This window comes from Xanthomonas campestris pv. asclepiadis, from assembly GCF_020784175.1.
In the GTDB taxonomy this organism is placed as follows: domain Bacteria; phylum Pseudomonadota; class Gammaproteobacteria; order Xanthomonadales; family Xanthomonadaceae; genus Xanthomonas; species Xanthomonas campestris_D.
This window is the reverse complement of record NZ_JAJGQM010000036.1, coordinates 1-56,384: the sequence shown is the minus strand read 5'-3', so window position 1 is coordinate 56,384 and position 56,384 is coordinate 1. Positions and strand designations below refer to the sequence as shown.

Annotated in this window: 53 protein-coding genes, 1 tRNA gene and 1 pseudogene (1 of these 55 running past the window's edge); 30 read left to right on the top strand and 25 right to left on the bottom strand. The window is 65.4% G+C overall.

What is annotated here, in order from left to right; genetic code table 11:
* The 3 genes from LL972_RS15615 to LL972_RS15605 form a co-directional block, all read right to left on the bottom strand.
* Positions 1–179, bottom strand: partial view of a phosphoethanolamine transferase gene (locus tag LL972_RS15615; RefSeq protein WP_228328364.1) — the beginning only. Its footprint begins 1,477 nt before the window's first position; only the first 179 of its 1,656 coding nucleotides appear in the window; its start codon is at positions 177–179; its stop codon lies off the left edge, out of view.
* Positions 176–940, bottom strand: a complete 765-nt coding sequence (locus LL972_RS15610) for a phosphatase PAP2 family protein (protein ID WP_228328363.1) — start codon at positions 938–940, stop codon at positions 176–178. The genes LL972_RS15615 and LL972_RS15610 overlap by 4 nt, the downstream gene beginning before the upstream one ends.
* 100 nt (positions 941–1,040) lie before the next feature.
* A complete protein-coding gene (locus LL972_RS15605; protein WP_228328369.1) occupies positions 1,041–2,774 on the bottom strand; it encodes an ArnT family glycosyltransferase in 1,734 nt (577 codons plus the stop codon).
* 135 nt (positions 2,775–2,909) lie between these two features.
* On the opposite strand from LL972_RS15605, the gene LL972_RS15600 reads away from it, so the two are divergent.
* Entirely contained in the window at positions 2,910–3,626 is a 717-nt protein-coding gene (locus LL972_RS15600) for a response regulator transcription factor (RefSeq protein WP_228328362.1), read from the top strand.
* Entirely contained in the window at positions 3,619–4,902 is a 1,284-nt protein-coding gene (locus LL972_RS15595; RefSeq protein WP_228328361.1) for a sensor histidine kinase, read from the top strand. Before LL972_RS15600 ends, LL972_RS15595 begins: the two co-directional genes overlap by 8 nt.
* Here LL972_RS15595 and LL972_RS15590 read toward each other — a convergent pair.
* From LL972_RS15590 to LL972_RS15565, 6 genes are all read right to left on the bottom strand, one after another.
* Positions 4,899–5,714, bottom strand: coding sequence for a sugar phosphate isomerase/epimerase family protein (locus tag LL972_RS15590; RefSeq protein WP_228328360.1), 816 nt, complete (start codon positions 5,712–5,714; stop codon positions 4,899–4,901). The two genes, LL972_RS15595 and LL972_RS15590, sit on opposite strands and share 4 nt — an antisense overlap.
* Before the next feature lie 329 nt (positions 5,715–6,043).
* The gene (locus LL972_RS15585) at positions 6,044–6,535 is read right to left on the bottom strand and encodes a hypothetical protein (protein ID WP_228328368.1); all 492 of its coding nucleotides are present in this window, start codon (positions 6,533–6,535) and stop codon (positions 6,044–6,046) included.
* 69 nt (positions 6,536–6,604) lie between these two features.
* Positions 6,605–6,862, bottom strand: a complete 258-nt coding sequence (gene minE / locus LL972_RS15580; RefSeq protein WP_005994583.1) for a cell division topological specificity factor MinE — start codon at positions 6,860–6,862, stop codon at positions 6,605–6,607.
* A gap of 2 nt (positions 6,863–6,864) precedes the next feature.
* Complete coding sequence (gene minD / locus LL972_RS15575) at positions 6,865–7,674, bottom strand: septum site-determining protein MinD (RefSeq protein WP_228328359.1); 810 nt, start codon at positions 7,672–7,674, stop codon at positions 6,865–6,867.
* Positions 7,675–7,709: 35 nt separating this feature from the next.
* Positions 7,710–8,456 (bottom strand): septum site-determining protein MinC, encoded by a 747-nt coding sequence (gene minC / locus LL972_RS15570; RefSeq protein ID WP_228328358.1) that lies wholly within the window; start codon positions 8,454–8,456, stop codon positions 7,710–7,712.
* A gap of 3 nt (positions 8,457–8,459) precedes the next feature.
* Entirely contained in the window at positions 8,460–9,059 is a 600-nt protein-coding gene (locus LL972_RS15565) for a GNAT family N-acetyltransferase (RefSeq protein ID WP_228328357.1), read from the bottom strand.
* A 226-nt stretch (positions 9,060–9,285) separates the two neighbouring features.
* On the opposite strand from LL972_RS15565, the gene LL972_RS15560 reads away from it, so the two are divergent.
* The 5 genes from LL972_RS15560 to LL972_RS15540 all read left to right on the top strand — a co-directional run bounded on the left by LL972_RS15560 (position 9,286) and on the right by LL972_RS15540 (position 13,822).
* Positions 9,286–10,482, top strand: a complete 1,197-nt coding sequence (locus tag LL972_RS15560; RefSeq protein WP_016901692.1) for a sensor histidine kinase — start codon at positions 9,286–9,288, stop codon at positions 10,480–10,482.
* A complete protein-coding gene (locus tag LL972_RS15555) occupies positions 10,482–11,123 on the top strand; it encodes a response regulator (RefSeq protein ID WP_016901693.1) in 642 nt (213 codons plus the stop codon). The genes LL972_RS15560 and LL972_RS15555 overlap by 1 nt, the downstream gene beginning before the upstream one ends.
* A gap of 373 nt (positions 11,124–11,496) precedes the next feature.
* Positions 11,497–12,678: an SRPBCC family protein gene (locus tag LL972_RS15550; protein WP_228328356.1), complete on the top strand. Its 1,182-nt coding sequence runs from the start codon at positions 11,497–11,499 to the stop codon at positions 12,676–12,678.
* Between the two features lie 95 nt (positions 12,679–12,773).
* Positions 12,774–13,145 carry a DUF423 domain-containing protein gene (locus LL972_RS15545; RefSeq protein ID WP_228328355.1) on the top strand — a complete coding sequence of 124 codons (372 nt, stop codon included), beginning with the start codon at positions 12,774–12,776 and terminating at the stop codon, positions 13,143–13,145.
* Between the two features lie 2 nt (positions 13,146–13,147).
* The gene (locus LL972_RS15540) at positions 13,148–13,822 is read left to right on the top strand and encodes a DNA-3-methyladenine glycosylase family protein (protein WP_228328354.1); all 675 of its coding nucleotides are present in this window, start codon (positions 13,148–13,150) and stop codon (positions 13,820–13,822) included.
* Between the two features lie 35 nt (positions 13,823–13,857).
* Here LL972_RS15540 and LL972_RS15535 read toward each other — a convergent pair whose 3' ends face one another.
* The 5 genes from LL972_RS15535 to LL972_RS15515 all read right to left on the bottom strand — a co-directional run bounded on the left by LL972_RS15535 (position 13,858) and on the right by LL972_RS15515 (position 16,790).
* A complete protein-coding gene (locus tag LL972_RS15535) occupies positions 13,858–14,655 on the bottom strand; it encodes a M15 family metallopeptidase (protein ID WP_228328353.1) in 798 nt (265 codons plus the stop codon).
* A gap of 15 nt (positions 14,656–14,670) precedes the next feature.
* A complete protein-coding gene (locus tag LL972_RS15530) occupies positions 14,671–15,276 on the bottom strand; it encodes a PH domain-containing protein (RefSeq protein ID WP_228328352.1) in 606 nt (201 codons plus the stop codon).
* A 186-nt stretch (positions 15,277–15,462) separates the two neighbouring features.
* On the bottom strand, positions 15,463–15,642 hold the full coding sequence (locus LL972_RS15525) for an Arc family DNA binding domain-containing protein (RefSeq protein ID WP_228328351.1): 180 nt from the start codon (positions 15,640–15,642) through the stop codon (positions 15,463–15,465).
* Positions 15,639–15,923, bottom strand: coding sequence for a hypothetical protein (locus LL972_RS15520; protein WP_228328350.1), 285 nt, complete (start codon positions 15,921–15,923; stop codon positions 15,639–15,641). Before LL972_RS15520 ends, LL972_RS15525 begins: the two co-directional genes overlap by 4 nt.
* A gap of 9 nt (positions 15,924–15,932) precedes the next feature.
* Complete coding sequence (locus LL972_RS15515) at positions 15,933–16,790, bottom strand: SPFH domain-containing protein (protein WP_228328349.1); 858 nt, start codon at positions 16,788–16,790, stop codon at positions 15,933–15,935.
* A 127-nt stretch (positions 16,791–16,917) separates the two neighbouring features.
* Here LL972_RS15515 and purT point away from each other — a divergent pair, with 127 nt between their 5' ends.
* On the top strand, positions 16,918–18,120 hold the full coding sequence (purT, locus tag LL972_RS15510; RefSeq protein ID WP_228328348.1) for a formate-dependent phosphoribosylglycinamide formyltransferase: 1,203 nt from the start codon (positions 16,918–16,920) through the stop codon (positions 18,118–18,120).
* A 100-nt stretch (positions 18,121–18,220) separates the two neighbouring features.
* Here the strand turns inward: purT and LL972_RS15505 are convergent, their stop codons facing one another.
* Both LL972_RS15505 and LL972_RS15500 read right to left on the bottom strand, forming a co-directional pair.
* Positions 18,221–19,450, bottom strand: a complete 1,230-nt coding sequence (locus tag LL972_RS15505; RefSeq protein WP_228328347.1) for an endonuclease/exonuclease/phosphatase family protein — start codon at positions 19,448–19,450, stop codon at positions 18,221–18,223.
* 52 nt (positions 19,451–19,502) lie between these two features.
* The gene (locus LL972_RS15500; RefSeq protein ID WP_228328346.1) at positions 19,503–20,417 is read right to left on the bottom strand and encodes an arginyltransferase; all 915 of its coding nucleotides are present in this window, start codon (positions 20,415–20,417) and stop codon (positions 19,503–19,505) included.
* Between the two features lie 48 nt (positions 20,418–20,465).
* Between LL972_RS15500 and LL972_RS15495 the strand changes: the two are divergent.
* A pseudogene (locus tag LL972_RS15495) lies at positions 20,466–20,870 on the top strand (EF-hand domain-containing protein); the annotation flags it as partial.
* Positions 20,871–21,066: 196 nt separating this feature from the next.
* Here LL972_RS15495 and LL972_RS15490 read toward each other — a convergent pair.
* The 4 genes from LL972_RS15490 to LL972_RS15475 all read right to left on the bottom strand — a co-directional run bounded on the left by LL972_RS15490 (position 21,067) and on the right by LL972_RS15475 (position 24,779).
* Positions 21,067–22,260: an RNA polymerase sigma factor gene (locus tag LL972_RS15490; RefSeq protein ID WP_228328345.1), complete on the bottom strand. Its 1,194-nt coding sequence runs from the start codon at positions 22,258–22,260 to the stop codon at positions 21,067–21,069.
* Between the two features lie 101 nt (positions 22,261–22,361).
* Positions 22,362–22,874, bottom strand: a complete 513-nt coding sequence (locus LL972_RS15485; protein WP_228328344.1) for a DUF2007 domain-containing protein — start codon at positions 22,872–22,874, stop codon at positions 22,362–22,364.
* A gap of 148 nt (positions 22,875–23,022) precedes the next feature.
* Positions 23,023–23,937, bottom strand: a complete 915-nt coding sequence (gene tesB, locus LL972_RS15480) for an acyl-CoA thioesterase II (RefSeq protein WP_228328343.1) — start codon at positions 23,935–23,937, stop codon at positions 23,023–23,025.
* A 71-nt stretch (positions 23,938–24,008) separates the two neighbouring features.
* Positions 24,009–24,779 (bottom strand): enoyl-CoA hydratase/isomerase family protein, encoded by a 771-nt coding sequence (locus tag LL972_RS15475; RefSeq protein WP_228328342.1) that lies wholly within the window; start codon positions 24,777–24,779, stop codon positions 24,009–24,011.
* A 65-nt stretch (positions 24,780–24,844) separates the two neighbouring features.
* Between LL972_RS15475 and LL972_RS15470 the strand changes: the two genes are divergently transcribed.
* Positions 24,845–25,273, top strand: coding sequence for a copper chaperone PCu(A)C (locus tag LL972_RS15470; RefSeq protein WP_228328367.1), 429 nt, complete (start codon positions 24,845–24,847; stop codon positions 25,271–25,273).
* A gap of 273 nt (positions 25,274–25,546) precedes the next feature.
* Here the strand turns inward: LL972_RS15470 and LL972_RS15465 are convergent, their stop codons facing one another.
* The gene (locus LL972_RS15465) at positions 25,547–25,954 is read right to left on the bottom strand and encodes an acyl-CoA thioesterase (RefSeq protein ID WP_126947478.1); all 408 of its coding nucleotides are present in this window, start codon (positions 25,952–25,954) and stop codon (positions 25,547–25,549) included.
* Positions 25,954–28,920 carry an excinuclease ABC subunit UvrA gene (gene uvrA, locus LL972_RS15460; protein ID WP_228328341.1) on the bottom strand — a complete coding sequence of 989 codons (2,967 nt, stop codon included), beginning with the start codon at positions 28,918–28,920 and terminating at the stop codon, positions 25,954–25,956. Before uvrA ends, LL972_RS15465 begins: the two co-directional genes overlap by 1 nt.
* Positions 28,921–29,211: 291 nt before the next feature.
* On the opposite strand from uvrA, the gene rplU reads away from it, so the two are divergent.
* From rplU to obgE, 3 genes are all read left to right on the top strand, one after another.
* Positions 29,212–29,532: a 50S ribosomal protein L21 gene (gene rplU / locus LL972_RS15455; RefSeq protein ID WP_016901712.1), complete on the top strand. Its 321-nt coding sequence runs from the start codon at positions 29,212–29,214 to the stop codon at positions 29,530–29,532.
* A 12-nt stretch (positions 29,533–29,544) separates the two neighbouring features.
* Complete coding sequence (gene rpmA / locus LL972_RS15450) at positions 29,545–29,805, top strand: 50S ribosomal protein L27 (protein WP_002807880.1); 261 nt, start codon at positions 29,545–29,547, stop codon at positions 29,803–29,805.
* A 232-nt stretch (positions 29,806–30,037) separates the two neighbouring features.
* Positions 30,038–31,087 (top strand): GTPase ObgE, encoded by a 1,050-nt coding sequence (gene obgE / locus LL972_RS15445; protein ID WP_228328340.1) that lies wholly within the window; start codon positions 30,038–30,040, stop codon positions 31,085–31,087.
* A 91-nt stretch (positions 31,088–31,178) separates the two neighbouring features.
* Here obgE and rpsT read toward each other — a convergent pair whose 3' ends face one another.
* The gene (gene rpsT / locus LL972_RS15440; protein ID WP_002807888.1) at positions 31,179–31,448 is read right to left on the bottom strand and encodes a 30S ribosomal protein S20; all 270 of its coding nucleotides are present in this window, start codon (positions 31,446–31,448) and stop codon (positions 31,179–31,181) included.
* Between the two features lie 116 nt (positions 31,449–31,564).
* Between rpsT and murJ the strand changes: the two genes are divergently transcribed.
* From murJ to LL972_RS15370, 14 genes are all read left to right on the top strand, one after another.
* Positions 31,565–33,157: a murein biosynthesis integral membrane protein MurJ gene (murJ, locus tag LL972_RS15435; protein ID WP_228328365.1), complete on the top strand. Its 1,593-nt coding sequence runs from the start codon at positions 31,565–31,567 to the stop codon at positions 33,155–33,157.
* A gap of 218 nt (positions 33,158–33,375) precedes the next feature.
* Positions 33,376–34,446, top strand: a complete 1,071-nt coding sequence (locus LL972_RS15430) for a bifunctional riboflavin kinase/FAD synthetase (protein WP_228328339.1) — start codon at positions 33,376–33,378, stop codon at positions 34,444–34,446.
* Between the two features lie 6 nt (positions 34,447–34,452).
* Positions 34,453–37,284 carry an isoleucine--tRNA ligase gene (ileS, locus tag LL972_RS15425; protein ID WP_228328338.1) on the top strand — a complete coding sequence of 944 codons (2,832 nt, stop codon included), beginning with the start codon at positions 34,453–34,455 and terminating at the stop codon, positions 37,282–37,284.
* 308 nt (positions 37,285–37,592) lie between these two features.
* Positions 37,593–38,105, top strand: a complete 513-nt coding sequence (lspA, locus tag LL972_RS15420; RefSeq protein ID WP_228328337.1) for a signal peptidase II — start codon at positions 37,593–37,595, stop codon at positions 38,103–38,105.
* Between the two features lie 77 nt (positions 38,106–38,182).
* On the top strand, positions 38,183–39,133 hold the full coding sequence (ispH, locus tag LL972_RS15415) for a 4-hydroxy-3-methylbut-2-enyl diphosphate reductase (RefSeq protein ID WP_228328336.1): 951 nt from the start codon (positions 38,183–38,185) through the stop codon (positions 39,131–39,133).
* Between the two features lie 186 nt (positions 39,134–39,319).
* Positions 39,320–39,395: transfer RNA gene (locus tag LL972_RS15410), tRNA-Thr, on the top strand.
* A gap of 355 nt (positions 39,396–39,750) precedes the next feature.
* Entirely contained in the window at positions 39,751–40,686 is a 936-nt protein-coding gene (cyoA, locus tag LL972_RS15405; RefSeq protein ID WP_228328335.1) for a ubiquinol oxidase subunit II, read from the top strand.
* The gene (gene cyoB, locus LL972_RS15400) at positions 40,686–42,686 is read left to right on the top strand and encodes a cytochrome o ubiquinol oxidase subunit I (protein ID WP_016901525.1); all 2,001 of its coding nucleotides are present in this window, start codon (positions 40,686–40,688) and stop codon (positions 42,684–42,686) included. Before cyoA ends, cyoB begins: the two co-directional genes overlap by 1 nt.
* The gene (gene cyoC, locus LL972_RS15395; protein ID WP_006450194.1) at positions 42,683–43,312 is read left to right on the top strand and encodes a cytochrome o ubiquinol oxidase subunit III; all 630 of its coding nucleotides are present in this window, start codon (positions 42,683–42,685) and stop codon (positions 43,310–43,312) included. Before cyoB ends, cyoC begins: the two co-directional genes overlap by 4 nt.
* Positions 43,312–43,647 carry a cytochrome o ubiquinol oxidase subunit IV gene (gene cyoD / locus LL972_RS15390; protein WP_228328334.1) on the top strand — a complete coding sequence of 112 codons (336 nt, stop codon included), beginning with the start codon at positions 43,312–43,314 and terminating at the stop codon, positions 43,645–43,647. The genes cyoC and cyoD overlap by 1 nt, the downstream gene beginning before the upstream one ends.
* 188 nt (positions 43,648–43,835) lie before the next feature.
* Positions 43,836–45,716, top strand: coding sequence for a M61 family metallopeptidase (locus tag LL972_RS15385; RefSeq protein WP_228328333.1), 1,881 nt, complete (start codon positions 43,836–43,838; stop codon positions 45,714–45,716).
* A 7-nt stretch (positions 45,717–45,723) separates the two neighbouring features.
* Positions 45,724–46,047, top strand: a complete 324-nt coding sequence (locus LL972_RS15380) for a hypothetical protein (RefSeq protein ID WP_228328332.1) — start codon at positions 45,724–45,726, stop codon at positions 46,045–46,047.
* Positions 46,048–46,053: 6 nt separating this feature from the next.
* Entirely contained in the window at positions 46,054–47,445 is a 1,392-nt protein-coding gene (radA, locus tag LL972_RS15375; RefSeq protein WP_115047760.1) for a DNA repair protein RadA, read from the top strand.
* Between the two features lie 298 nt (positions 47,446–47,743).
* Complete coding sequence (locus LL972_RS15370; protein WP_016901521.1) at positions 47,744–48,130, top strand: DUF805 domain-containing protein; 387 nt, start codon at positions 47,744–47,746, stop codon at positions 48,128–48,130.
* 412 nt (positions 48,131–48,542) lie between these two features.
* Here LL972_RS15370 and LL972_RS15365 read toward each other — a convergent pair whose 3' ends face one another.
* Complete coding sequence (locus tag LL972_RS15365) at positions 48,543–49,322, bottom strand: winged helix-turn-helix domain-containing protein (protein ID WP_228328331.1); 780 nt, start codon at positions 49,320–49,322, stop codon at positions 48,543–48,545.
* Positions 49,323–49,812: 490 nt separating this feature from the next.
* Positions 49,813–50,136: a hypothetical protein gene (locus LL972_RS15360; protein ID WP_228328330.1), complete on the bottom strand. Its 324-nt coding sequence runs from the start codon at positions 50,134–50,136 to the stop codon at positions 49,813–49,815.
* 96 nt (positions 50,137–50,232) lie between these two features.
* Between LL972_RS15360 and LL972_RS15355 the strand changes: the two genes are divergently transcribed.
* The 3 genes from LL972_RS15355 (at position 50,233) to LL972_RS15345 (ending at position 56,024) form a co-directional block, all read left to right on the top strand.
* On the top strand, positions 50,233–51,588 hold the full coding sequence (locus LL972_RS15355) for a helix-turn-helix transcriptional regulator (protein WP_228328329.1): 1,356 nt from the start codon (positions 50,233–50,235) through the stop codon (positions 51,586–51,588).
* 218 nt (positions 51,589–51,806) lie between these two features.
* A complete protein-coding gene (locus LL972_RS15350; protein ID WP_228328328.1) occupies positions 51,807–53,675 on the top strand; it encodes an ATP-binding protein in 1,869 nt (622 codons plus the stop codon).
* Between the two features lie 24 nt (positions 53,676–53,699).
* Positions 53,700–56,024, top strand: coding sequence for a hypothetical protein (locus tag LL972_RS15345; RefSeq protein ID WP_228328327.1), 2,325 nt, complete (start codon positions 53,700–53,702; stop codon positions 56,022–56,024).
* The last annotated feature ends 360 nt before the right edge of the window (positions 56,025–56,384 follow it).

The window sequence follows — 56,384 nt, the reverse complement described above, 5'->3', positions numbered from 1 at the left end:
AACCCGAGACTGCCCGGATGCGTGGCCATGGCCGTGTGCCAGAACAGCTGGTTGCACACCAGTGCGAAGAACAGACTCGACAACAGCACCAGGGTCTCGGTCGAGACCGTCGGTCTCGTCGTCCAACTCAGTGCGCGCAGGCGCTTGAATCCACGCGATTGCGGTAGATAGGTACTCATGCTGCATCCCCCGATTGCAACACCACAACATTGGCGCGATGCGGTCGAGCCAGCATCACGCAGTACAGTGCAAGTGCAGTTCCCCAACACACCGCCAGCGACCACAGGTCGTGCGACAGGAAATGCGCGCCGCGTAATTGCTGCGCAATCCCGAACAACAAGCCTGCCGCGATGCCCAGCCACAATGCAGGAACACGCCACGCAGGACGGAGTGCCAGCGCACAGAAATACAGCGCCACCCATGCATAACCGGCGCTGGCGTGGCCTGCAGGAAAACAACCGGACGCAGCAATGCCGTGGCGCGATTCGAATAGCCCGATCATTTGCTGGGTGCCGCCGTAACGGCTCAGATCCCACGGGCAATCCATCGCCGTCCACGACTTGAGCAAGGACACCAGCGAGGTCGACAGTGCGATCGATGCAGCCAGATACGTCAGTGGCCAGCGCAGCACACGCAGGCGCGGCCGGTACCAGGCAACCAGCGCCAGCACCAGCACGCTGACAGCGCCAGCGGTGCTCAACCATTTGCCGACACGGTGAATCACGCCGCTGGTGAACCAGTGGTCCTTGAGCAGCCAGTGCCCACCTTCCAGCCGATACAGCGCATCGGCAATCCACTGGTCGCCGCCGGCTCCCATCAACAACGCGCTGAGCACCAGCACACCGGCCAGCGGCAGCCACAGATGCCGAATGAGAAAGCGGGTTTGCGCAACAGTGGCTGTGCGCGCCAGGGCAGGTGCGTATACGGGAAGCGTGGTCATCGAAGCATCGGCCGGTGGTCTATGCCCGGCATCTTCGAAAGCGGCATGTCGGAAAGCGGTCGGACCGGAGTTGCCCGGCGGTTAACGCGCTACCCGGCGTTCAGTCTGTCTCGCTGTCGCCACCGCCAGGGTCGCTGTCGGAGGCGGTTGCAACGCAGCCGGCATGCCATGCCGTTCCGTGTATTAACTGCCATTGATTGCGGTTGGACTCGCCAATATCGATCCGCTGTGCCGGATCGATGCACGCCGGTACCGCCTGCTTGAGGACGAACAGCCAACGACGCTCAGGTGCGTGTGCAAGCCAAGGACCTGCCTTGGCCCACTGCTGCTGCCAACTCGCCTTGAAGCCGAAGTCGGTGACCGGTCGATCCGCCTGCAGCATGTTCTGCTCGCGCCAGGCCAGCATGCCGAGCTCGGCCTCCGGGCCAATGCGCTGTCCCACGCGCTGCATCAAGCCAGCGGCAGAACTGTAGGGGTCCAGTGCGCGCATCAAGCCCAGGCCGTACACGCTCCATAGTGCGGCGGTCACCACCACCACCGCGGTGCCGGTGTGCTTGCCACGCGACCATGCAATTGCCGCCAGGCCGACCACGCCCAGGCCGATCAACCAGACACCGACCGACTGCAGCGAGGCCAACTCCATTCCGCGCTGCAAGGCGGTGTTTTCTGCCCAGTGCAGATGCAAGGCAATACCGCACCCCAGTGCCAATGCCGCCACTGCGAGCAGGAGGACATAGCCGGTCAGCAGCACACGGACGCCCCGACGACGCAGCAGCCCGGCCAGCAGCGGTGCCGCGGCAATGCACAGGGCCGGCAGCATCGGAAAGATGTAGACCTCGCGCTTGCCCGGGCTGGCGCTGAAAAACACCAGTACCAGCAGGCTCCAGGCAAGCAGCAACAGATAGCGCGGATCGCCGCGCCGCAGCCGGCGCCACCACGCCGGCAGCAGCCCTGGCAACAACAGACAACCTGGTAACCACAGCGTGGCGATCACCTGCAGGTAGTACCAGGTCGGTTTGACGTGATGCCAGGCATGCGCGTAACGGGTACCGGTCTGCTTGAACAACAACTCGTGCGCGTACGCATGCAGCGCCGTGTCGTTGTTCTGCCATAACGCGATGCCGAGCGGACCAAGCCATACCGCAGTGCCGGCCAGAAACGCCGGCAGCACCAGCAACCAGCTGCGCCCGGCCTGTGCGCGTGCCGGCAGCACGCTCCAGTGCCTGGGCGGCAGCGCCATCCACGGCAGCAACAGCAGCAATGGCAGAAAGCCCACGCCCTTGGTCACCGTCCCCACGCCGGCTGCGAACACCCCCAGCGTCCATGCGCGCCAATCCGGCCCGCGCAGCAGATGTCGCAGCATCCCCCACAACGACAGCGTGGTCAGCGCCACCAGCACCATGTCGATCTGCGCACGCTTGGCCATCAGGCCGAACTGCAGCACCGCAAACAACGCCAGTACCGCATGCCGCGCCACGCGCCGGTTCCACAACCGCCGCGCGGTGTCCCAGGTCAGCCATAACGTGGCGAGCGCAGCCAGCAGCGACGGCAGCAGGAACGCGACAGGCCAGTGCGGTACCAGCTCGTAGCTGGCCGCCTGCAACCACATGAACACCGGCGGCTTTTCGGCATACAGTTCGCGGCCGCGATGCGGCAGCAACCACTGGCCGGTCTCGACCATGCCGCGCGCGGCCAGCACAAAGCGTGGCTCGTCCGGCGGATTGGGCTGGCGCAGGCCCAGACCAGCCAGCAGGCTGACGACGATCAGCAGCACGGCGGCAAGCAACGCACGCTGGCGGGAAATGGCGGCGGAGATGGCAGGCGACACGCGCACGCCCTGATCGGTGGGCGCCACACTATCCGGCAAGCAGGTCGGAATTTTGTCGGAACCGTCGAGAGCGGCTGTGTTCGGCCAGGCTCGGTTAGGATGCGCACATCGTCCCTGCCGGGCCGCTCTGGAAACGCGCTCATGCGGCTGCTGGTCATCGAAGACAACCGCAATATGGTTGCCAACCTGTTCGACTATTTCGAAGCGCGCGGGCACACCCTGGACGCCGCGCCCGATGGCGTCACCGGCCTGCATCTGGCCACCACCCAGCACTACGACGTGCTGGTGCTGGACTGGATGATGCCGCGCATGGACGGCCCGGAAGTACTGCGCCGCCTGCGCGAGCAGCACCAGTCCGAATTGCCGGTGATCATGCTCACCGCCCGCGACGAGTTGCCCGACAAGATCGCCGGCTTCCGCGCCGGTGCCGACGACTATCTGACCAAGCCGTTCGCGCTGCCGGAACTGGAAGTCCGCATCGAGGCCCTGCTGGCACGTGCGCATGGGCGCCGACGCGGCAAGTTGCTGCAGGTGGCCGATCTGCGCCTGGATCTGTCCACGCTGGAAGCCACCCGCGCCGGACAGGTGCTGCACCTGTATCCGGCCTGCCGCAAGTTGCTGGAAGTGCTGATGCAGGCCAGCCCCGCCGCCGTCACCCGGCAGCGGCTGGAGCAATCGCTATGGGGTGACGACCCGCCCGATGGCGACATGCTGCGCTCGCATATCTACGAATTGCGCCGCAGCGTGGATGGCCCGTTCGCGCAGAAACTGATCCACACCCTGCCGCGGCTGGGCTATCGTCTGGCGCCGCTGGAAGGTGCCGGCGATCTGGCTACGGGCGAGTGCCGCGATGGTTAAGCAGCGCCCGTTGGGCCGTCGCGTGCTGGTGTGGTTGTTCGGTTACACGCTGCTGATGGTGCTGGCGGTGTTCGGCACTGCGCAGTATCTGCACGAACGCGCAGAACATGGCGTGTGGCGCTCGTTGTTGAATTCGGAGCTGGACAGCATCCTGGATCGCAGTGCGCAGAGTCCGGATTACCACTGGCAGGACTCGGATACCTTGCGGCTGTATCGCGTCGACGGCAGCGCGGCGGTGCCGCCGGTCCTGCGCACGCTGCATCCCGGCCTGCACGACGAGCTGGAGATCGCCGGCCGCCAGAGCGCGGTGATGGTGCGCGACACGCCGCATGCCGGGCGCCTGGCGCTGGTGCTGGATATCACCGACTTTGAAGCGCTCGAACAGTTCATCACCCGCTGGATGCTGGCTGCCGGTGTCGCGTTGATCGGCATCACCTTGTTGATGGGCACGTATGCGATGGCGCGGCTGGTGCGCCCGCTGGTGGAGCTGGCGCGCGACATCGGTGCGCTGCGTCCGGAGCGGCGTGCACAACGCATTGCTGTTGGCCCGCAGGGCAGCGCCGAGCTGTACGTGATTGCCGATGCGCTCAACGATTATCTCGATCGCAACGGCCAGTTCGTCGAACGCGAACGCGCCTTTATCGACAGTGCCAGCCACGAGTTGCGCACTCCGCTGGCGGTGATCGGCAACGCCGCCGAACTGGCGCTGGAACAACCCGGCACACCGCCGGCGGTGCGTCATCAACTGGAGCGCATCGCGCAGACCAGTGCCGCGGTGGAGCAGTTGATCACCTTGTTGCTGGTGCTGGCCAAGGACCCCGGCCGGCTGACGCGCAGCAGCGATACGCTGCGTCTGGACCAGTTGCTGCCGGAGATCGTCGCCGACCACGCGCATCTGCTCGCCGACAAGGATCTGCAGGTACTCACCGACCCGCTTCCGCCGTGCAGCCTCACCGCACCGGTGGCGATCGTGCAGACCGCCATCGGCAATCTGTTGCGCAACGCAATCGAGAACAGCGACCGCGGCATCATCCGCGTTTCGCTATCGGCACCAGGTGTGGTGCGCATTGCCGACCCGGGCCACGGCATGACGCCGGAGGAGATCAGTGCGATCTACGCGCGGCTGGCGCGCGACAACGCACGCCAGGGCAACGGCATCGGGCTGGAACTGATCGGACGGCTCTGCGAGCATCTGGGCTGGCATCTGCACCTGGATTCCAGCGCGGGACAGGGCACGGTGGTGACGCTGGATCTCAGCGGCGCGCAGCGCAGCTAAGCGCCGGCACGCTCAAGGCAGCTGCGCAGTGCGGCCATCGCCGCCGCCGCGGTGGCCGGGGCCGCGGCGGCCTTGCGGACATCGTTGAAGACCTCGATGCCGATCGGTCCCGTGTAGCCCATGCCGGCCAGGCGCCGCAACAGCGCCGACAGCGGAAAGCAGCCTTCGCCCGGCAGCAGGCGCGCATGCCGCGCCACTGCGGCCAGCGCACCTGGCGCCACCGGCTGCGCCACATCGCATAACTGCACGTTGGCGATGCGCGTGGCCGGGATGGCGTCCAGGTCGTCCAGCCCGCGGCCTGGCGCGAACAGGTGGTAGGCATCCACCACCAGATCGATGTTGTCCACGCCGCTGGCACGCACGCTTGCCCACGCGGCAGGCAGGGTGTGATTGACCGTGCTCCACGCCATCGGTTCGTAGGCGATGCGCAGGCCGTGCTCGGCCGCGGCACGGCCCAGCCAGCGCAGATCCTCGACGATCCGTGCAGGCACGGCGTCGGCACGCGTGTTGGCCGGTGCCTGCACCACGCCCGCGCCCAACGCGGCGGCGGTTTCCAGCATCTGCAGCGCGTGCGTGCGGCACCGGTCGCGTTGCGCGTCAGTGGCACCGTCCACATCGCGCAGCACCTGGTAGTCGGTCAGTGCAAGCCCTAGCTGTTGAAGGGCGCCGCGCACCTGCGCCGGCGATCGCGCCAACTGCTGCAGGTCCTGTTCCCACAACTCGACCGCATCGAAGCCGGCCGCCTGTGCGGCCGACAATTTATCGGCTGCGGTGCCGCCCAGCAGCACCGTGTTGAGAAACAGGCTGTGCATGCGCTGCATGCCTACGCGGCCTGGCGTTGAGGAGATGTCTGCGTCGTAGTGATGCTGCGCGGGGTGACCTGCAGTGCTACGAAACGCCGCGCCTGGCGATGCGCGCGACCTGCACGGAGACGGCAGCCGGCATGTTTCACGCGCAGGCACTCGGCATGGTCTGTGCGGATGCCGACGACACCGTCGTCTGCGGCCTGCTTGTGCCACGCAGTGCAGTGCCACTGCAGTGCGTGGCCACTGGTTCGATTCTGGGGCTGCATGCTGGCAGCCTATATAAGCCGGCCCGCAGGCACGCCACGGCCTGACGATCAGGCAGCGGCAATCCGGCGTTACTGCGGCAACAGGTTGCGCGCGAGCAGCCAGCTGCGCGCATTGTCCGCATCCTGCTCGAACCAGGCGCGCGTGGATCCGAGCCGGTAGGTGTAGCCCCAGATGTCCATGTCGGCCATCAGGCGCGCGCTGCCCACGCCCGGCAATTGCTCGGCCAGCAGGATCTGCAGGTAACAGGTGGCGTCTTCTTCATCCACCGAATCGGTGGCGTCGGTATGCACGGCCGCGCGTTTGTCGGCCGGCAGGACGATCAGGTGCCCGGCCTCGTGCAGCAGCGAATGCACCGGCGTGTCGTCACGCACATAGACATCGCAGCCAATAATGCCAGCCTCCGGTTCGCCCCAGAAACTGCCGGGGATCGGTGCCCCGGCCTCCACCCGATGCAGGCGCAGACCATAACCGGCGAGCAGGGCGGCGGGTGCATCCAGGCCGATATCGCCCACGCACAACACGCTGGCTGGCTCGGGGCTGGAGGAAGAATCGATGGTCACACGCAAGGGCTCGCGGTCGGTTCGGGCCGTCAAGGCGGCACCGTGGAAGCACGGTGCCGCAGGGGACGCTTACTTGTCGCCGTCTTCGGGCAAGGCGACGGAAATATCGAGCACGTCATGCTCACCATCCTTGACCAGATCCACCCGCACCGCATCGGCGTCGATGTTGACGTACTTCTTGATCACTTCCAGCAATTCGCGCTGCAGCAGCGGCAGGTAATCCGGCCCGCCGCGGTGGTTGCGCTCCTGCGCAATGATGATCTGCAGGCGGTTCTTGGCCGTCTCGGCGGTGTTCTTCTTGCTCTTGAGAAAATCGAGCAGGCCCATGCTTACCCTCCGAACAGCTTGCTGAAGAAGCCTTTCTTCTCCACGGATATGAATCGCATCGGGCGCTCTTCGCCCATGATGCGGGCGACCGCGTCGTCGTAGGCCTGGCCGGCCGGGGACTCGGCATCCAGGATCACCGGCTCGCCCTTGTTGGAAGCGTTGAGCACATCGCCGGATTCGGGGATCACGCCGATGGCCTTCAGCCCCAGCACTTCTTCCACGTCGGTGATGCTGAGCATCTCGCCGCCTTCCACGCGGCCCGGGCTGTAGCGGGTCAGCAGCAGGAAGGCCGGCACGGTCTGGCCTTGCTCGGCCTTGCGGGTCTTGGAATCGAGCAGGCCGATGATGCGGTCCGAGTCGCGTACCGAGGAGACTTCCGGATTGACCACCACCACCGCGCGGTCGGCGAAATACATCGCCAGGAACGCGCCTTTCTCGATGCCGGCCGGCGAGTCGCAGACGATGTATTCGAAGCCGTCGGCGGCCAGGTCCTTGAGCACCTTCTCCACGCCTTCCTGGGTCAGCGCGTCCTTGTCGCGGGTCTGCGAGGCAGCCAGCACGTACAGGTTGTCGAAGCGCTTGTCCTTGATCAGCGACTGCTTGAGCGTGGCTTCGCCATGCACGACATTGACGAAGTCGTACACCACGCGCCGCTCGCAGCCCATGATCAGGTCCAGGTTGCGCAGACCGACGTCGAAGTCGATGACGGCGACCTTCTTGCCGCGCCGTGCCAGCCCGCAGGCCAGGCTCGCGCTGGTGGTGGTCTTGCCAACGCCGCCCTTGCCGGAGGTGACTACGATGATTTCAGCCAAAGGATTTCTCCGAATATTTCTGTGGTTGGGCTGCGTCAGTCCAGCGCAGCGATCTTGATCTGATCCTGCTCCAGCCAGACCTGGACGGCCTTGCCACGCAGGTCCATGGGAACATCGTCCAGCACCTTGTAGTGGCCAGCGATGGCAACCAGTTCGGCGTGGAAGTCGCGGCAGAAGATGCGCGCGTCAGGGTTGCCCTGGGCGCCGGCCAACGCGCGGCCACGCAGGGTACCGTAGATATGGATGCTGCCGTCGGCGATGACCTCCGCTCCGGCACCGACCGTACTGAGGACAGTCAGGTCGCAGTTTTCCGCATACAGCTGCTGGCCCGAGCGCACCGCGTTGCGTTGCATGCGGCCAGGTGCCGGGCGTGCGACGGGCGCGGCAGGTTCGGCGCGCGCCGGCGGTGGTGGGGGAGGCGGTGGGCTCACCGCGGTGGGCTCGTATTGCGCCCGGAACTTGGCCAGCAGCGGCACCCCGAGCTGCTGCGAGAGCAGGTCGATCTCGCTGGTGCCGTAGGCCAGCGCCACCGGCAACACGCCGGCATCGCGCAGACCGTCCAGCAGCGCCTTGGCCGTGGCCAGGTCCGGCACCTGCGACAGCCCGCCGAAATCCAGGATCACCGCCGCGCGTCCGAACAACTTCGGCGCGCGGGTCACGCGCTCGCGCATCTCGCGCACCAGGCGCGGCACGTCCAGCGTGCGCACGCGCAGGTTGGCAATGCCCACCTGGCCGATCTTCAGTTCGCCGGCTTGTTCGAAATCCACATTCACGCTCGCCACGCCTCAGCTCCCCGTCGACGGGTTGTCGGTGGCTGCGGCATGCCGCGGCCGGCCGACCCACGGCAACTGCTCGGGCAACTTGCCGGCATAGGTCTCCTTGACCCACGGATAGCTGCACATGTCTTTCATCAGCATGCTGGCGCGCACCTCGACGTCGGCCATGGTGTTCTGGCCGACCTCGCGGAAGCCGAAGCTGCCATGGAACAGCAACGCCGCATCGGCGCCATGGTCCAGGAACACTTCGCAGGCCAGTTGCGGGTAGCGCAACTCGGTGTAGCTCTGCACATCGGCATAGAACGCACGCCCGACACCGCCGCCGCGACGGCGGCTGGCGACCACGATGCGGTCGATGTAGAAGAATTCCGGGTGACGGTCCCGGAACCAGGCGAAATTGCTGCTGTCATGCGCACTGCCGCTGCCGAACCCGACCAGGAACCCGGCCAGGTTGCCGTCGCGCTCGGCGACGCGGAAATATTCGGCCTGCTCGTAGAAACGTTGCAGCTTGGTTGAATCCAGCGGCAGGATTGCCAGTCCGGCATTGTTGTTCAGGGCCAGGACGGAATCGAGCTCGTGCTCGCGCACGTCGCGGATAACGATCGACATTGGGACTCCGTGGGGTAACGCTCTCGACCCGAAATCGGATCTGCGTCGGATTATTGCATGCGTGGCCTGAAGCGGCGACCCGCCGTGTGCTGCCAGCCAGGCACAAGAGCCGACTGCACCATGCCGACGCTGGTAAGTCCTGCTGCCAAAGTCGGCGCGCCATGCCACGCGTATGCATGACTTCCGGCAAGAGGGCAGCCGCCCGGCGAGCGCCTAAGATGCCTGCATGTTGGGATACCTCAGTCATACGCGCGTCCTGCGCTTCGCCGGCCTGTTCACCTGGGCAATGATCGCCATGCCCTTGGTGTACACCTATTGGCCGGCCGCCGAAGAGGGCGACCACCGCAGCGTGGCCGAAGGCCTGCTGATGTCGGCATTCTTCGTCGGCTTCGGTGCCAGCTACTTCTGGCTGACCCGCGGCCTGAGCAGCGGCGGCCACGCGCATTGGTACGACCGGCTGATCCTGCTGCTGCTGACCATCTTCGCGCTGGCGGTCAGCTATCTGAGCGGGACCGGGCTGGGCAGCATCCTGATGATGGTGGCGGCCGGGGTGATCCCCTGGCTGCTGCCGCTACGCATCGGCGTGGCCTGGCTGGTGCTCAGCCAGCTGGCGGTGCTGCCGGTGTTCTATTACCTGCGCCCGGACTTCACCCTGTTCGCCGCACTGATGCAGTCGCTGCTGTACGGCGGCTTTTCGATGTTCATCTTCGTGACCAGCCTGGTCGCGCGCCAGCAGACCGATGCCCGCGAGGAACAGCGCCGGCTCAATGCCGAACTGCGCGCCACCCGCGCGCTGCTGGCCGAAAGCGCCCGCGTCAACGAGCGCACCCGCATCTCGCGCGAGCTGCACGACCTGCTCGGCCACCACCTCACCGCGCTGAGCCTGAACCTGGAAGTGGCCGGCCACATCACCGACGGCCAGGCCCAGGAGCATGTGCGCCAGGCGCATACGCTGGCCAAGCTGCTGCTCACCGATGTGCGCGAAGCGGTCAGCCACCTGCGCGACAGCGGCGCGATCGACCTGGAAGCGGCCCTGCGCCCGTTGGTGACCCAGGTGCCGTCGCTGGACATCCATCTGGACATCGCCCAGCCGCTGACCCTGGACGACCCCGAGCGCGCCCACGTACTGCTGCGCTGTACCCAGGAAATCATCACCAATGCGGTGCGCCATGCCGGTGCGCGCAACCTGTGGATCCAGGTGCGGCGCGACGCCGACACCGTGTTGATCGACGCGCGCGACGATGGTCACGGCGCCGACACGGTGGCGCCCGGCAACGGGCTGCGCGGCATGCGCGAGCGGCTGAACCAGTATGGTGGCCAGCTCGAGATTCAAACCCGGCGGGGTGACGGCTTCGGCCTGCGCATCTCCGTTCCAGGCGCGCCGGCACTGATGCCTGCGGCCGTGACTCAAGGAGTGTTCTGATGATCCGTGTGTGCCTGGTCGACGACCAAACCCTGGTACGCCAGGGCATCCGCTCGCTGCTGGCGCTGGATAACGGCATCGAGGTGGTGGCCGAGGCCTCGGACGGCAAGCAGGCGGTCGAGCAGATCCCGCAGGTCCAGCCCGACGTGGTGCTGATGGACATGCGCATGCCGGTGATGTCCGGCCTGGAGGCGCTGCAGATGCTCTCGCGCAACGGCACGCTGCCGCCGACCATCATCCTGACCACCTTCGACGACGACCAGCTGGTGCTGGCCGGGCTCAAGGCCGGCGCCAAGGGCTACCTGCTCAAGGACGTTTCGCTGGAACAGTTGGTCGGCGCGATCCGCACCGTGGCCGACGGCGGCTCGCTGGTGCAGCCGGCGGTGACCCAGCGCCTGCTGTCGGGCCTGGAGCACATGCGCAACGAGTTCGTCAGCCTGGACCGGCCCGATCCGCTGACCGACCGCGAGACCGAGATCCTGCGGCTGATGGCCAGCGGCTTCTCCAACAAGGAGATCGCCAACTCGCTGGGCGTGGCCGAGGGCACCATCAAGAATCACGTCTCCAACATCCTGTCCAAGCTCGGCGTGCGCGACCGTACCCGTGCGGTGCTGAAGGCCTTCGAGCTGCAATTGGTCTGATCGGCAGCGCAGGTGGTGCAGCTGCCGGCGCGCGGCGCTGCGCGCGCTTCGCCGCGCGTGTGGCAACGCGCGTGGCGGGGTGGTCTGGTCGTTTCCAGGCCGATCATGCGTGCTGCCGGAGGAACGAAAACCGCGCTGGCGGCAATCGCATCACACACAGGCATCGCGCGATGTGCATGATAGCTGCGCGCAATCTGCCCAAACCCTTGTGCAGGTTGAGGTTGCGCAGTCATGGGCTGCGCAGTTGCGCGGTGGATGACACCGCAAGACCGCGCTACCCGTCGCACAACTGAACATCTTTCTCGAAGCCTGCTAGGATGGCGGCTTCGCTTCACTCAACCCGGCCGTGGGATCGGCCCCGGAGACCTCCTGAATGACCCGTATTATCGAGTTCCTGATCGCCTTGGGGATCGTGGCTGGCTTGTTTGTCGTGGTGGGCTTGGTGTTGCCCTCGGAGCGGCAGATGTCCGAGAGTGTTGAGACCAACCGCAGGATGACGATTGTTTACGACACCGTGAACAGCTTCCGTCGTTTCAAGGATTGGAACCCGCTTGTGCTGCGTGACCCGAAGATCCAGCTGAAGCTGGTCGGCCCGACCGAGGGCAAGGGTGCACGCGTCGAATACAGCTCCACCGAAGGCTATATCGGCGACGGCAGCTGGGAGATCGCCAACAGCGTCAAGAACGAGCGTGTTGAGATTTCGATCGACGATCCCACCAAGGGCTACGACAAAGTCACCAACTTCACCCTTGCGCCGACCGGCAAGAACAACAAGAACGTCAAGATCACCCAGGACTACAGCGTCAAGTACGGCTGGAACCTGTTCGGTCGTTATGCCGGTCTATATGTCAGCCGCCACGTGGGCGACGACCTGAAGCTGGGTCTGTCGCGTCTGACGACCGCACTGGCCACCGTGCCGAATTTCGACTACCGTGCCCAGCTCGACGGCAAGCCGGTGTTGAGCGATCTCAAGCTCGTCGATGTGCCGGCCGAGGACCTGTTGGTCGTCACCGCGGGCAACATCGATCGTGACAACGAGACGATCAAGAAGTCGATCAAGGACAACCAGGAGTGGATCAAGCGCGTGATGGACGCCAATGGCCTCGAGGCTGCTGGTCCGGTCCGCATCGTGACCACCGACTTTGCCAGCGACAAGTACGCTTTCGACGTGGTGCAGCCGGTCCGCAAGCGTGCCGGTGGCGCGCCGAAGACCGACCCCAAGGCCGACACCGCCAAGGCCGATGCCAAGAAGGACGACGCTGCGGCTGCCGCACCTGTGGATGCAACGCCGGTTGCTGCCACGGGCGAGGAGTTGAAGGTCAACATCCCGTCGGAAGCACCGGTCAAGTACGAGCGCACCAAGGCACACCGTTCCGCGTTTGCGACCTATGCAGGCCACATGGCCGGCCTGGATGCAGTGCGTAGCTCCCTGCGTGCCTGGGCTGCCACCAACGGCAACGACGTGACCGAGCGTCCGTACGAGTCGTGGAAGGGCGGCGTGGACAAGTCGTTTACGCAGGACGGTACCTACGACGTCTACTGGGCCATCAAGTAATCGTCTCACCGCGATGATCTGATCCAGACGAAAACGCGCCGCAGTCCTGCGGCGCGTTTTTTTTTGCGCTACGGCGCTGCAATGGAATCGCCTTTATGTCCCTGCTCGAACGTCGCAAGAAACATCCTTCGCTGCTGGCGTTTTGCGGCGCCTTGCTGGCTGCCATCGCGGTGGGCCTGTCGGCCTATGCCTCGCACGGGGTAGCCGATGCGCTGGTGCAATCGCGGCTGCAACTGGCAGCGCTGTACGCCTTCGGCCATGGCGCCGTGCTGACGGTACTCGGCGCCACCGAGACGCGCGCGCTTGGCCGGGTCGGCCTGTATCTGCTGTTGCTCGGCACGCTGCTGTTTGCCGGCAGTCTGGTGGGTGGTGCGTTGTTGCACTGGCCGACCAGCCTGGCGCCGATCGGCGGGGTCAGCCTGATGCTGGGCTGGGTGGTGCTGGCGATCGGCGCGTTGAGGCGCTGAGCATGTCGCGCCACGCCCGCGGATTTGATGTGGAGGCCGCATTCGCGTACCTGACCCGGCGCGATCGCGCGCTGGGTGCATGGATGAAGCGCATCGGCCCGATTGCCGCGCAGCCGGGTTGGCGCAAGCCGTTCGATCCGGTGGATGCGTTGGCGCGCGCGATCCTGTTCCAGCAACTCAGCGGCAAGGCCGCATCGACGATCGTGGCGCGCGTGGAAGTGGCCATCGGTGCGTCGCGCCTGCATGCAGATACGCTCGGGCGCATCGACGATGCAGCACTGCGTGCGTGCGGTGTCTCCGGCAACAAGTCACTGGCCTTGCGCGATCTGGCGCGCCGTGAGCGCGATGGCGAGATTCCGTCCCTGCGCAAGCTCGCCTTCATGGACGAAGAAGCGATTGTCCAGGCACTGATACCGGTGCGTGGCATCGGCCGTTGGACGGTGGAAATGATGCTGATGTTCCGCCTGGGCCGTCCGGATCTGCTGCCCGTCGACGACCTTGGCGTGCGCAAGGGCGCCCAGCGCGTGGACAGGCAGGAGCAGATGCCGACCCCGAAGGAACTGGCCATCCGCGGCGAACGCTGGGGCCCGTACCGCAGCTATGCCGCGTTCTATCTGTGGAAGATCGCCGACTTCAGCGTGGCCGCCAAGGTGCCGACACCGCGTTCGCAGGAGTGATCGCGCACGGGACCTGTGCGCGACCGTCGCATGCATCAGCCTGCATGCCAGCGCCAATGCCACGGCTCGTAGACGATGCCGTGCAAGTTATTGCGTGGGTAGCTCAAACGATAGCCAAAACGCGGTGCGTGGCTGCTCAGCCAGGCAAAGGCAGCCGTGGCCTCAAACGATTCTTCTGCCGGCGGTTCACCCGGGGTGCCGATATCCAGTGCGTCGCCACTGTGGTGTTCGCTGAAACCGGGGGCGGCATTGACTGCCAGGATCTGTTCAAGTGTGAGCCCGCGCCCGAACTTGCGCTCGAAGATGCCCAGTTGATAATCGTGGCTGCGGTAGCCGGAGATGGCATCCAGCACGATGTCCGCGTGCAATGCGGCGGCGCGCATGAAGCGCCACGCACGCGCGGCGCCGGCGCTGAGCCATAGCGGCCGATCGAAGCGATCGTGCCCGGCAAAGTGCAAGGTCGCCGGCTCGGCGGTCAGCTGCAGGTCGGTTCGTTGCACATAGTCGTCTGCGTCCAGCCCGAGTTGGGTCAGGCGGTTTTGTAAGCCGTCGATGGCCAGCACTGCGCCCCGTGCCTGTCGTGCGCGCGCAGCGGTGGCTTGCAGCCGGTCCAACGCGTCGTCCAGACCCGGCTCGCGTGCCAGCCGCGGGATCAACGGCATCACGCCCTGCGGCAGATGCGCGGCCAGATAGCGTCCGTCACGCTTGCGCCGCAGCACCCAATCGGCCTGTGCCAGCACGCGCGCATCCGCGTTGCTGCGCGCGCGCAGCAGGTTTGCCGGCCACAGTTCGATGGCAGTGGTATTGAGCAGCAGGGTCTGGGGCGGGCGCATCGCAACAGGGTAGGGCTAAGCGTGGCGTACGGCCAGCTGGCGCAAATCCTCGAGCAACTGGTGTGGCTGCTCAAGACTGAGGACCACCAGGCCGTTGTCGCGCAACGGCAGAATCAGCACCCGCCTTGACTGGGTCAGCAGATAAAAGCCTCTGGCTGCGGATTTGCTGCGGTAATGCCCTGATTTGAATCCCGGATAACCAAAGCCGAGCAACTGCAGGCCCGGTTTGAACGCCGTGTGTTCGGCCAGGTCGACAATGCGTGCGCTGTCCAGGCGGAGCGCGCGTAGTGGCACACGCTTGGTAAAGAAGGTCGAGCGGACGATCAGGCGGTTGTCGTCCAGCTGGACGCTGCGTCGCGCGTGCGCAACCGTGCACGCCACCGCCACTGTCAGCAGGATGCCCAAATGCCCCATCAGCGTACCGGGTCCGTCATGACTGCTTGCATGCGCGGTGGCGATGAGGCCAGCAGCGATCGACAGTGGTAGCCACAGCCAGATTGCCAGGCTCCAGCGCGTCACCGGAGCCGCGGCATAGTCGCGTCGGTGCGGCTGCGGGTGTTGCCCGGGACGCGCTTTGGGCGCTGTGGCGCTGCTTTGGTGTGAGCCGGATCGCTTCGCCATCTCAGAGCTTCTTCTTCAACGCCAGCGACATTAGCGACGTCGTGCTCGGGGTCCGGCGCCTGGTGAGCTCGGTCAGTTTCCCACCAGAGCGATTTCGCGCGATCGATGGGTCCCGACTGTCATCACGCCTGATGTTATCGGCGAGTGTGTGTGTCGGCGCGAGAAGCGGAGAATCCAGCTGCGTGTTCATGTCGGCGATTCCTTGTCATCACGCGGTTTTGGCAGGCGCCCGGCCTTGCGCAGGGCATCGCGCAGCAGGTATTCGATCTGCGCGTTGAGGCTGCGCAGTTCGTCGTCGGCCCAGCGCTGCGCGGCGGCCAGTACGTCGGCGTTGATACGCAGCGGATAGGCCTTCTTCTCGCTCATTCGCGCTCCCCGCGGCCGCCGTGGCGGCGCAGGTGCATGACCATCGAGACGATCAACACGTTCACGCCGACCAGCATGCCGATCACCACTGCGTAGACGCCGGCGCGGTTGTCGCCGGCCCAGTACAGGCAGGCGGCGCCGACCAGGATGACCAGGCTGATCAAGGCCCAGCGCAGCCCCAGGCCGCGCGCACGCTCGTCGTCGTCCGCCCCGATGGAGGCGGCGATTGCCAATGCAGGCAAGCCGGACAGCGCGACAACTAACGGCACCATGACGTTCATTGCATCACCTCAATACAGCGAGCCGGCGTTGACCACCGGTTGGGTCCCGCGATCAGAACACAGCACGGTGAGCAGGTTGCTGACCATGTGCGCCTTGCGTTCTTCGTCCAGCTGTACCACGCCGTTTTTCTGCAGCTCGGACAAGGCCATCTCCACCATGCCCACCGCACCGGCGACGATGCGCGTGCGTGCGGCGATCACCGCATTGGCCTGCTGACGCTGCAACATCGCCTGGGCGATTTCCGGCGCGTAGGCGAGGTGGCTGATGCGCGCTTCGATCACGTCCACGCCGGCCTGGGTGAGGCGTTCGTCCAGATGGCGCTTGAGCTGCTCGCTGATTTCGGCCGGATGGCTGCGCAGCGAGATCTGATCGTCTTCGTGCTGGTCGTAGGGGTAGCTGGTGGCCATCGCGCGCAGCGCCGCTTCGGACTGGATATGCACGAAGCTCTCGTAGTCGTCGACGTTGTAGACCGCCTCGGAGGCATCCAGCACTTGCCACACGATCACCGCGGCGATCTCGATCGGGCTGCCGTCCAGTTCGTTGACCTTGAGCCGGCCGCTTTCGAAGTTGCGTACGCGCTGGCTGACCCTGCGCTTGGCGTAGAAGGGGCTGTTCCAGCGCAGGCCCGCATCCTTGACCGTGCCGACGTACTTGCCGAACAGGCTCAACACCGCCGCCTGGTTCGGTTCCAGGGTGTACAGGCCGGCCAGGAAGAAGATGCCAGCCACCCCGACCACACCGGTGATGATCAGTGCTGCAGGCTTGGCGTCGCCGGTGAGCAGCATCCAGACAGCGGCGGCGAATGCCGCAGCCGCGACGAGAACGACGGGGATGCCCGGCAGTGAGCTGATTGGCTTCTCTTTCATGAGGGCGGTGTCCTTGGGAAGTGCAAAAAAGATATCAAAGTGATATCAGTCGATGCAAGGCCTTCGGTCGTCGGTCGTGATGGCGGCCCGTTAGAATGGCGGCCCCCTTCCGATCTGGACCGCGCTCATGACTACTCTCGGCACGCCGTTGTCGCCTTCCGCCACCCGCGTGTTGTTGCTGGGCTCGGGCGAGCTGGGCAAGGAAGTGGCGATCGAATTGCAGCGCTTCGGTGTGGAAGTGATTGCCGCCGATCGCTACGCCAACGCGCCGGCGATGCAGGTCGCGCACCGTTCGCATGTGCTGGACATGCTCGATCCGCAGGCGCTGCGCGCACTGATCGCGCAGGAGCAACCGCACCTGATCGTGGCGGAGATCGAGGCGATCCATACCGAAACGCTGGTCGCGCTGGAACGCGAGCAGGGCCAGCGGGTCATCCCGACCGCGCGCGCCGCACGGCTGACCATGGACCGCGAAGGCATCCGCCGCCTGGCAGCCGAAACGCTGGGCCTGCCGACTTCGCCCTATCGCTTCGTCGACACGGCCGCCGAATATCGCGAGGCGATCGCCGCGGTCGGCCTGCCGTGCGTGGTCAAGCCGGTGATGTCGTCCTCCGGCAAGGGCCAGAGCACCGTGCGCAGCGAAGCGGACATCGATGCGGCCTGGGAGTACGCGCAGACCGGCGGACGTGCCGGTGCCGGCCGCTGCATCGTCGAGGGCTTCATCGACTTCGATTACGAGATCACTCTGTTGACTGTGCGGCATGCCGGCGGCACGGCGTTCTGCGACCCGATCGGGCATTGGCAGAAAGACGGCGACTACCGCGAAAGCTGGCAGCCGCAGCCGATGTCAGCGGCCGCCTTGCAACGCTCGCAGCAGATCGCGCAAGCCATCACCGACGACCTGGGCGGCCTGGGTTTGTTCGGTGTGGAGTTGTTCGTCAAGGGCGACGAGGTCTGGTTCAGCGAAGTCTCGCCGCGCCCGCACGACACCGGCCTGGTCACGCTGGTGTCGCAGGACCTGAGCGAATTCGCACTGCATGCCCGCGCGATTCTCGGCCTGCCGGTCGGTGCGCAGAACGGTGGCGTGATTCGTCAGAGTGGCCCGTCGGCCTCGTGCGCGCTGCTCGCGCATGGCCATGGCGTCCCGGTGTTCGATAACGTCGCGCAGGCCTTGCGCAACCCGGACACCGCACTGCGTCTGTTCGGCAAACCGCGCGTGGACGGCCACCGCCGCGTCGGCGTCACCCTGGCGCGCGCGGACAGCATCGACGCCGCGCGCGAGAAGGCGCGTGTCGCCGCCGAGGCCTTGCAGATCCAACTGGACGCCTGAGTGCCGTGATCGGCATGGCGCGATTGCGACGACCAGCCGCACTCGCGCCACGCCACAAGCAACAGCCCGACGCTTCGAATCCCCAATCCCGAATCCCGAATCACGGCTCCTCAGCCACATCCACCCACACCGCATGATGATCGCTGCCATCGGCGATCGCCGCTTCCGGCGTTGTGCTGGCGGGCCAGAATATGCCACTGCCGATCAAGCTGAACTGGCGCGAAGGTAGCACGTAGTCCAGGCGCATCGTGCCCGCCTGCGGCCCGAAGTCGCCGGTGACCTGGTCCGCATCGCCCTTGTGCGCGATGCCCTGCGCTGCGTACTCGGCGGTCTTTTCCGGGCCGCCCGCACTGTGCGGCGCGGGGTACTGCAGCACCCGCGGGTGCGTGACCAACGCGCGGATCGCATCGTGCCGGCCGGCGCCATCGACCGGGTCGTTATTGAGGTCGCCGAGAATGACGAAGCGCGCATCGGCGGGCAGCCCGCCGCAGCGACCCTGATCGTCGCACAGCCAGCTGGCGTCCGTGGGATTGTCCAGATACTCGCGCCATAGCCGCAGTTCGTCGTGGTTGCGTGCGACGTTGCGCTTTTCGGCGCCATCGAACACCGGCGGGGTGGGATGCGACACCAGCGCGTGCACCACACCGAGCGGCGTGCGCACCGGCACGTCCCAATGCGATTTGGACGACAGCCGCAGCTGCGCCCAGACCGCATCGCGATAGAACGATTGTTTGCTGGACGGATCGGTCGGGCGCAGCGCGCCCGGCAGCGTGCTCCATTTCAACAACTGGAAACTGCGCACCGCCTGCGCATCGACCGGGTAGCGCGACAGCACCAGCATGCCGTACTGGCCGGGATGCAATCCGTAGCCCCAGGCATCGTTGCCACGGGTGCGGCCGTCGCCACCGATGCTGCCGTTGTTGTCCAGATCCAGGCCGCTCGGCACGCCGGTGTTGACCGGGGCCAGATAGCGGTACGGATAGCGCAACGCCTCGCCGCCGCCCGGCTGGGCGACCTGCAGATAGCGCTGCTGGAACAGGTCGGCGGCGCGGTGCTCGGGGTCGAAGTCGAACTCGTTGAGCAGCACCAGATCCGGGCGTACCCGCTGCAGCACTGCGGCGATCTTGCGCGCATGCGCGCTGTCGCCCTGCAGTTCGCGCACCAGGCCGCCGGGCTGGTCGGAATACAGCGAGGTGTTGTAGGTGGCGATGCGCAGCCTGACTGGTGTGGAAACGGCAGTCGCCTTGGCGCCCGTTTCCGTGGAGGTCGCGTGCTGTGCGCAAGCGGCGCAGAGCGCGGTCAGCGCAAGCAGTAAAAGAGGTTTGATCATCGCGACATTCTCGCATGTGCAAGACGACAGGCCGATGTCGTCCTGGCGTGGTTCAAGGTTCCGGTGCGGGGGCGGGGAGCCCACGCCATTGGCGGCCGTCGTAGGCCTCCAGCGCGCTGAAGCGGCGCTTGTAGTTCATCTTGGCATGGCCGTCGATCCAGTAGCCCAGATACACATGCGCGCGGCGCTCGCGTTGCGCCCACTGGATCTGCTGCAGGATCGCGAATGTGCCCAGACTGCGCGCAGTGGCATCCGCTGCGTAGAACGTATACACCGCTGACAACGCATGCTCGGTGACATCGGTGACCGCAACGGCGAGCAGTCGCCCCGGCGCGTGCGCCACTGCGGGTTCGCGAATTTCCAGAAAGCGTCCATGCGACCAGCCGCCGATCAAGAACTGGTCGAATTCGGTGGCGCCATGTTCGTCCATGCCGCCGCCGGGGTGGCGGTGCTTGAGGTATTGGCGATACAACGCGAGTTGTTCGTCGGTGCGTTCGGCCGCAACCACGCGTACCACCAGGTCCGTGTTGCGCGCTAGGCAGCGGCGCTGGCTGCGATCGGGGCGGAACGCGTCCACCGCGATGCGCACCGGCACGCAGGCGCGGCAATGTTCGCAATGCGGCCGGTAGACCAGATCGCCGGAGCGACGGAATCCCCATGCCAATGCCTGCGGATAGATCGCGCCCAGCCGCGGATCGTGCGGATCCAGCACCAGGTCGCGCGCGCGACGGTCGGACCAATAGCCACAGGCATGCTCGCCGGTCTGGAACAGGCGCAGGTCGTCATGAGTGTCGGCGTGGATGGCCATGGCATCAGGATAGCGCCTGCGCGTCGCAACAGCGGCGACTGTCCGCCGGATGAATACGCCTGGTCGCCGCGTCAACGCGCGCGCCGATGGCTCGTTGATGTGGGTGTTGGTGGCAGCGCACGGTGGATCCGGATGCGCCACCCACGCGATGCGGCCCATGCAGGTGCCGCGTGTGGTTCCCACATCCCAGGAGTTTCTCATGACGTCTCGCAAAAGGACGGCAAGCTGTCGCGCGATGAGCGCCCGCATCATCGCGGCCCGGGGCGTGGTGGACGTGGTGAATGGATGAGCAAGCTCGATACCAACAAGGACGGCCGCATCAGCCGCGAAGAAGCCAAGGCCGAGCCCAAGTTCGCTGCGCGTTTCGATGAGATGGACGTCAACAAGGACGGCTTTGTCGATCGCGCCGACCGTGAAGTGCGCATGCAGCAGCATCGTGATGCGTGGTTTGCCAAGGCCGACACCGACAAGGACGGCAAGCTGAGCAAGGCCGAGTTCGATGCCGCATCCAAGCAGCGTGGCGAGCATGGCCCGCGTGGTCCGGGCGAGCATGGCGAGCATGGCGAGCACGGCAAGCGTCCGATGCCGGCCAAGCCTGCTGCGGGCAACTGAGTTCATCCCGTCGCGGCAGCGTTATCCGGTCGCAGTGCTGCGACCGGGGGCAGTCCCCGCGTCATCTGCAGCATGTAAACAGCACTACGCAACAAGGCGCCGATCGACCGACGGCCTCCTGCGCAAGCAGGGGGCCGTTTTTTGTTGATTGGACATGTTCGCCATTGGTGCCTGCGGCGGCGACGTCACGCCGGGATCAGAGCATCCCCAGCTTCATGTAGTGCCGCAGGATGGGCAGCATGACTGCCGCCGTGCTCACCAGCATCGCGCCCGGGCTGAACATGCAGCGATACAGCAGCGGTGCCTGCGTGCTGCCGCGTCGTTGCGCATCGCGTTCCAGCATGGGGCGCATGACGCGGGGCAGCACCCGGATGGATTGATAGTTGAGCACCGCCATGCCTGCGCAGAGCATCAGCAACGACGCCCACGCACCCGCATCCAGATGTTTCAACAGCAGCGTGCCGCCCACCACCAGCACCGATGTCAGCGTGGTGGCGTGCAGGAAACGACGAATCGCGGCGGCCTCGGCGGCGGTCTGCGCAAAGCGCAGCAGATACCAGCACGACCAGTACGTGCCGACTCCAGCAACCAGCACGGCGCCAGCGGCGAACAGCGCCGGCATGCCGAGCCAGAGGCTCAGCGCACCGGCAGCGCCGCCCCCACCCAGTGCCGAGCCGGTCAGCCCGCTCACGCCTAACTTGCCCGCGCCACCCATGCCCGTCAGCACGATAGCCGCGCTCGCCGTCCCGGGCGCGGCCAGCAGGGTCGCCGAGGTCACCGCAGTGGCAAAGGCCACACTGGGCGCGCTGCCACGCGCGAACTCGCCGAACCGGCGCAACAGCTCGCCGCGCACGCTGGCCCGCGCCCGCGACAGGCGCTTGCGCACGGCCGCGTCGCTGAGGCCGAGCAGTGCGGCGACCTGCCGTGAACTCTGGCCTTCGCGGTAGTACAGCAGCAGCGTCTCGCGGCTTTCCTCGGGCAATGCCGAAATGATGTCGAGCGCGGCGATCTCTTCTTCCACCTGCAGCAGATGGTCGGCGGGCGAGGGGGCCGGGTCGGCGGCCATGGCGATCGCAAGCTCGGCCGCTTCACCGCTGAGTGCACGATGCCGGTTGGCGCGCAGCCAGTCGCGCGCCAGGTTGCGGGTGATCTGCCGCAGCCAGGGCAGGAAACTGGCTGGCTGATGCAATTGTGCCAGTCGCTGCCAGGCGCGCAGGAAGGCTTCCTGGGCGATGTCTTCGCTGGCGGCGATATCGCGGGTGATCGCCAGCGCGATGGCGGTCACCGTGTTCTGGCAGGCGCGCACGATGCGGCCATACGCCTGCTGGCAGCCGGCGGCAGCGACCGGCAATTCGTGTTGCAGCATCAGATCCAGCGTGTCGGTATGCATCGGCGCAATCCATGTCCTGGTTCCAGCATGACGCATGCGAGCGCCGGATGTGACCGGAGGGATGGTGGTGACGCGCCGACCGCAGCGGCTGGTGGCCGCGCTCAGCGCGCCGGCTGGATTCGCACGCGCACTTCTTCGTCCTCTGCGGCTGGTGGTACCGTGGTGGTGGCAGGCGCCTGCTGCGCTGCCGGCTGTGCCACCGGCCTGACCGCATCGGGGGCATTGCGATGGCGCAGCACCACGAACATGGCCACCGCGCCGATCACCAGCAGCAGTACCAGCCGGATGCGCCAGGCCCAACTGCGCGCGTTGGTGCTGGAGCCGTTTTCGCCGTCGCGGAAGGTGTATTCCACATTCGGCAGATCGCGGCGGGTGGTGTCGAGCAGGCGTGCGTCGCGCAGCAGATCGCGTGCGCGCGGCTGGTCGTCGGCGTGCACGATCCACACCGTGGGGTAGGCCTGCGCGTTGCCCTGTTCGAGGTAGCTGAACTGGCCGCTGCGTTTGCTCTCGTAGGAGCGGCCGTTGCTCATGCGCACGTCGATGCCGGCGTTGCGCAGGAGATCGGCCACGCCTTCGGCGGTTTCGATACGTTGACTGCTGAAGATCTTGCGCATGCTTAAGGGGTGCCGGCGATTGCCGAACAGGGCGCATGGCGAGGGCGCGTGTCCGAGCTGAAGAAAAGGAAAGCCAGGGGCATCGATCCGCGCCGCAAGGTGGACGCGGCAACCGGCATGCCGATGCACGGCCAACGCAGTGGAGACATCAACATGGCACGTCGTTTGCCGGTACGGCGATCGTACTGCCGTCGGGCACCACGCGGATCAGGCCTTCCTGCGTGGTACTGGCGACCAGCACGCCATCGCGGGTGAAGAACTGCCCGCGCGCCAGGCCACGCGAGCCCTGTGCGGTGGGGCTGTCGAGCGAATACAGCAGCCAGTCGTCGGTGCGGAACGGGCGGTGGAACCACAGCGCGTGATCGAGCGAGGCCATCTGCACATTCGGCGTGTAATAGCTGATGCCATGCGGAAACGTGGACGTACCCAGCAGCTGAAAATCCGAGGCATACGCCAGCAAGGCCTGGTGCAGGCCGACGTCGTCGCCGACCGGGTCGCTCAGGCGCAGCCACATCTGCTGAAACGGCGGACGCTTGGGCGGCTTGAGTTCGTCGCGCGGAAACACATGGCGAAACTCGAACGGGCCGCCACGCGACAGCCAGCGCTGCACCTTGGCAGGCAGTTTCTCCAGCACCTCCGCTGCCAGCGGCGGAGTGGGTTCGATGTCTTCGGGCGGCGGCACCACCGGCATCGCGGACTGGTGTTCGGCGCCGTCTTCGCGCTGCTGGAACGAGGCCGCGCAGAAGAAGATCACCTTGCCATGCTGGATCGCAGTGACCCGGCGCACCGAAAAACTGCCGCCATCGCGGGTGCGGTCGACGTCGTAGACGATCGGGTGGTCGATATTGCCGGCGCGCAGGAAATAGGCATGCAGGGAGTGCGCCTGGCGGCCGTTGTCTACGGTGGCCTGCGCGGCGGCCAGCGCCTGGCCCAGCACCTGCCCGCCGAACACGTACTTGGTGCCGATATCGCGGCTCTGGCCGCGAAACAGGTTGTCTTCCAGGCGCTCCAGCGACAGCAGGCTGATCAGTTCGGAGACGACGGGTTCGGCAGTGGCGGACAAGGGCTGGCCTGGGCGTGCGACGGACCGCGATTATAGCGGGCCGCCCCGTGCGCGCCGTGCCGGGAGTGGCTTCAGGCTTTCTGCAGCCGTGCGACCAGGCCATGCAGGGCGGCCTGCGCATCCGCTGCGTACCAACCATCGATGAAGCGCTCCAGCTGGATCAGCTCGGGCGCCAGCGCCGCGCGCAGATCGGCGCGCGCAATTGCGCGCGTGGTCAGCATCGGCTGGCGCGGCAGCTGCTGCAGCTCCTGCAGCCAGGCCACCGCGCGGGCGGTGACCAGGTCGCCATCGACCAGTTCGTCGACCAGGCCGACCGTGACCGCCTGTTCGGCCGGCAGCAACTGGCCGGAGATCAGCAGGCGCTCGGCGCGGTGTGCACCGACCACGCGGCGCAACAGGCGCTGGATGCCTTCCGGCGCGGCCAGGCCCACCTGCACCTCGTTCAAGCCGATCGCATAGGGCTTGGCGGTATCGGCGCTGCGCGCCATCACCCGGTAATCGCAGCACAGTGCCAGCACGCAGCCGCCGGCCGGCGCATGCCCGCCGATGGCCGCCACCACCGGCACGCGGCTGTTGGCCAGCGCCTGCGCGGCCTTGAAGAATGCCGTCCAGCTGGCCAGCAACGCGGCGCGGTCGGTGCCGTGCGACAGCAGGTGCGGCACGTCCATGCCACCGGAAAAGATCCGCTCGCTGCCCGACAGCACGATGCCATCGGTCTCCTCGCCGGCCTGCTGCACCGCAATGCTCAACGCCTGGCACAACGCGCTGTCCAGCGCATTCACCGGCGGGCGCGCCAGACGGATTTCGCGAAGACGGCCATGGTCTAAGATCTGGATGCTCATTCGGGGCTCCTGGAGGTTGGGTCATGATAGACGGCAGTCGAAGCAGGCGGCGCATGCAGGGAGGCGTGCTGCTGGGTGCGTTGGTGATGCTGGCAAGTGCAGGCGCTGGCGCGCAGTGCCTGCCCGAGTTCAAGGACGGCTGGATCCGCATTCCGCCGCCTGGTGGCATGGGCATGGCTGCGGGATTCGGGCAGTTCCACAACGGCTGTGCGCAGCCGTCGAAGGTCACCGCGGCCAAGAGCAGTGCGTTTGCCGATGTGTCCATCCACGAGACCACGCAGACCAACGGTGTCAGCCGCATGCGCGCGGTGCCGGAGCTGGCGTTGCCGGCCGGCAGGTCGGTGCCGCTTGCGCCGGGCGGTCTGCATCTGATGCTGATGGAAGCGCGTGCGCCGCTGCAGGAAGGCGCGCAGGTGCCGGTGACCTTCACCCTGCAGGATGGCCGCCAGATCAAGACCACGCTGCAGGCGCGCAAGCGCGCGCCGGGGGCGTAACCGCGCGCAGGGCGTGGCTGAGCGAGGCTGTAGCCTCGCAGGCTGCAGTCCTTGCAGAGCCCACTGCGCGATGTAGCCGATTAAACGCGATGCGTGGTGGCGAGCAGGCTGTCACTTCATTGTGTCGGTCCGTTCCCGATCACGCGGCCTGTCGGTGATATCGCGCAGCGGCATGACAGGATCGCTGCAAACAAAAACGGCGGCTCCCGGAAGAGCCGCCGTCGTCTTATGGCGCTGGAGATCCAGCGCACAACTGGCAAATCTCAGCTGCTCTCAGCTGCTGGCGGCGCGTACCGCGTCCGGCAGCGATGCGCTCTTGCCGGTCTGCGTATCGATCCACACCACCACCACGTTGCCATCGGAATACAGCACGCCCTCGTCCTTCTGGTCGAGGATGCGGTGGCCGATGGTGATGCTGCTGCTGCCCAGGCGCTCGACGAACAGTTCCACCAGGATGTCGTTCGGCCACACCAGCGGGCGCTTGTAGTTGACGTTGGTGGCCGCAACCACCGGCGCGATGCGGTCGGTCATCGCCACGCCGTCGACGCCCAGCATCCAGCGCACGCGCGCTTCTTCCAGGTACGAAATGTACTTGGCGTTGTTGACATGGCCCATGCTGTCCATGTCGCGCCAACGCACGCTGATCGGGATGCGTGCCAACACCTTGTGCTCTTCGCTCATCAGCTTGCCTTCTTCTTCGCGGTTTTCTTGGTGGCGGACTTGGCGACTTTCGCCACCTTCTCCGGTTTGACCTTGCGTGGCGGGCGCGCATCGGGCTTGTTGGCCATTGCCGCCGGCCGGGTCTCGCGCGCCTTCACCGACGGCAGCATCTTGGCCAGGAACTGCCCGGTGTAGGATGCCTTGTGCGCAGCCACATCTTCCGGCGTGCCGGAGACCAGGATGCTGCCGCCACGATGGCCGCCTTCCGGGCCCAGATCCACGATCCAGTCGGCGGTCTTGATCACGTCCAGATTGTGTTCGATCACCACCACCGTGTTGCCCTCGTCGCGCAGCTTGTGCAGCACGCCGAGCAGCGCCTCGATGTCGTGGAAGTGCAGGCCGGTGGTCGGCTCGTCGAGGATGTACAGGGTGCGCCCGGTATCGCGACGCGACAATTCCTTGGACAACTTGACGCGCTGCGCCTCACCGCCGGACAGCGTGGTCGCGCTCTGGCCCAGCTTGATGTAGCTCAGGCCGACATCCACCAGCGTTTCCAGCTTGCGCGCGATCGACGGCACCGGCTCGAACAGCCGCAGCGCGTCTTCGACGGTCATCTGCAGCACGTCGCTGATGTTGAAGCCCTTGTAGCGGATATCCAGCGTTTCGCGGTTGTAGCGCTTGCCGTGGCAGACATCGCAGGGCACGTAGACGTCGGGCAGGAAGTGCATCTCCACCTTGATCAGGCCATCGCCCTGGCAGGCCTCGCAGCGTCCGCCGCGCACGTTGAAGCTGAAACGGCCCGGCGAATAACCGCGTGCGCGCGATTCCGGCACCTGCGCGAACAACTCGCGTAACGGCGTGAACATGCCGGTATAGGTGGCCGGATTGGAGCGCGGGGTGCGCCCGATCGGCGACTGGTCGATATCCACGACCTTGTCGAACAGATCGAGGTTCTCGACCTCGCGATGCGCGGCCACCGGATGCGAGGCGCCGTTGATCTCGTTGGCAGCCAGTGAAAACAAGGTGTCGTTGATCAGCGTGGACTTGCCCGAGCCGGACACGCCGGTGATGCAGGTCAGCAGGCCGGCCGGAATGTCCAGATCGACATTCTTCAGGTTGTTGCCGGTGGCCCCGCGCAGATGCAGCATCATCTTCGGGTTGGGCTTGTGGCGCTGCTTGGGAATCTCGATGCGGCGCTTGCCCGACAGGTACTGGCCGGTCAGCGAGCCGGGCGCATCCAGGATGTCCTGCAGTGTGCCTTGCGCGCAGATTTCGCCGCCGTGCACGCCGGCGCCGGGGCCGATATCCAGCACGTAATCGGCCAGGCGGATCGCGTCCTCGTCATGCTCGACGACGATGACGGTGTTGCCCAGGTCGCGCAGCCGCGTCAGCGTGCCGAGCAGGCGTTCGTTGTCGCGCTGATGCAGGCCGATCGAGGGCTCGTCCAGCACGTACATCACCCCGACCAGGCCGGCACCGATCTGGCTGGCCAGGCGAATGCGCTGCGCCTCGCCGCCGGACAAGGTATCGGCCTTGCGCTCCAGGGTCAGGTAATCCAGACCCACGTCGACCAGGAAGCCCAGCCGCTCGCCGATCTCCTTGACGATCTTGCTGGCGATCTCGCCGCGCCAACCCGGCAGCGACAAGCCACGGAAAAAGCTCAGCGCCTCGTTGACCGGCAGCACCACCAGTTCGGGCAGCGGGCGGTCGGCGACGAACACGTTGCGCGCGGCACGATTCAGGCGCGTGCCGTTGCAGGCCGGGCAGGGCTGCTGGCTGACGTACTTGGTCAGCTCTTCGCGCACGGCCGGCGATTCGGTTTCGCGGTAACGGCGTTCCAGGTTCGGCAGGATGCCTTCGAAACGGTGCTTGCGCGTGGTGCGTCCGCCCGCATCGGTGAAGTAGGTGAAGCTGATCACCTCATCGCCGCTGCCGAACAGCACCGCCTGGCGCACCTTGGCCGGCAGCGAATTCCACACCGCATCCACGTCGAACTTGTAGTGCTTGGCCAGCGAGGCGATCAGCTGGAAATAATAGGCGTTGCGCCGATCCCAGCCACGCACCGCGCCGGCCGACAGCGACAGCTCCGGATGCACCACGACACGATCCGGGTCGAAGAACTCGGCCACGCCCAGGCCGTCGCAGCTCGGGCAGGCGCCCACTGGTGCGTTGAACGAAAACAGCCGCGGCTCCAGCTCCGGCAGCGAGTAATCGCAGACCGGGCAGCTGTACTTGGACGAGAACAGGTGCGGCGCGGCGGCCGGATCGTCCAGTGACTGCACCGCAACCATGCCTTCGCCGAGCTTGAGCGCGGTCTCGAAGCTTTCCGCCAACCGTTGCTTGATGTCCTCGCGCGGCCGGAAGCGGTCGATCACCGCCTCGATGGTGTGCTTCTGGCGCAGCGCCAACGGCGGCACCGCGTCGATCTCGTACAGCTCGCCATCCACGCGCACGCGCACGAAGCCCTGCGCGCGCAGTTGCTCGAACACCTGCGCGTGCTCGCCCTTGCGTTCGCGGATCACCGGCGCCAGCAGCATGTAACGCTGCTCCTGGTCCTGCGTGAGCATGTGGTCGACCATCTGGCTGACGGTCTGCGCCTCCAATGGGAAGCCATGGTCCGGGCAGCGCGGCTGACCGACGCGCGCGTACAGCAGACGCAGGTAGTCGTAGATCTCGGTGATCGTGCCGACCGTGGAGCGCGGGTTGTGCGAGGTCGATTTCTGTTCGATCGAAATTGCCGGGGACAGGCCTTCGATGTGGTCCAGGTCCGGCTTTTCCATCACGCTGAGGAACTGGCGCGCATACGCCGACAGCGACTCGACGTAGCGGCGCTGACCCTCCGCATAAATGGTGTCGAACGCCAACGACGACTTGCCCGAGCCGGACAGGCCGGTGATCACGATCAGTTTGTCGCGAGGCAGGTCGAGGTCGATGTTCTTGAGGTTGTGCGTCCGCGCGCCGCGGATGCGGATGAAATCCATCGCCATGGGGGATCCGATGTCGGGCCGGCGAACCGGCAGTGGTGCGAGCGTGCTCAGCAGGAATGAGTGGCAGTCGATCAGCCTACCCGCCGACCTAGGTGAGGGCAATTGCCCCAAATGCCAGTCTGACCGGGCCGCTGTGGCGGCCGGATGATGCGTTGCACGGGTGGATCGGGCAGGGCTGCGGCCCGGCGCCCGGCAGGTTGACCCCAAACCCCGTCAGCCCGTACAATCCCGCTCCTGTCTGTCCTAGGGCACGTCAGTGCGACCATAATAACTACAGAGGAAAACCTGGTCATGTACGCAGTTCTGGTAACCGGCGGTAAGCAATACCGCGTCGCGCAGGGCGAAACGCTCCGCGTGGAAAAGCTCGAAGTCGAAGCGGGCAACGAGATCAAGTTCGACACCGTCCTGATGTTGGGCGATAGCGATGGCATCAAGCTGGGCGATGCGCTGAAGGGCGCCTCGGTCACCGCCAAGGTTGTGGCCCATGGCCGCGCCGACAAGGTGCGCATCATCAAGTTCCGTCGCCGCAAGCACCACATGAAGCGTCAGGGACACCGTCAGTACTACACCGAAATCGAGATCACCGGCATTGCCGGTGGCGATAAGAAGTAAGGAGAACCAGTCATGGCACATAAAAAAGGCGTAGGTTCCTCGCGCAACGGTCGCGATTCCAACCCGAAGTACCTGGGTGTGAAGATCTTCGGTGGCCAGGCCATCGATGCCGGCAACATCATCGTGCGTCAGCGCGGCACCCAGTTCCATCCGGGCGCCGGCGTCGGCCTCGGCCGTGACCACACCCTGTTCGCACTGGTGAACGGCAAGGTGGAGTTCTCGGTCAAGGGTGCGAAGAAGCGTCGTACCGTCAGCGTGGTTGCCGAGGCGTAATCGCCCGCTCCATGCAGGCCAGTCCGTCAGGTATTAACGCCCGGCGGACGAGACGGAAAGCCCCGCTTTTGCGGGGTTTTTCGTTTGAGAACCGGGAGTGGGGATTCGGGAGTTGGGATTCGCAACGGCGGATTTCGATAGTCCCGATACCGTCGCTTCCTGCTGTTTCCGTGGCCGCCAAGCGGCGTCCTGCGGTGGTGTTACCAATCCCAAATTACGAATCCCAAATCTCATGAAGTTAGTCGACGAAGCAGAAATCCTGGTCAGTGCCGGCAATGGCGGCAATGGCTGTGTCGGCTTTCGCCGCGAGAAGTTCATCCCGCTCGGCGGGCCCGATGGTGGCGACGGCGGTAATGGCGGCAGCGTGTGGATCGTGGCCGACGAGAACGTCAATACGCTGGTCGACTTCCGGCATGAGCGCACCTTCAAGGCGCAACGCGGCGAGAACGGCATGGGCCGCCAGGCCTACGGCAAGGGTGGCGAAGACCGCATCATCGTGGTGCCGGTCGGCACGGTGGTGATGAACGTGCAGACGGACGAAGTCATCGGCGACCTGACCCATCATGGCGATCGCCTGCTGGTGGCCAAGGGCGGCAAGGGTGGCCTGGGCAACATGCATTTCAAGAGCTCGGTCAACCGTGCGCCGCGCCAGTCGACCACCGGTGAAGAGGGCGAGGAGCGCTTGCTCAAGCTGGAGCTGAAGCTGCTGGCCGACGTCGGCCTGCTGGGCTTTCCCAACGCGGGCAAGAGCACGCTGATCCGCGCGGTGTCCTCGGCGACTCCGAAGGTGGCCGATTATCCGTTCACCACCCTGTATCCGAATCTGGGCGTGGTCAGTGTCGAGGCGTATCGCAGCTTCGTCATCGCCGACGTGCCGGGCCTGATCGAGGGCGCGGCCGACGGTGCCGGGCTGGGGACGCAGTTCCTGCGCCACCTGCAGCGCACCCGTCTGCTGCTGCATCTGGTGGACATCTCGCCGATGGATGGTGGTGTGGAGGCGTCGCCGGTGGATCAGGTGCGCACCATCGAGCGCGAACTGGAGCGTCACGATCCCGAATTGCTGAGGAAGCCGCGCTGGCTGGTGCTCAACAAGGCCGACCTGATGTTCGAGGACGAGGCGCGCGCCGCGGCCGAGACGATCGTGGCCGAACTGGGCTGGACCGCGCCGTGGTATCTGGTCTCGGCGCTGGGCCGCGATGGCACCTTCCCGATCATGAAGGACGTCATGGCGTTCTTCGACCGTCAGCGCGAGGACGAGCTCGAGGCGCGCAATGCCGGCTGAGCGCATGCGCAGGCACACAAAAAACCCGGCCAAGGCCGGGTTTTTCTATGCCACCGCAAGCCAGGCCTGCGGTGATGCCGACACGGCGCGCTTACGCGGCCTTGATGGCCTTGATGCGAGCGGTCAGACGGCTCTTGTGACGCGCAGCCTTGTTCTTGTGAATCAGGCCACGGGCGCTGAAACGGTCGAGGATGGGCTGAGCGACGGCGAAAGCAGCTTCGGCGCCTGCAGCATCGTTGGCGTCAAGGGCCTTGATCACCTTCTTGACGGCGGTGCGCAGCATCGAACGCTGGCCCGTGTTGCGCTCATTGCGCACAACGGTCTGCTTGGCGCGCTTCTTGGCGGACTTGATATTGGCCACGGTGGTGGGTTCCTGAAAAATCGGTGTAGTGGAAAAAGCAAGCGGGAAAGTATGATGGGCTTAGTTATGTACGTCAAGTCAGTTGTCAAGGGGGAGGCTGCGTGAGCAAGCCCGGCATGTTGAGAGGCCTGCTCTCATTCAGCAGTATGACCATGGTGTCGCGGGTATTGGGCCTGATCCGCGACCAGGCGATCTCCACCACCTTCGGCGCCAATGCGGTGACCGACGCGTTCTGGGTGGCGTTCCGGATCCCCAATTTCCTGCGCCGGCTGTTTGCCGAGGGCTCGTTCGCCACCGCCTTCGTGCCGGTGTTCACCGAAGTCAAGGAAACCCGCCCGCACACGGACCTGCGCGAGCTGATGTCGCGGGTGTCCGGCACGCTCGGTGGCATGTTGCTGGTGATCACCGCGCTGGGGCTGATCTTCACCCCGCAGCTGGCGTCTGTGTTTTCCGATGGCGCGGCCACCGATCCGGATAAATACGGCCTGCTGGTCGATTTGCTGCGGCTGACGTTTCCGTTTCTTTTGTTTGTGTCGTTGACCGCGCTGGCGGGCGGGGCGCTCAACAGCTTCCAGCGGTTTGCGATTCCGGCGCTGACGCCGGTGATCCTCAACCTGTGCATGATTGCCGGCGCGCTGTGGCTGGCGCCGCGGCTGGAGGTGCCGATCCTGGCGCTGGGTTGGGCGGTGCTGGTGGCCGGTGCGCTGCAGTTGCTGTTTCAGCTGCCGGCCTTGAAGGGCATCGACCTGCTGACGCTGCCGCGCTGGGGCTGGACGCATCCGGACGTGCGCAAGGTGCTGACCTTGATGATTCCGACCCTGTTCGGCTCGTCGATCGCGCAGATCAACCTGATGCTGGACACGGTGATCGCCGCGCGGCTGGCCGATGGCTCGCAGTCGTGGCTGTCGCTGGCCGACCGCTTTCTGGAGCTGCCGCTGGGCGTATTCGGGGTGGCGCTGGGCACGGTGATCCTGCCGGCGCTGGCCCGCCATCACGTCAAGACCGACCGCAGCGCGTTTTCCGGCGCGCTGGACTGGGGCTTCCGCACCACGTTGTTGATCGCAGTGCCGGCAATGCTCGGCTTGCTGCTGCTGGCCGAGCCGCTGGTGGCGACCTTGTTCCAGTACCGCCAGTTCACTGCCTTCGACACGCGGATGACCGCGATGTCGGTCTACGGCCTGAGCTTCGGCCTGCCGGCCTACGCCATGCTCAAGGTGCTGCTGCCGGCCTTCTACGCCCGCCAGGACACCCGTACCCCGGTACGGGCCGGCGTGGCAGCGTTGATCGCCAACATGGTGTTCAACTTCGCGTTGCTGGCGGCGGTCTACCAGATCATGGTGCCGCCCGAGCTGAAGGCGCAGGGCGTGATGCAGGCGCTGGGCAAGCAGCCGGGTCTGCATCTGGCGCTGGGCATTGCCAGCGCGCTGTCGAGTTACCTCAACCTGGCTTTGCTGTGGTACTGGCTGGGCAAGTCCGGCGTCTACCAGCGCCGGCCAGGTTGGGCCGGCTATGCGCTGCGTCTGCTGCTGGCATGCGCGGCGATGGTGGCGGTGCTGTTGGGCCTGCTGTGGTGGCTGCCATCGTTCACCGTGATGGACAAGTGGGATCGCATCGGATGGCTGACAGTGCTGGTCGGTAGCGGCGGGGCGACCTACCTGGTGGCGCAAGTGGCGCTGGGATTGCGGCCGCGGCATCTGCGCGAGGGCTAGTCGTCTGCCGAGCTGGCCGAGCGGGTGCAGAGCCATCGGTCAGACGGTGAGAGTTGATGCCGGGCCAGGCGGGCGCGCAATCGCCTGCCCGCTTCCGAGACGCAGCTGGCGCGGCACCGGCCGGGCGGCGCCCATGCGGGTTGACAGGCACGGCTATACTTGCGGGTTATGCATCAACGAGGGTCGGCCGGCAGGCCGGCATCTGTTTGGATCGAGGAATGAGCAGGCTGTTTAGAGACGTCGAGGGCGGGACCCTGTTCCCGCACGGAAGCGTGGTCTGCATCGGCGCCTTTGATGGCCTGCACCTGGGGCATCGGGCATTGGTGCAGCACGCAGTCGCGCGCGCGCGCGCGCTGGGCGTGCCGGCGGTGGCGGTGAGCTTCGAGCCGCTGCCGCGCGAATTTTTCGCCCCGGCCGCGCCGCCGCCACGGCTGACCCTGGCCCGCGCCAAGATCGAAGGGCTGCATGGCTTCGGTGCCGACAGCGTGGGCATGATCCGTTTCGACGGTCGCCTGTCGGCGATGAGCGCCGAGGACTTCGTACGGCTGGCCCTGGTCGGCCGGCTATGCGCCAAGGAGGTCTGGATCGGCCCGGAGTTCCGTTTCGGCCATCGGCGTGGTGGCGATATCGGTGTGCTGCGCACGCTCGGTGCGCAGTACGGTTTTGAGGCGGGCGAAATTGCGCCGGTGCATCTGCACGGCGAGCGTATTTCTGCCACGCGCATCCGCGAACTGCTGGGTGCGGGCGAGTTCGCGCACGCCGGGCAATTGCTGGGCCGGCCGTATGCCATTGGCGGGCGGGTAGTGCGCGGCAAGCAGCTTGGACGCACGTTGGGCTATCCGACCGCCAATCTGCGGTTTCCGCGCACGCCGGCGCTGTCGGGTATTTACGCAACCTGGGTGCATGGTGTGGCCGAGCGGCCGTTGCCGTCGGTCTCGAGCTTTGGTACGCGGCCGACGGTGGCCGGCGTGGAGCCGCTGCTGGAAGCGCACCTGTTCGACTTCCAGGGCGATCTGTATGGCCGGCATATTGCCGTCGAATTCGTCGCCAAGCTGCGCGATGAAGAAAAGTTCGATGGCCTGGACGCGCTGACGGTGCAGATGCACCGCGATGCCGAGCAGGCACGTGCGGTGCTGGACAGGCACGCAGTTTCTTCAACACACGCGAGTTCCTCGCAACAGCCCGCCTATGATGCGAGTCCCTCGCAGGAGCCGACCTATGATGCGAGTCCCTCGCAAGAGCCCGCACATCCATGTGCGGACTTATCAAAAAATGCAGCGCAACGGTAGAGACCTGTGACCCAAGACTACAAAGCCACTCTCCATCTGCCCGCGACGGAATTCCCGATGCGCGGCGACCTGCCCAAGCGCGAGCCGGCGATGCTGGAGCGCTGGGAGCGCGAGGGGCTGTACGCGCAACTGCGCGCCAATGCGGCCGGGCGCCCGCTGTTCGTGCTGCACGACGGCCCGCCGTATGCCAACGGCCAGATCCATCTGGGCCATGCGGTCAACAAGATCCTCAAGGACATCATCGTCAAGTCGAAGTATCTGGCTGGCTTCGATGCGCCCTACATCCCGGGTTGGGATTGCCACGGCCTGCCGATCGAGATCGCGATCGAGAAGAAGTACGGCAAGGTCGGCGTGAAGCTGGACGCTGCCGAGTTTCGCCAGAAGTGCCGCGAATACGCGACCGAGCAGATCGACCTGCAACGGCGCGATTTCAAGCGCCTGGGCGTAATCGGCGACTGGGACAACCCGTACAAGACGCTGGATTTCCGCTTCGAGGCCAACGAGATCCGTGCGCTGGCCAAGGTGGTCGACAACGGCCATCTGACCCGTGGCGTCAAGCCGGTGCATTGGTGCTTCGACTGTGGCTCGGCGCTGGCCGAGGCCGAGATCGAATACGCCGACAAGGTGTCGCCGACGGTGGATATCGCCTATCCGGCGCGCGATCCGGCGGCCGTGGCTGCCGCATTCGGTGCGAGCCTGCCGGCGGGCGTGGGCGTGGCGGTGCCGATCTGGACCACCACCCCGTGGACGCTGCCGGCCTCGCTGGCGGTGAGCCTGGGCGCGGAACTGGACTACGTGCTGGTCGAAGGCCCTAGCGATCGCGGCCAGCCGCGTTGGCTGGTGGTGGCCGAAGCCCTGGCCGGCAAGGCGCTGGCGCGCTATGGCGTGGAGACGGTAGTGGTGCATGGGCATGCCAAGGGTGCGGCGCTGGAACAGATGCTGCTGAACCATCCGTTCTATGCCGAGCGCGAGATCCCGCTGTTGCTGGGCGACCACGTGTCGGCCGAAGACGGTACCGGCGCGGTGCACACCGCACCGGGGCATGGTCAGGAGGACTATCAGGTCTCCAAGCAGTACGGCCTGCTCGAGCGTTATGGCGCTGCGCAGATCAACCCGGTGGACGGGCGCGGCGTGTACCTGCCGTCGACGCCGCCGCTGGGCGACACCGTACTGGCCGGGCTGCACATCTGGAAGGCCAACGACATCCTCATCGAGGCGCTGCGCGACACCGGCGTGCTGCTGGCGGCCAGCAAGATGGAGCACAGCTATCCGCATTGCTGGCGCCACAAGACGCCGATCGCATTCCGCGCCACGCCGCAGTGGTTCATCTCGATGGAGCAGGCCAACCTGCGCGCCGATGCGCTCAAGGCCATCGACAACGTGCACTGGTATCCGTCCTGGGGCCAGGCACGCATCGCCGGCATGGTCGACGGGCGTCCGGACTGGACGATTTCGCGCCAGCGCACCTGGGGCGTGCCGATCGCCTTGTTCGTGCATCGCGAAACCGGCGAGCCGCATCCGCGCAGCACCGAGTTGCTGCGCCAGGTCGCCGACCGGGTGGAGCTGGGCGGCGTGGACGTGTGGTACACGCTGGACGCAGCCGAATTGCTGGGCGAGGAGGCCGTCGACTACGACAAGATCACCGACATCCTGGATGTGTGGTTCGACTCCGGCGTGACCCATGAAGCGGTGCTGGTGGACCGCGGCCTGCCCAAGCCGGCCGACCTGTACCTGGAAGGCTCCGATCAGCATCGTGGCTGGTTCCAGTCCTCGCTGCTGACCGGCGTGGCGATGGACAAGGTGGCGCCGTACAAGCAGTGCCTGACCCACGGCTTCACCGTGGACGAGTACGGCCGCAAGATGTCCAAGTCGCTGGGCAACGGCATCGAGCCGCAGGACATCATGAAGACCCTGGGCGCGGACATCCTGCGCCTGTGGATCGCCTCGGCCGATTACAGCAACGAGATGTCGCTGTCGCAGGAGATCCTCAAGCGCAATGCCGACGCGTACCGTCGCCTGCGCAATACCGCGCGCTTCCTGCTCGGCAACCTGCATGGCTTCGATCCGCTGCAGCATCTGGTGGCGCTGGATGACATGGTGCTGCTGGACCGCTGGATCGTGCATCGCGCGCACGAGCTGCAGGAGAAGATCGTCGCCGCGTATGCGCGCTACGACTTTGCCGAGATCGTGCAGGCGCTGCTGAATTTCTGCAGCGTGGATCTGGGCTCGCTGTATCTGGACGTGACCAAGGACCGTTTGTACACGATGGCCGAGGATGCGCGCGGCCGCCGTTCGGCGCAGAGCGCGATGTATCACGTGGTCGAGGCGTTCGTGCGCTGGATCGCGCCGGTGCTGAGCTTCACCGCCGAAGAGTTGTGGGGCTACCTGCCGGGCAAGCACTCCGACAACGTGCTGTTCGCCACATGGTACGACGGCCTGGCGCCGTTGCCGGCCGATGCCGCGCTGAGCAGTGCCGATGTCGACAGGCTGCTGGCCTTGCGCGAGCAGGTGGCCAAGGTGCTGGAGCCGATGCGTGCCAACGGGGCGATCGGTGCGGCGCTGGAAGCGGAGATCACCGTGGCCGCCGATGCACAGACTGCCGCGCGTTGGCAGCCGCTGGCCGAGGAGCTGCGCTTCCTGTTCATCAGTGGCGATGTCACCGTCACTGCGGCCAGCACCGACGACATCTTCGTCAGCGCGCAGCCGACCAGCAAGGCCAAGTGCGTGCGCTGCTGGCACCACCAGGCCAGCGTGGGCAGCGATCCGCGTCACCCGGAACTGTGCAGTCGCTGCGTCAGCAATATCGAAGGCCCCGGCGAGGAGCGTCGCTGGTTCTGATGGGGTGCGCATGATGGCGCGTGGCGGGCCGATCCTGCCACGCGTGATCGAGACCCGGATGGGCCGGGCGTGCGCCTGCGCGCGACCTCATCGGCGGCCACCGCTGCCGTAGATGGCCCCGGCGCCGCAGTCCCTCGCTTGCTGAAGGGTGGCGCACGCGGCAACGCGGGGCAGGGCGGCTGGCTCGGACGGCCATGCCATCCTTGCCCGCCTGTCTTACAGCTTTTGTTCTGCTACTGCCATCCCCAACGCCATCCAGGCATCTTCTCCGGCGTCGGAGAAGTCACCACCAACTGCGATCTTTCGACATGAGTCAACGCCCCAAACCCTCCGCCCTGATCTGGCTGCTGCTGTCGGCACTGGTGGTCGGGCTGGACCAGTGGAGCAAGGCCTGGGTGTTGTCCAGCCTGCCCGAGTACACCCCGGTGCCGGTGATCGACGGCTTCTGGAACTGGTACCGCACCTACAACACCGGCGCGGCCTTCAGCTTCCTGAGCGATGCCGGCGGCTGGCAGCTGTGGTTCTTCACCGCGCTCGCGGTGGGCATCAGCGGGCTGCTGGCGTTCTGGCTGTCGCGTACCGCGCGCGGCGAATGGCGCAGCGCGCTGCCGTATGCACTGGTGATCGGCGGGGCGATCGGCAACGTGATCGACCGCCTGATGCACGGCCACGTGGTCGATTTCATCCAGTGGTACATCGGTAGCCACACCTGGCCTGCGTTCAACATCGCCGACTCGGCGATCGTGGGCGGCGCCATCGGCATCGCGGTATTCGGCCTGTTCGACAGGTCCGGCAAGCGCGAGTCGGGGATGCGGAAGTAGGAATCGACGCTGAAGTCGTGGCGCACCGGCGCCGCCCGGTTCCATCCTCCATTCCCCATTCCCGTAGAATGCCCGCCATGGATGTCCTGCTCGCCAATCCCCGTGGTTTCTGTGCCGGTGTCGACCGTGCGATCGAGATCGTCAAGCGTGCGATCGAAACGCTGGGCGCGCCGATCTATGTGCGCCATGAAGTGGTGCACAACCGGTTTGTGGTCGACGACCTCAAGCAGCGCGGCGCGGTCTTCGTCGAAGAACTGGACGAGGTGCCGGACAACGCCACGGTGATCTTCAGCGCACACGGTGTCTCGCAGGCGGTGCGGCAGGAAGCCGAGCGCCGCGGGCTGAAGGTGTTCGACGCGACCTGCCCGCTGGTGACCAAGGTGCATTTCGAGGTGGCGCGGCATTGCCGGGCCGGCCGCGACGTGGTGCTGATCGGCCATGCCGGGCATCCGGAGGTGGAAGGCACGATGGGGCAGTGGAGCCGCGAACGCGGCCCGGGCACGATCTATCTGGTCGAGGACATCGAGCAGGTCGCCACGCTGCAGATCCGCCAGCCGGAGAACATTGCCTACACCACCCAGACCACGCTATCGGTGGACGACACCATGGGCATCATCGAGGCCCTGCGTGCGCGCTATCCGGCCATGCAGGGACCGCGCCACGACGATATCTGCTACGCCACCCAGAACCGCCAGGATGCGGTGCGCGACCTCGCGCGCCAATGCGATCTGGTGCTGGTGGTCGGTTCGCCCAACAGTTCCAATTCCAACCGCCTCAGCGAGCTGGCCCGGCGCGACGGGGTGGAGTCCTACCTGATCGACAACGCCGGCGAGATCGACCCGGCCTGGATCGTTGGCAAGCAGCACATCGGCCTGACCGCCGGCGCCTCCGCACCGCAGGTGCTGGTCGATGGCGTGTTGGCGCGGTTGCGCGAGCTGGGCGCCAATAGTGTGTCCGAGCTGGAAGGCGAGCCGGAATCGATGGTGTTCGCGCTGCCCAAGGAATTGCGGTTGCGCCTGGTCAGCTGACAGCGGGCGCTCCGGGCTGCTTGCGTCAGCGTCGAGTTCACGCGGCAAGTCCGGGTGTTTCGCAGCTGCAGGTGGTGATCCTCCCCCGGTTGCGGTCCGAGATCAGAGGTCCGAAGCCGGGACGCGCAGTGCGCTGCCTGGTGGCGATTGACCGGGCACCGGCTCCACTCCTACAATGAACGGCTCGCCGGAATAGCTCAGTTGGTAGAGCGGCGCATTCGTAATGCGTAGGTCGTAGGTTCGATTCCTATTTCCGGCACCATCGCTTCAACCCTGGGTCGACCATTGGTCGGCCCAGTTGCGTTTGGGGTCAATGCACGCTCGCCGCTGGCTCAGTCATATACGCCGCACATCACGCAGGCCGAAATCGATGGCCGCAACTGCATCTGTCCGGCCCTGCGCAGCGCTGCGACAACATGTCGCACAGTTTTGCGCGCATTAATTGCGACAGATCATTGCCGATGGGTTTCGTGCAGGTGCAGCAAAGTCTAAAATCAGGGAGCTAACTCGTGTCTTCGGTCTGCGTGGCCGCCTTCCCTCAGGAAGCGCGCCGTCAGGACGAGTCCCACCTGGATACGACGAACGAGGCTGGCGTTCCTTCGCACTTGGATCGACCGATGATTCCGTTGAAACATCTCGGGCGTGTACTTCGTCCAGGCCTGATGCTGCCGTTCCTGCTGTTGGCAGGCTGCAACTCGGCCATTCTCAATCCGAAAGGCCAGATCGGCCACGACGAGAAGCAGCTGCTGATCACCTCGGTCGTGCTGATGCTGATCGTGGTCATCCCGGTGATCGTGATGACGATTGCGTTCGCGTGGAAATACCGCGCGTCCAACACGAAGGCGCGCTACGAGCCGGACTGGTCGCACTCCACTGCCATCGAAGTGGTGGTGTGGTCGATCCCGTGCGTGATCATCCTGGTGCTGGCAGTGCTGACCTGGCGCTCCTCGCACGCGCTGGACCCGTACCGGCCGCTGGATTCGGACGTCAAGCCGATCACCATCGAAGCGGTGTCGCTGGACTGGAAGTGGATGTTCATCTACCCGGACCAGAACATCGCCACGGTCAATGAAATCGCCTTCCCGGTGCATACGCCGCTGAACTTCAAGATCACCTCCGACACGGTGATGAATTCGTTCTTCATCCCGCATCTGGGCACGATGATCTACGCGATGGCCGGCATGGAAACCAAGCTGCATCTGGTGGCGAACGAGCCGGGCGAATACTTCGGCCTGTCGACCAACTACAGCGGTCACGGTTTCTCGAATATGAGCTTCAAGGCGCACGCGACCGACCAGGCCGGCTTCGATGCATGGGTGGCCAAGGTCAAGGCATCGCCGACCGCGTTGAACGCCGCCGAGTACCAGGTGCTGGCAGCCAATCGCAACGACAAGGAACAGTATCCGGTCACCTACTACTCGTCGGTGCAGGACGGCATGTTCCGCTCGCTCGTCGACAAATACATGAATGGTCCGGGCCATAACAAAGGCCATGGCGACCATCAGGCAGCGGCTGCAGAGCCGGTTGCCATGTGCACTTCTGGAGACAAGTGATGCTAGGCAAACTTACGATCGAGGCGGTTCCGTACCACGAGCCGATCATCATGGTCGCACTCGGTGGTGCCGGCCTGCTCGGCCTGCTCATCGCGGGCGCCATCACCAAGTACAAGCTGTGGGGCTACCTGTGGAACGAGTGGTTCACCTCGGTGGATCACAAGCGCATCGGTGTGATGTACATCATCGTGGCGCTGGTCATGTTGCTGCGCGGCTTCGCCGATGCGGCGATGATGCGCACCCAGCAGGCGCTGGCAGGTAACGGCGGCGAAGGTGTGCTGCCGCCGCATCACTACGACCAGATCTTCACCGCGCACGGCGTGATCATGATCTTCTTCATGGCCATGCCGTTCATGACCGGCCTGTTGAACCTGATCGTGCCGCTGCAGATCGGTGCGCGCGACGTGGCGTTCCCGTTCCTGAACTCGCTGAGCTTCTGGCTGTTCGTGGCCGGTGCGGCGCTGATCAACATCTCGCTGGGTGTCGGCGAATTCGCCCAGACCGGCTGGCTGGCGTATCCGCCGTTGTCGGGGCTGGAATACAGTCCGGGGGTCGGCGTCGACTACTACATCTGGGCGCTGCAGGTCTCAGGCCTGGGCACCTTACTGACCGGCATCAACTTCTTCGTGACGATCATGCGGATGCGCGCGCCGGGCATGACCCTGATGCGCATGCCGATCTTCACCTGGACCGCGCTGATCACCAACATCCTGATTATCGCCGCATTCCCGATCCTGACCGTGGCGCTGGCGCTGCTGGGTGCCGACCGTTACCTGGGCACGCACTTCTTCACCAATGACGGTGGCGGCAACGCCATGATGTACGTCAACCTGATCTGGATCTGGGGTCACCCGGAAGTCTATATCCTGATCCTGCCGGCGTTCGGCATCTTCTCCGAGCTGATCGCGACCTACAGCCGCAAGCGCCTGTTCGGCTACACCTCGATGGTCTACGCCACCTCGTGCATCGGCGTGCTGTCGTTCGTGGTGTGGTTGCACCACTTCTTCACCATGGGCTCGGGTGCCAACGTCAATGCCTTCTTCGGCATCACGACGATGATCATCTCGATCCCGACCGGCGTGAAGATCTTCAACTGGCTGTTCACCATGTTCCGCGGTCGTGTGCACATGACCTCGCCGGTGCTGTGGACGATCGGCTTCATCATCACCTTCACCATCGGCGGCATGACCGGCGTGATGCTGGCGATCCCGGCCGTGGACTTCGTGCTGCACAACAGCCTGTTCCTGATCGCGCACTTCCATAACGTGATCATCGGCGGCGTGGTGTTCGGCTACCTGGCCGGCCTGACCTACTGGTTCCCGAAGGCGTTCGGCTTCAAGCTCAACGAGAAGATCGGCAAGGCCTCGTTCTGGTGCTGGATCATCGGCTTCTTCGTGGCCTTCATGCCGCTGTACGTGCTCGGCTTCATGGGCATGACCCGTCGCATGAACACCTACAACCACCCCGAGTGGGCGCCGTGGCTGTATGTCGCCGCGGCCGGTGCTGCAATCATCGGCCTGGGTATCTTCCTGAACCTGGTGCAGATCGGTTACAGCGTGTGGAAGCGCAAGGAGCACATGGACTACACGGGCGATCCGTGGGATGGCCGCACGCTGGAGTGGGCCACCTCCTCGCCGCCGCCGTTCTACAACTTCGCCGTGCTGCCGCACATCGACGACCGCGATCAGTTCTGGGCCGACAAGCAGAATGGCAAGGGCTGGGTGCGTCCGTCCAAGTACGAGGCGATCCACATGCCGCGCAACACCGGGGCAGGCGTGTATATCGGTGCCTTCAGCGTGCTGATGGGCTTCGGTCTGATCTGGCACATCTGGTGGCTGGCCATCATCGGCCTGGTCGGCATGATCGGCAGCTTCATTGCGCGCACCTTCGATGACGACATCGATTACTGGGTGCCGGCCGACGAAGTGGAGCGCATCGAAAACGCGCGCTTTGCCCTGCTCGAACAGCAACATGCGGCGCAGGCCGCGAAGGTGGTATGACCATGTCTTCCTCGACCACGCTTGACCACGCCGCCCACGCGGGCGGCCACGACGACCACGAACATCACGACGCCGGTGGCAACACCGTCTTCGGGTTCTGGGTCTACCTGATGAGCGACTGCCTGCTGTTCGCCGGCCTGTTCGCCACTTATGCGGTGCTCTCGGGCGCCACGGTGGACGGACCGACGGCCAAGGAGCTGTTCGACCTGAAGTTCGTGCTGGTGGAAACCTTCCTGCTGTTGTTCAGCAGCCTGAGCTTCGGCGTTGCGATGATCTCCGCGCACAAACGCAGCATGACCGGGCTGTACGCCTGGCTGGGCGTCACCGCACTTCTGGGTATTGGCTTCCTGTGCATGGAAGTGTGGGAGTTCAATCACCTGATCCATGAAGGGGCGGGTCCGGGGCGCAGCGCGTTCCTGTCGGCCTTCTTCACCCTGGTGGGCACGCACGGCCTGCACGTGGCCTCGGGCCTGTTGTGGATGGCAGTGCTGGTGATCCAGATCTCCAAGAACGGCCTGACCCCGCGCAACAGCACGCGTCTGGCCTGCCTGAGCCTGTTCTGGCATTTCCTGGACATCATCTGGATCGGTGTGTTCACCGTCGTCTACCTGCTGGGAGCGCTGTAATGGCCAATCACCACGCGCATGAAACCGCTGCCGACGCACATGCCGGCGGCCTGAAGTCCTACCTGATCGGCTTTGTGATGGCCGTGATCCTCACCGTCATCCCGTTTGCGATGGTGATGAGCGGAGCGTTCTCCAAGGGTGTCACCGTCATCGTGATCTCGCTGATGGCCGCGGTGCAGATGCTGGTGCACATGGTGTACTTCCTGCACATGGACCGCTCGCCCGAGCAACGTTCCAACTTGCAGGTGGGCCTGTTCTCGTTGCTGATCATCGGCATCGTGATCGTGGGTTCGCTGTGGGTGCTGCACAACATGAACGTCAACATGATGCATTGAGACGGCATGGCGCCCGATCCGGGCACGCCGGATCGACGCATACCGGACAGAACGAAGCCGCCAGGTCACTGGCGGCTTTTTTTTTGGCGTGCGAATCGGTGCGCAGCATGACCTATGGCATACGGGGGAAGCGCAGGCAGGCGCTTAGCATCGTGGGCTTGCCTGTTCCAGGTCCCTGCGGAGTTGCGATGAAGATCCCCACCTTGTTGTCCGTGTCGTTGCTGGCGGCACTGTCGTTGCCTGCGGCCGCACAAACTGCCGCGCCGCAGGACGTGCCGTTCGACGGAACCTTGAAGATCGACGTCGATGCCACCGATCTGGCCCACCGCATCTTCAAGGTCAAAACCACCATGCCGGCCAAGCCCGGCCCGATGACGCTGCTGTATCCGCAGTGGATTCCCGGCAATCACTCGCCGACCGGGCCGATCGACAAGCTGGCCGGTCTGGTGATCAAGGTCGATGGCAAGGTGGTGCCGTGGAAGCGCGACCAGTTCGATGTGTACGCCTTCACCGTGGACGTGCCGCAGGGTGCCACCGAGCTGACGGCCGAGTTCAAGTTCCTCTCGCCGCAGGCCCCCAACCAGGGCCGGGTGATGATGACCCCGGAGATGCTCAACCTGCAGTGGAACACCACCGCGCTGTATCCGGCCGGCGTGTTCGCACGCAACATCAAGGCCCAGGCCAGTGTCACCTTGCCAGCCGGCTGGAGCTATGCCACGGCACTGGAAACCGACCGCCGCGTTGGCGACACGGTGACCTTCAAGCCGATCGATTTCGACGACCTGGTCGACTCGCCGATGTTCGCCGGCAAGTACTACAAGCGCGTGGAGCTGAGTGTCGGCAAGCAGCCGGTCTACCTCAACGTGTTCGCCGACGAAGCCAAGTCGCTGGACGCCAAGCCCGAGCAGATCAAGGCGCATGCGTCACTGGTGCAGCAGATGGACAAGCTCTACGGCGCGCGCCATTTCGATCACTACGAATTCCTGCTGGCGCTGACCAAAAAGCTGGGTGGCATCGGCCTGGAGCATCACCGCTCCAGCGAAAACAGCGGCGTGCCGACGTACTTCACCGAGTGGGACAAGAGCTGGACCGGGCGCGACCTGCTCGCGCATGAGTTCAACCATTCCTGGAACGGCAAGTACCGTCGCGGTGCCGACCTGGCCACGCCGAACTTCAATGTGCCGATGGGCGACAGCCTGCTGTGGCTGTACGAGGGCCAGACCCAGTTCTGGGGCGAGGTGATGGCCGCGCGTTCGGGCCTGTGGACGCAGGACCAGGCGCGCGAGATGCTGGCCGGCGTGGCGGCGAGCTATGAGCGCGGGCGCCCCGGCATGGCCTGGCGCACCGTGCAGGACACCACCAACGACCCGACCATGTCGATGCGCCGGCCAAAGGCGTACCGCAGCTATCAGATGAGCGAGGACTACTATTCCGGCGGCCAGATGATGTGGCTGGAAGTGGACAGCAAGCTGCGCGCGTTGACCAATAACAAGCGCTCCATCGACGATTTCGGCAAGGCGTTCTTCGGCATGAAGAACGGCGACTGGGACGTCAACCCGTACACCTTCGATGACATCGTCGCCACGCTCAACGGCATTGCCGCCTACGACTGGGCCAGCCTGTTGCGCAGCCGCATGGACGGGCATGGCTCGTTGAACGGGGGCATCGAGGCCAATGGCTGGAAGCTGGTCTACAACGACGAGCCCAATCTGGCCACCAAGGCCGACGAGAGCGACGACAAGGATGCCAACCTGGCCTATTCGCTTGGCGTGTCCTTGAAAGCCTCTGGCGAGATCGGTGATGTGCTGTGGGACGGTCCGGCCTTCAATGCCGGCCTGATCGCCGGCAACACCATCGTGGCGGTCAACGGCCGCGCCTTCAGCAGCGAGGTGATCAAGGACGCGATCAAGGCGGCCAAGGGCACCACCGCGCCGATCGAACTGCTGGTCAAGCGCCTGGATCGCTACGACACCGTGCGCATCGATTACCACGGCGGCCTGCTGTATCCGCATCTGGAGCGTATCCCCGGCAAGCCGGACCGCCTGAGCGAGTTGTACAAGCCGCGCTGAGCGGCGCTTGCCCGCCAGCAGCCGTTCGAGCGAGCAGTGGCAAAACCTAGCGCTGCATGACCGATTGCGATCGATCATGCAGCGCCAGACGCTGTTTTTCGTCGGTAGCGATGCCGGTGCCGGCCGATCGAAAGACAGCGCGCCAGCCAAGTGCTCGGCGGCATCGATGTGTCCAAATGAAAACGCAGCAGCGGAAATGGATGGTTGCATCCAATCCAGTGGAGCCGTCAGCCTGGACGATTCCCGATTCCCGATTCCCGATTCCCGAGCCAGCGTCGCGCATCCTGAGACCAACGCCGACTATCCTGTCGCTCCAGAAGCGATGGGTTAACTGACGATGGCGAAGGCGAAAACGGCCTATGTCTGCGGCGAGTGCGGCGCCGAGTACACCAAGTGGCAAGGGCAATGCACCGAGTGCGGGGTGTGGAACACGCTCAGCGAGATCGTGCTCGAAAGCGCCACGCCTGGCGGCAAGGCCTCGCCTGCGGCATCGCGGCGTAGCGGCTGGGCCGGCAAGGCCGAGGCGCCCAAGATCACCGCGCTCAAGGACGTGCAGCAGTCCGAGCAGGCGCGCGTGTCCACCGGGATCGGCGAGTTCGATCGGGTGCTGGGCGGCGGCCTGGTCGAGGGCGCGGTGGTGTTGATCGGTGGCGATCCGGGCATCGGCAAGTCGACATTGTTGCTGCAGGCGCTGGCGAGCATGGCCAGCACGCTGCCGGTGCTGTACGTGACCGGCGAAGAATCGCTGGCGCAGGTGGCCGGGCGCGCGGTGCGGCTGGATCTGCCGTTGGAAGGCTTGAATGCGCTGGCCGAAACCGGCATCGAAAACATCCTGCAGCATGCCAGCGTGGCGCGGCCGAAGTTGATCGTGGCCGACTCGGTCCAGACGCTGTGGACCGAGTCGCTGACCGCGGCGCCGGGCTCGGTCAGCCAGGTGCGCGAGAGCGCAGCGCGGCTGGTGCGCTATGCCAAGGAGACCGGCACCGCGGTGTTCCTGGTCGGCCATGTGACCAAGGAAGGCGGCATTGCCGGCCCGCGCGTGCTGGAACATATGGTCGATGCGGTGCTGTACTTCGAAGGCGAGAGCGGTAGCCGGTTTCGCCTGTTGCGCGCGTTCAAGAACCGCTTCGGTGCGGTCAACGAGCTGGGCGTGTTCGCGATGGGCGAGAAAGGCCTCAAGGAAGTCTCCAACCCGTCAGCGATCTTCCTGTCCGGCGGCAGCACCCAGCAGCCGGGCAGTTGCGTGATGGTCACCCGCGAAGGCACCCGGCCGCTGATGGTGGAGGTGCAGGCACTGGTGGACGCCTCGCCGCTGTCCAATCCGCGGCGCGTGGCGGTGGGGCTGGAGCAGAACCGGTTGGCGATGCTGCTGGCGGTGCTGCATCGCCATGGCGGCATCGTGGTGGGCGACCAGGACGTGTTCGTCAACGTGGTCGGCGGCATCCGCGTGCAGGAAACCGCCGCCGATCTGCCGGTGCTGCTGGCGGTGCTGTCCTCGCTGCGCGACCGGCCACTGTCCGAGAAGACCATTGCCTTTGGCGAAGTGGGGTTGTCCGGCGAGATCCGGCCGGTGCCCAATGGCGAGGATCGTCTGAAAGAGGCCGCCACCCATGGCTTCAAGCGCGCGATCGTGCCCAAGGCCAACGCGCCCAAGGTCGCCAGCATCAAGGGCATGGAGATCGTCGCGGTGGAGCGGCTGAGCCAGGCACTGGAAGCGGCGGCCGAGTGATGCCGGCGTGGGATGGGAGCGACTGTCTGCACAGGGCATCGCGCTGCAGGCGATGAGCTGATCTCTCCCCTGCGCAGGGCGCCACCCAGCGCAGCGCCACGCCGGAATTACATGAGTGAAGTTTTGGGCTGGCCGCCGCCAGCTCCGGCGACCGTCGGTCGGCCAGCAGGGCGCGGTATGCCGCCTGCCGGTAAGAAACCGTTTTCAGCAGAGGGCGGCTATGGCAACATGCGCGGCCCGTTGCACGGTGCACCGGATCACACATAGCGCCCACTGCGCGTCACCAGGAGAAAACACGATGGAATGGATGTTGCTGCCACTCAAGCGCTATGCCGACTTCAATGGCCGCTCGCGCCGCAAGGAATATTGGATGTTCATGCTGCTGCAGGCGATCGTCCTGCTTGTACTGGGCGGCCTTTTCGGTATCGCGGCTGCACTGATGGGCGGTGAGAATGGTCCTGGTGCACTGGCATGGCTGGTCGCTGCCGTCATGGGCATCGTCGTGCTGGCACTGATCGTGCCGAGCATTGCAGTGACCGTGCGTCGCTTGCACGACCAGGGCAAGTCCGGCTGGTTCTATCTGATCAGCCTGGTGCCTTACGTCGGCGGGTTCATCGTGCTGGTCTTCATGTGCCTGGAAGGTACGCCCGGCCCGAACGAGTACGGCGAGAATCCCAAACAGTAACCGGCTGCAAGGCCTGATCGAACAATGGCGCGGGGAATCCTCCGCGCCATTGTCGTTTTTGGAGAGAGCCGGCCGGCGGAGACTGCCAACAACATGCGCGTGTTCGCGTGCGGCATTCAGCTCGATTGGGCACTTTAATTGCCCGCAAAAACGTATCAGTCTCGCCTGGTTGTAGAAAACATTAGACCCGCAGTACGCCACGGTCTGTTCGTGTGTTCAATACATTATTGAATTATTGAGCGGATACGTTTTTCCACTCGACCTGGGAGCTGGCGAACGCCTCTTCCAGCAAATGCCTGAGCAGATCAACGCATGGCACCGGACAACTCACTGCACTGCAGGTGCCGATGGCAGGCAGCAAGCGCGGGTCGTTGCCGATCGCCGCGCTGCCGCTCTTGCAAGGCCGCATTGGTCAACAGGCTGCCGCATGATGGGCGGTGCTGGGGCTGACCGTCTTGCCGGGCGCGTTCTTGTCGGGCGTAGCCAGTTCCAGCTTGTAACCATGCGAATACACGGTTCTGATGCGCACCACGCCGCTGTGATTGCATAGCTGCAGCTTCTTGCGCAGCTTGTAGATGTGCTGCTCCATCGTGCGATCGGTGAACTCGGTGTGGCTGCCCCACACCGCCTTGGCCAACTGGCAGCGGCGGAAACATACGCCGGGGCTGGAAAACAACAGCCACGCGATCGAGAACTCGCGTGCGGTCAGCACGATCGGCTTGCCGTGCAGATACACGGTATTTTCGTCGCGGATCAATTGGTAGGGACCAACACTCAGCTGCTGGCTCTCGGGGCATGCTTCGGCCACCGGCGAAAGCGCCAATGCCGCGCGCACATGCAGTTCGTGGGAGTTGAACGGCAGGGCGAGCACATCGTGTGCGCCTGCGCGGTACCAGGCCAGAATGTCGTGGGCACAGTCGAAACGCCCCAGCACGATCAGCGGCGTGGGATGGCCGCTATGGCAGCGTTGCCAGGCCAGCAGCGAGCTGTCGTCCGACGCGACGCAGGTCGCGTCGAAGATCAGCAGCTCGCAAGGGGAATGCCGCAGCGAGCGCAGAAGTTCGAGTTCGTCGGAAAACACCGCAAAACTCGGGGCGAGCGGTGCGAGGCTCGCATTGACCTGCGATGCCAGACGCGCGTCCTGCGTCAACAGGAAAGCCGATCCTTGCTTGCCGGGAGGGTTGCCGTGCATCAGCCGGCCTTCCCATGTCTGCACACGTACCAGTCGTACGTCGGATGCCTGTTGCGGACAGCAGGCGCCAATACAAAACCCACATGTATAGATAAGTGCATCGCCATCGCCTTCGGCTCCCAGGGGATCCGGCCTGAGGCCGGACGAATGATATGTACCATTGCGGAGGCAGAAAGTTTCACTGCTGCGTACTTTTCTTCGGCTTTGAGTAGGCCGGCTTTAACGTACGCTCATTTAGGCGCAACGCAGCTCTTACGTAGAGGGCATGCGTGGTCGGTGACTAACAAAATTCCGACATTGAGCAACGCGCTGGCCGGTCGATCCGGCGAAGCAACACGCATGATCGCTGATTCATTCGCTTGCGTGCCCAGGTCTATACCACGGTATTGCGATTTGCACATGATTGAAGCGCGCGTGGAATATCTGGGCCATCCGTCGATGCAACGGAACGCGGTAGCGGTGGTTTGAAGTGCATCTTTCATTTACTGAACTACCTTGCACGCAGCCATCGTCGCGTCATGCCAGGACAATGGTCAAGCTGCTCAGAGACTGGGTGTTTGAGCAGGCCCGCGATTCCTTTTTTGGCTGCAGCCTTGTCTTCAATACGGCTTCGCATGGCATGCAATGTCCTATGCAGGCCGCCGACGGCGGTATGCAAAAAGTGCCCTTTATCTGCACGTCGCATAACTGGCTTGCAGGAAGACAGAGTGAGAATTTTTGATTTTCTTAGTGCCTTCGAGTGAGAGATTCCATTGGATCCGCTGCATACAATCGTTTGCGCCAGCCAGACCGGCGCATTGTTGTTTTTGCTCATCCCCCTATGAGAGAGCCCGGCATGATCCTTTCAACCTACTTCGCGGCAATCTCTGCGTTGTCGTACGCAGACCGTCTTCCTATCTATACAAGCAGGATGCTGGTTGGTGCCTGGCCGCAAGGTCTGCAACATCTTCAACAACGCCGTGACGGCCAGGCTGCCCCGGATGGCGCCGACGATGAAGTCAGCCTGCTCGGTGCCAGCGGCGACGCGCTGTTGATCCTCGAATACCAGGAGGAGGCCGAAGATGCCTACCGCCACGCCTTGAAGGCGATGCGTGGGCATCAGCGCCAACTGCGGCTGCTGTCCTGCCGCAACACTGCCTGGTTGATGCTGAGCCAGCGTCGCCTGAGCGCTGCATTGAATTGCTTCGCACAGCTGGCGATGGACCGCGAGACGCCGCCCTGCCTGTGCGGGGAGAGCCTGCTGGGCAAGGCGCTGACCCACTTCCATCTGGGCCAGAGCACGCTGGCACTGCAGACGCTGGAACGTGCCAACGAAGCGCTGGCGGAACTGGACACCGGCGCAACCGAGTGGCTGCGCATCGCCAACGCGCTGCGTCTGGACATGATTGCGCAGCTGCGCATCCGGCGTGCCGACCGGATGAGCGATCACGTGTTCTGGCAGGCCACGCTGCGCCAGGAGGATGCGGCGCACGCGTTCGAGCCCAACGAGCTGCGCGCCTGCATCGCCGACCTGGCCGAGAGCATGCCGGTGCTCGCCCAGCGCATGCGCCACGTGCGCAATCTGTTGCGCATTGCCGGTGGCGATACCTTCGGTTTCGATGCGCAGATCGATGCGCTGCCGGCCGCCGCCGCCGGTTGCCCGCCATGCGCCCGGCAGGATGCGCAGGTGGAGCTTGCGCTTGCCGCATTGGCGGTGGGGCGCGCGGATCTGGCAGAGCGCGCCCTGGCCGGTGCCGGCCGGCACCACGCGCCGCGCTGGAATCTGGAGTTCGAGTATTGCCAGGCCAAGATCAGCCAGGCGCTGGGCAAGACCGAGCAGGCGCTGTTGCTGTACAACCGCTACGCGTTGGGCGCGGTGCAGTGCCTGCGCAGCGAGGTGCAGGCGCCGCGGCTGCTGGAAAGTGGCACGCCGGCACATGTCAGCGACGACATCTCCGCGCGGCTGCCGGCCAAGTATCGGCGCGCCTACGCCTACATGATCACCAATGCGCACCGCTCGGATCTGTCGATCAACGAGGTGGCCGCGCAGATCGGCGTGACCGGGCGCGCCTTGCAGCAGGCGTTCAAGTCCGCCACCGGGCTGTCGCCGACCCAGGTGCTGCGGCGTTACCGCATGCAGAGCATTCGCGACGAACTCCTGGCCGAAGGCGGCTGCGGCAGCGTGCTGCAGGCGGCGAGCCGCTGGGGCGTGGGCAGCCGCTCGGCCTTGGCCAAGGGCTATCGCCAGCATTTCAATGAGGCACCGATGGAAACCTTGCAGCGCTAAGCCGTTGCGCGCCACGGCCATGCGTCAACGCAGGCCGTGGCGCGTCGTTTCCGCGAGGTGTGCTGCGGTGGCGGCCGCGCGCCTGCCACGGGCTGAAAGCTCATAGTGTGACGCGCGTGCGTGTGGCGCGGCTTGCGGCTATCCTGTGCGGCTCGCACTGCCACCCAGGAAGGCGCGTCCGAGGATGGGCGTGGCCGCCAAGGAAACGACGAACGATCATGCAAGATCACACCTCCGAGGCGACGGACGCCTCCCAGATCCGCCGCGCAGGCGTCGATCTCAACGGATTGATGTCCGTTCTCAGCAAGCATCTGTATTCCACGCCGGTGGTCGCGCTGCGCGAGCTGGTGCAGAACGCGCACGACTCGATCCTGCGTCGCCGTCTGGAACAGCCCGACTGGCAAGGCGAATCGCGCATCGAGGTGCATGCCGACGCTGGCCAGGGCGTCGTGCGCATCATCGATACCGGTGCCGGGCTGACCCAGCAGGAAATCCACGATTATCTGGCCACGGTCGGCGTGGGGTATACGCGTGGCTTGCGTCAGGGCGGACATGAGGACAGCGGCCTGATCGGCATGTTCGGGCTGGGCTTCTTGTCGGCCTTCGTGCTGGTGCGCCGCGTCACCGTGCGCACCACCTCCTATCAGACCCCCACGCTTGGGCATTGCTACATCTCCAGCAATGCCGAGCAATACACGGTCAGCCCGATTCCGGCACGCGCGCAGGTCGGTACCGAAGTGGTGCTGGAACTGCATGACGACTATCTGTCGCTGGCCCAGGAAGCACGGCTGCGCGAGATCCTGTCGCGCTATTGCGCGCTGTTGCGCGAGCCGATCTGGATCGGTGGCGATACCCAGGCGATCAATCCCGAGCCGCCGCCGTGGCGCATGCACGATGCGGTGCCGTTGCATCCGGTGCAGGCCTGGCGGCGTCAACGCGAGTTTGCCGCGCGTTTCGAGCGCAATTTCGAGCCCTTGTGCTGCATGCCGGTGCGTGCGGAGGAGGGCAGCGATGCGGTGGGCCTGCTGTGGGTGCAGGACGGGGCCACCTACGGCACCAGCGACAACCGCAACCTGTCGGTGTTTCTGCGCGGCATGCTGCTGGACGACAATGCGCGCGAACTGCTGCCGCCCTGGGCGGGCTTCATCGGCGGCGTGATCGAGTCCAATCGCTTGACGCCCACCGCCAGCCGCGAAGATCTGCAGCGCGATGCCACCTACACGGCCGTGCAGCATGCATTGTCCGAAGCCCTGGTTCAGGGCCTGGCAGATGTGGCGCGTCAGCAGCCGGAAGCCTGGCGGCGCATCCTGCTGCGTCACAACGAGGCATTGCTGGGCGCGGCGCTGTGCGACGAGCGCTTGTTCGAGTTGCTGATGGAACACGTGCGGGTGCCGACCTCGCAGGGCGAGCTGCCGGCGCAGCAGTTGCCGGCGCGTGGCGCGGTGCATGTGATCCTGGATAGCGACAGCGGTTTCGAAGAAATGCTGTTCCGCGCGATGGGCGTGCCGGTGGCCTACGGAAACCGCTATGCGGTGGTGCCGTTCCTGCGCCGCTGGGCGCAGGCCAAGGGCGTGCGCCTGGTCGAGCTGGGCACCGAGCAGGGCAACCGGCAGTTGTTCGAGCTGGATACACTGCCGGCCGACGAACTGGCCTGGCTGGAACAGCACCTGGGCGATGGCGAAGCGCTGGTGCCGGCACGTTTCAGCCCCGAGGCACTGCCGCTGGTGGTGGTGCCCGACCGCGAGGCCGAACTCAAACGCCGGCTGGAGCAGGACGAAAACGACAAGCGCGTGTCCACCGCTGCGCTGCGGCTGGCCCGGCAGTTCACGGCGGGGATCCAGGCGCGGCAGACCCAGCGGCTGTATCTGAATCTCGATAACCCCGCATTGCAGGCGCTGCTGGCGGCGCAGCGCGCCGGCAATCCGCAGGCGGCGGTGGCCGCGCGGCTGCTGCGCTCACTGAAGGTGATCGTGTCGGCGCAGGGGCGCACCCAGCCGCAGCCCGGTGCCAATGCATCGGGCGGATCGGATTTGAACCAGGCCTTCGGCGCTCTTGCCGAGGCCGTGACACAACTGCTGGCGCGCTGAGCGCCGCATCGAAGGAGCGACACGATGGAAATCTGGAACTGGGTAGAGAAGCTGCAGGACGATCTGGGCGAGGCCGGGCAGCCGCAGAATGCGCAGCTGCTGACGCGCCTGACCGACCATATCTGCGACCTGCAGATCGAACGCGCCGAAGCGCTGTTGCCCGAGGCGCGTGCGCTGGGCAAGACGCTGGCCAATCCGTGGCTGGAGGTGTTCGTCGGGCATTGGGAAATGCGCAATCGTGTCGGCAATCTCTGCGAAGGCGAGCGTGCGCTGAGCGATGCGGTGACGCTCTTCGAACGCGCGCATCGCGCCGATGCGGTGGAGTGCCCGCAGTCGGTGTGCGTGACCCAGGACCTGGCCGCGTGCTACGCCAATATCGATGGTCCGGGCTGGGTGGAAGAGCGCATCGAGGTGTGCGAGGAAACGCTGGGCCGCATCGATCCGAGCTGGTCGTGCTACCAGTGCCTGAGCTGCGAAAAAGCCGACGCCTTGCTCGACGATGGACGCGGCGAGGCGGCACTGAGTTATCTGGAAGCGCAGTCGCAGACCATTGTTGCGCATGGCGGGCAGATCTACGACGGTGTGCCGGACATGCGCATCTCGATCCTGCTCTCGCTGGGCCGCGCGCAGGACGCGCTGGCACTGATCGAGCAGCGCGAGCGCGAAGCTGCGCGCGAAGGGGTGGAGTGGGCCAATTGCAGTCAGCCGCGGCGCTTGCAGAAAGCCCGTGCATTGGCAATGTTGAATCGCGACGATGAAGCACTGGAAGCCTTTCTGCCGTGGCGCGAGGTCGCGCCACGCTATCGCCTGCACTGGTTGCGTGCGGTGGTGGTGCTGGTATCGCGCCAGCCTGAGCGCAACACCTGGGATCTGGGCAGCCGCCTGCAGGTGATGCTGGATCATTACGCGCAGGTCGGGGCGCATCGCATCCTGATCGACGCGGCCGAGCTGGCGATCGAGCTGGCGTTGCAGCGTGGCGCGGTGTGGACTGCGCGCCGGCACCTGGCGCTTGCGCGCACGCATGTGCCCAAATTGCGCCAGGACCGTGGCGCCACCCAACTGCTGGACGGCCTGGCTGCGCGCATCGAGACCGCACCGGCGGGCGAGCCGGCGCCGGTGCCGGCTGAGCAGTTGCTGGAATGGCTGGATGCGCAGGCCGAAGACGTGGCGCGTAACCCCGAGCGCGAAGCGCAGTGGTTGCTGCAGGCGGTGGCCGAGCGCCCCGACGATGCCGAGTTGGTGGACACCACGGCGTCGGCATTGAGCGCGTGTGCGGCCGACGATGAGGCGATCGCGCTGCTGTGGGCATTCGTGCAGCGGCATGCCGACCGCGAAACCAGCCCGACCTTCCGGCTGATGAATCTGTTGCTGGGCCGCGGCGACGAAGCCGGCATGCGTCGGCTGGCGCAGCTGTATCGTCCGCTGGTGCCGGTGGCGGCGCTGTGGTGCGAGGCGCAGCTGGCCCAGCGACTGGCCGACTGGCCGGCGCTGGAGCAGGCCTGCACCGCGTTGCTGGAGCTATCGCCCGGCTCGCATGGTGTGCGTGGCTTGCTGGGGCGCATGTATCTCAACACCGGCCGCTTCGCCGAAGCCACCGAAGTGTATCGACAGCTGACCGAGTTGATGGAAGAACCGCGCTCCGCGCATTGGGATCACATGACTGCGGCCAGCGCGGCGCAGCAGTGGGACGCGGTGCGCACCTCGGCGCTGGCGCTCGGCATGGAGCTGAGCAGCACCAGTGGCGTGGTCGAAGAAACCTGGGGTTGGGTGATCGTGCGCTGCGTGGATGACGGCGAGGCAGCCGAGTACTACGCGCGGCGCACCGGCCCGGTCACCGCGCGTATCGTCGAAAATGCACCGGCGCATCGGCGCCAGCATGTCGGCGACTGGGTGGTGTTCGATGCGGAGTTGCTGTATCCGCCGCCGGAGGACGAGGCCGAGCGCGAGCGTTTCGTGCCGACCTATGCACAGGTGCATGTGCTGGAGGCGGGCGGTTACGGCAGCAGCTGGCTGGTGGATGGTGTGCATCCCGGCGAGCAGGCGATCGACGCCTTGCGGCAGGACATCGAAGCGCGTGGATGGAAACTGTGGCTGCACAGCCGCGACGACTATCGCGTGATCGATCCGGCGCACGCGGACGCATTCGACCCGGAAGATACGAGCACGGGTCTGCCGGGCGTGCTGTTCACCGTGGCGCTGCCGGAAGCGGCAGCACCGCTGGAACTGCATCGCGTCCTACTGGCCACAACCGCGCAGTGGGCGCATCCGATGTGCTGGCTGCGCCTGGCCGAGGCCTGCGATCAGGATCCGCGCCCGCATCTGGAGGCGGTGGAGCGCTACGGGCTGTAGGGCGGCGATCAAGCTCGTCGTGCTGGCGCGGCGCTGATGTGGTCGCCGATGGAGTGGGGATGGGGCATTCGGGATTGGCATGCGTGGTTTGCATGCCAACTGCCATGTCGCCAGCGATGGTGACATTCCGAAGCACCTGCAGACCAGCAGGCCCTCCGCATTTCTTTCCGCAACCGCCAGCAACTGGTGGTGCTTGCGCGCGTGCCGGCGTGGGACCTTGAGCGGCATGGATGCCGCGCCAGAGCCTACAAGGACGTACTTGCGGCGTGTCCCACGCTGGTACGCGTGCAAGCGCCCGCCGTAGACCGAAGCTTCTACGTAGCACCGGCAGATCTCATGCGCAGGGTTGGTCGGTGTGCG

What these genes read in the sequence shown, in the direction of transcription:
- LL972_RS15565 (WP_228328357.1), bottom strand. Translation starts at nt 9,059, where the DNA reads ATGTCGATCGTTATCCGCGACGTGCGCGAGCACGAGCTCGATTCCGTC.
- cyoA (WP_228328335.1), top strand. Translation starts at nt 39,751, where the DNA reads ATGATTCCGTTGAAACATCTCGGGCGTGTACTTCGTCCAGGCCTGATG.
- obgE (WP_228328340.1), top strand. Translation starts at nt 30,038, where the DNA reads ATGAAGTTAGTCGACGAAGCAGAAATCCTGGTCAGTGCCGGCAATGGC.
- murJ (WP_228328365.1), top strand. Translation starts at nt 31,565, where the DNA reads ATGTTGAGAGGCCTGCTCTCATTCAGCAGTATGACCATGGTGTCGCGG.
- LL972_RS15500 (WP_228328346.1), bottom strand. Translation starts at nt 20,417, where the DNA reads ATGGGCCGCATCGCGTGGGTGGCGCATCCGGATCCACCGTGCGCTGCC.
- minE (WP_005994583.1), bottom strand. Translation starts at nt 6,862, where the DNA reads ATGGGCCTGCTCGATTTTCTCAAGAGCAAGAAGAACACCGCCGAGACG.
- LL972_RS15610 (WP_228328363.1), bottom strand. Translation starts at nt 940, where the DNA reads ATGACCACGCTTCCCGTATACGCACCTGCCCTGGCGCGCACAGCCACT.
- radA (WP_115047760.1), top strand. Translation starts at nt 46,054, where the DNA reads ATGGCGAAGGCGAAAACGGCCTATGTCTGCGGCGAGTGCGGCGCCGAG.
- LL972_RS15515 (WP_228328349.1), bottom strand. Translation starts at nt 16,790, where the DNA reads ATGAAAGAGAAGCCAATCAGCTCACTGCCGGGCATCCCCGTCGTTCTC.
- rpmA (WP_002807880.1), top strand. Translation starts at nt 29,545, where the DNA reads ATGGCACATAAAAAAGGCGTAGGTTCCTCGCGCAACGGTCGCGATTCC.
- LL972_RS15525 (WP_228328351.1), bottom strand. Translation starts at nt 15,642, where the DNA reads ATGAGCGAGAAGAAGGCCTATCCGCTGCGTATCAACGCCGACGTACTG.
- LL972_RS15545 (WP_228328355.1), top strand. Translation starts at nt 12,774, where the DNA reads ATGTCCCTGCTCGAACGTCGCAAGAAACATCCTTCGCTGCTGGCGTTT.
- LL972_RS15555 (WP_016901693.1), top strand. Translation starts at nt 10,482, where the DNA reads ATGATCCGTGTGTGCCTGGTCGACGACCAAACCCTGGTACGCCAGGGC.
- cyoD (WP_228328334.1), top strand. Translation starts at nt 43,312, where the DNA reads ATGGCCAATCACCACGCGCATGAAACCGCTGCCGACGCACATGCCGGC.
- uvrA (WP_228328341.1), bottom strand. Translation starts at nt 28,920, where the DNA reads ATGGCGATGGATTTCATCCGCATCCGCGGCGCGCGGACGCACAACCTC.
- LL972_RS15370 (WP_016901521.1), top strand. Translation starts at nt 47,744, where the DNA reads ATGGAATGGATGTTGCTGCCACTCAAGCGCTATGCCGACTTCAATGGC.
- LL972_RS15365 (WP_228328331.1), bottom strand. Translation starts at nt 49,322, where the DNA reads ATGCACGGCAACCCTCCCGGCAAGCAAGGATCGGCTTTCCTGTTGACG.
- LL972_RS15350 (WP_228328328.1), top strand. Translation starts at nt 51,807, where the DNA reads ATGCAAGATCACACCTCCGAGGCGACGGACGCCTCCCAGATCCGCCGC.
- LL972_RS15355 (WP_228328329.1), top strand. Translation starts at nt 50,233, where the DNA reads ATGCTGGTTGGTGCCTGGCCGCAAGGTCTGCAACATCTTCAACAACGC.
- LL972_RS15485 (WP_228328344.1), bottom strand. Translation starts at nt 22,874, where the DNA reads ATGCGCAAGATCTTCAGCAGTCAACGTATCGAAACCGCCGAAGGCGTG.
- LL972_RS15550 (WP_228328356.1), top strand. Translation starts at nt 11,497, where the DNA reads ATGACCCGTATTATCGAGTTCCTGATCGCCTTGGGGATCGTGGCTGGC.
- cyoC (WP_006450194.1), top strand. Translation starts at nt 42,683, where the DNA reads ATGACCATGTCTTCCTCGACCACGCTTGACCACGCCGCCCACGCGGGC.
- lspA (WP_228328337.1), top strand. Translation starts at nt 37,593, where the DNA reads ATGAGTCAACGCCCCAAACCCTCCGCCCTGATCTGGCTGCTGCTGTCG.
- LL972_RS15465 (WP_126947478.1), bottom strand. Translation starts at nt 25,954, where the DNA reads ATGAGCGAAGAGCACAAGGTGTTGGCACGCATCCCGATCAGCGTGCGT.
- LL972_RS15505 (WP_228328347.1), bottom strand. Translation starts at nt 19,450, where the DNA reads ATGATCAAACCTCTTTTACTGCTTGCGCTGACCGCGCTCTGCGCCGCT.
- LL972_RS15360 (WP_228328330.1), bottom strand. Translation starts at nt 50,136, where the DNA reads ATGAGCAAAAACAACAATGCGCCGGTCTGGCTGGCGCAAACGATTGTA.
- ispH (WP_228328336.1), top strand. Translation starts at nt 38,183, where the DNA reads ATGGATGTCCTGCTCGCCAATCCCCGTGGTTTCTGTGCCGGTGTCGAC.
- LL972_RS15595 (WP_228328361.1), top strand. Translation starts at nt 3,619, where the DNA reads ATGGTTAAGCAGCGCCCGTTGGGCCGTCGCGTGCTGGTGTGGTTGTTC.
- LL972_RS15540 (WP_228328354.1), top strand. Translation starts at nt 13,148, where the DNA reads ATGTCGCGCCACGCCCGCGGATTTGATGTGGAGGCCGCATTCGCGTAC.
- LL972_RS15475 (WP_228328342.1), bottom strand. Translation starts at nt 24,779, where the DNA reads ATGAGCATCCAGATCTTAGACCATGGCCGTCTTCGCGAAATCCGTCTG.
- LL972_RS15385 (WP_228328333.1), top strand. Translation starts at nt 43,836, where the DNA reads ATGAAGATCCCCACCTTGTTGTCCGTGTCGTTGCTGGCGGCACTGTCG.
- LL972_RS15535 (WP_228328353.1), bottom strand. Translation starts at nt 14,655, where the DNA reads ATGCGCCCGCCCCAGACCCTGCTGCTCAATACCACTGCCATCGAACTG.
- LL972_RS15590 (WP_228328360.1), bottom strand. Translation starts at nt 5,714, where the DNA reads ATGCACAGCCTGTTTCTCAACACGGTGCTGCTGGGCGGCACCGCAGCC.
- LL972_RS15345 (WP_228328327.1), top strand. Translation starts at nt 53,700, where the DNA reads ATGGAAATCTGGAACTGGGTAGAGAAGCTGCAGGACGATCTGGGCGAG.
- LL972_RS15530 (WP_228328352.1), bottom strand. Translation starts at nt 15,276, where the DNA reads ATGGCGAAGCGATCCGGCTCACACCAAAGCAGCGCCACAGCGCCCAAA.
- LL972_RS15600 (WP_228328362.1), top strand. Translation starts at nt 2,910, where the DNA reads ATGCGGCTGCTGGTCATCGAAGACAACCGCAATATGGTTGCCAACCTG.
- rplU (WP_016901712.1), top strand. Translation starts at nt 29,212, where the DNA reads ATGTACGCAGTTCTGGTAACCGGCGGTAAGCAATACCGCGTCGCGCAG.
- LL972_RS15520 (WP_228328350.1), bottom strand. Translation starts at nt 15,923, where the DNA reads ATGAACGTCATGGTGCCGTTAGTTGTCGCGCTGTCCGGCTTGCCTGCA.
- LL972_RS15430 (WP_228328339.1), top strand. Translation starts at nt 33,376, where the DNA reads ATGAGCAGGCTGTTTAGAGACGTCGAGGGCGGGACCCTGTTCCCGCAC.
- LL972_RS15560 (WP_016901692.1), top strand. Translation starts at nt 9,286, where the DNA reads ATGTTGGGATACCTCAGTCATACGCGCGTCCTGCGCTTCGCCGGCCTG.
- purT (WP_228328348.1), top strand. Translation starts at nt 16,918, where the DNA reads ATGACTACTCTCGGCACGCCGTTGTCGCCTTCCGCCACCCGCGTGTTG.
- LL972_RS15490 (WP_228328345.1), bottom strand. Translation starts at nt 22,260, where the DNA reads ATGCATACCGACACGCTGGATCTGATGCTGCAACACGAATTGCCGGTC.
- cyoB (WP_016901525.1), top strand. Translation starts at nt 40,686, where the DNA reads ATGCTAGGCAAACTTACGATCGAGGCGGTTCCGTACCACGAGCCGATC.